Raw genomic sequence first — 57,671 nt, 5'->3', positions numbered from 1 at the left:
CACACCACCACCCACGCCCAACTATACGATTTAAACGCAGAAACCCGACTCATCGACTCCCCCGGCCTGCAAGAATTCGGCCTGCACCATCTCCAAGCCGCCGACCTGTTGCAATACTTCCCCGATCTGCGCCATCTTATCGGCCAGTGCCGTTTCCACAACTGCACCCATCGCGCCGAACCCGGCTGTGCCGTCAAAGTCGCTGCCGAATCAGGCGAAGCCAGACCCGAGCGCATCGAATTTCTGCAACGCGTTACCGATGAATTGTTGAGATAAAGTTTTAACGAAAACTAAGTGTTTGGATAAATAAAAAGGCCGTCTGAAAATTTCAGACGGCCTTTTGTTGAAGTATAACCAAATTTACCTTTCAACCGGTATCGCTACCTTAGCGGGAAAGAGACGGTGCTTTTCGTGGCGGATTGATCATGAGAAGCACGGCTTCTTCAATTTTCTTGTCCTCCCGATCATGGAGCTCTACCGGAAACTTCAGACGCAACACTGCAACAATAGCGCCAACCGATAAGCCTGCATCATGAAGCAACTCAATTTCTTTAAGTACCGGTGCGGAAAGGTTTAACATGGTTTCTCCTTAAGATTTGATACTTAGCCCACTTTATCCCCGGGCTGTGCGCCTGCGTCAACGTCGAGGAGCTTCAGTTTGCCCTCTGCCGTGGCGGCGGAGAGGATCATGCCTTCGGATACGCCGAATTTTGCCATTTTGCGCGGGGCGAAGTTGGCGACGGCGATGACCATGCGGCCGTTCAATTCGGCAGGATTTGGGTAAGACGCGGCGATGCCGGAGAAGATGATGCGTTTTTCAAAACCGAAATCGAGGTCGAATTTCAGGAGTTTGGTGCTGCCTTCGACGGCTTCGCAGTTCAATACTTTGGCGACGCGCATATCGATTTTCATGAAGTCGTCAAAGCTGGCCTGTTCGGCGACTTTTTCGTATTTGCTCTCTTCGGCGGCAGGCGCGGGGGTCGTCTGAATGCTTTGTTTGTTGGCTTCGATTAAATCGTCCACTTGTTTTTGCTCCACTCGTTGCATTAAATGTTCGTATTTGTTGATGGCGTGTTCGCCCAAGGTTTCGCGCGTGTTTGCCCAAGTAATCGCGTCCAGATTGAGGAAACGCGCGGCGTTGGCGGCGGTTTGCGGCAACACGGGGGCGAGGTAGGCGGTCAGCATGGTGAAGGCGTTGATGAGTTCGCTGCATACTTCGTGCAGCAAATCATCTAATATATGATACGTATCCAGTACCTTAATATTGATCCATAAGTCAGCAATAGTAGTCGCCAAATCTTCAGATTGAATTTCCTCTAAGCTCAGGGGGTATGGGCTGTGGTTAGGGGCATTATTATAATCCTCGAGAATTTTTCTTCCTTCCTTTTGTGAATACCTTAGAATTGATTCTTTAACTTTTTCATAGTTTTCCAATGAGAAAGTTTCTTTTTCTTTTTGGAAAATATCTTTTTTATTTTTAGGAAGTGAATTAATAAATTTATTTAAATCAGCTAAATCATTTTTAATAATGACTGGTTTGGTAAAAAGTTCATCATTCAAGTCAGAATTCAAGTCAGGTAAGTTTGCTAATTTAGCATTGTCTTTCTTAGTAAATCTCCATTTGTATTTCGGAGATTCCAGAAATTTGTTCAGCTCCCACGGCTTGTTGGCATCGACGTATTCGTTCACGGCATCTGCCAATGCCATGATGTCGCGTAGGGCGCGGGCGTATTCGCGGTTTTCGTATTGCTCGGCGATGGTGTCGCTTTCGGCAGCGAGTTTTGCCAGCAATGCGCTGCCTGAAACGTCTTTCAGACGACCTTCAAAGCGTTTGGCGATGAAACCTGACGCGCGGGCGGCGATGTTGACGTATTTGCCGACGAGGTCGCTGTTGACGCGGCTGATAAAGTCTTGCAGGTTCAAATCGATGTCTTCGATTTTGCTGTTGAGTTTGGCGGCGATGTAGTAGCGCATCCACTCGGGGTTCAGGCCTTGTTCCAGATAGGATTTGGCGGTGATGAAGGTGCCGCGCGATTTGGACATTTTTTGTCCGTCCACGGTCAAAAAGCCGTGTGCGTACACGCCGGTCGGGTCGCGGTGGCCGGAGAAATGCAACATGGCGGGCCAGAACAGGGCGTGGAAATAGAGGATGTCTTTGCCGATGAAGTGGTACATCTCGGTTTGGCTGTTGGCTTTGAAGTATTCGTCAAAATCGATGCCGATGCGGTCGCACAGGTTTTTAAACGACGCCATGTAGCCGACGGGCGCGTCCAGCCAGACGTAGAAGTATTTGCCCGGCGCGTCGGGGATTTCAAAACCGAAATACGGCGCGTCGCGGGAAATATCCCAGTCGGACAGGGTGGTTTCTTCTCCTTCGCCCAGCCATTCTTTCATTTTGTTGAGGGCTTCGGGTTGCAGATGGGGCTTGCCGTCGTGCGGGTTGTTGCCGGAAGTCCAGGCTTTGAGAAAGTCGGCGCATTCGCCCAGTTTGAAGAAGAAGTGTTCGGATTCGCGCAATTCGGGTTTGGCACCGGATACGGCGGAATACGGGTTGATCAGTTCGGTCGGGGAATAGGTCGTGCCGCAAACTTCGCAGTTGTCGCCGTATTGGTCTTGGGCGTGGCATTTGGGGCATTCGCCTTTGACAAAGCGGTCGGGCAGGAACATTTGTTTTTCGGGGTCGAAAAGCTGCTCGATGACGCGGCTCTCAATCTTGCCGTTGGCTTTCAGCGCGCGGTAAATGTCTTGGGAAAACTGTTTGTTTTCAGGGGAGTGGGTGCTGTAATAATTGTCGTAGCCGATGTTGAAACCGGTAAAGTCGGCGAGGTGCTCTTCGCGCACTTTGGCAATCATGTCTTCAGGCGCGATGCCTTGTTTTTGCGCGGCAAGCATCACGGGCGTGCCGTGGGTGTCGTCGGCGCAGCAGTAGTGGCACTCGTGGCCGCGCAGTTTTTGGAAGCGCACCCAAACGTCGGTTTGGATGTGTTCGACCATGTGGCCGAGGTGAATACTGCCGTTGGCATACGGCAGCGCGGAAGTGACAAGGATTTTGCGTGTCATGGTTTGTGCTTTTAAAAACAATGGATAAAGATATCGGGAATTATACCGCAAAACAATACGCAAAGGCCGTCTGAAACCCGATTGCTGGTGTTTCAGACGGCCTTTTGAGACTTGGCAGAAAGATTGTTACCCAATGCTCATTCCACGCGATTGAGATTGCGCTAATTGTTTCTGTTGCTCTTCATATTCAGCCGTTTGCTGAATTTGATTAAAGCTCTTTTCCACGGGAATAGATGCAGATAGTCCTATATCCATAGAGGCAAGATTTAATGTAGGATTTCGGTTCCCGATTAGATACTGGTCGTTTTTTACACTAAATAAAGTAAGATCAGTGATATTTTTTGACTGAGCCAAGGCGGTAAGTGCCATCGCGGAATTTTGCAGCTTTTTCTCATCAATAGGCAGATTGTTTGTCTTATGATACGTCGTTAGGTGCACCATTGCAGTATTGAAGAACTTTTGATTTTCAGGGGAAAAGTTTTGTAGTTTGCTAGCATTTATTTGCAGATCTAAAAAGGCGTATTGAGGACGATCCTGTTGTTCATATGGATTTGAATACTGCGGTTGGTTTTCTGCAATAAATTTGTCCGCCCAGTTAATATATTTTTCAAATGATTGTGGTGATTGACGAATTTTTTCTTTTACTAGATTATTAAATCTGCTCAGCATAGCCATATTTTCTTCAGCCAGTTGATGAGCTGGAGAATGTGGAGATAAAACAGATAATCCCTTTTCAGGGGTAAAATTGTTTATAGCATGAGATGAGTAAAGATTCCACTTGTTAGCCAAAAAGTTGTCATCCGAAGTATCTTGTGTGGCAAAACCACCTTTACGCAGATTATCTACTTCGTTTTTTGTAGTATACAAAATACTTCTGCCTAAATGATTGCTTGCAGATGAGACATAGTCTCCACCCATACGGTGATTAATGATTAATCTGTCCGCTAATGGGTTGATTGGAAGGGCTTCTTTCAAGCCTGCTGCGCCAAAGGCATTAAAAGTTTCAGTGCGTTGACCATAGCGATTGCCACATAACTGGGCAAGTGCTCCTCCTAAGGAGTGACCGGTTTGGTAGATTTTTGCCCCGTTATGTTTTGCCATTGCATTCGCCACTTCAGTTAATGCTCTAGCATCGTTGTACTGAGGATTGGTATGGCTTTTAACCATACGCATATCGGCTTCTCGGTCTTGGCGTGTTTCAAACTCTGTACCTCTGTGGACGACTACTAACTCGTTGGTATCTAAGCGACGGTAAATGGCACCAAAATAACCATTTTTGGGATTGTCGCTGATTCTTTCAACAGCATATTTAATACCGTTTAAAGTTATTTCTTTATTTTTTTCGTTATCAAAAACCAGTTTTTTTTCGCCGTTTTCATCTTTCTTCCCATAAATGTGATCAGACAGCAGGGCAAAATCCTGACTATTCAATGCTCTCATTTTTCAACCTTTCTTAATGTTAATTCAACTGTAAAAAGAGAATCCGGTTTATAATCCGCCACATTTTTATGCCAACTTTCAATACCTCTATCAGAATATCCGCTATCAATTGAACCATTACCTTGAAATTCGGTTGCTATGGGATAAAGGTTTTTTTCATAATGATTGGTTACTTTTAATTCAGGATTTTCCTCAGTCAGTTTTTTTAAATCTTCCGAATCAATACGGACAATCAAAGCTGTTTCTCGCTTATCTTTTCCTGTTGGTTCCATTACTATGGCAGCACTTAAAAACTGCCATTTACATACGCCTTCCCCATAGTAATCTTCATCTAAAGGAGTATCCGAATAAAAGTCTGTAGCATATGTATTATTATCAATTTTAGTCATCTCCAGTTTTTTTCGGTATTGAGGCCACGTTGTCGCACCTACCCAACGATTGGTTACATATTTGCAGTTTTCCGATTGGTAAAGTTCATCTCCCGTCACAATTTGGAAAGCTAGAGGCGCATCTTTAATTTTAACCACAGCTTGATAATGTTCTTTACGGTTTGGGTTAATTTTAACATCCTTTGGAGGAGCATCTCCTTTCGGCAGTTTATAGGTGGGGAAATCCGATTCTTTAAAGCCATATTCTTCGTACACGTTTTTCTCCTTGTTGCAGGCGGTTAATGATAAAGCGGCACAGAGACCGAATAGCAAGATAAAAGGTTTCATAAGGCTTCCTTCTACAATGAGATTTTGAATCTTGATTCAAAGTATACAGGAGTAATTCAAAGTATACAGGAGTATTTGTTGTTACTTTATTCTTTTTGTATTTTCTTTCAAATTTTGATAAATACGCTGTTTTAGAAATTCTGCGATGGTTGTCAATAAAAACGCTGTAAACCATAAATACAATCCTAATCCGTAAGTTGGTTTTGCATGTCCTCCTGCTTCATTCACAATTACTTCGTTTAAGGTAAATGTAAGTAGCGCCACAACCCATAATAATCCATGCAAAGTAAAGATAAATTTTTTTGCTTGCGGTCGGATAAGAGATATGAATATTAAAATGAACCAAATATAATTTGCATAAACAGCAAAATATCCAATGTGTCCTAAACCAGGTCCAAATATTGTTCCAATAATTAGAACAAAAAATCCCTCATATTGTCCTTCTTTTCCAAAAGTAAATACATTTTGAAATAAGGAACAAATCCAAATGAAAATGGCAATAAAGAAACATAGTTTATGGCCATAACGGGTTATCCGTTTCTTTGTTGTGTGTGATGAATCATTCATAATGTATATTGATTATATGGAGGATTAGTAGTGAATAATTATCGGCTTTTCTACTGCTTTAATGATGCTGTTTATATAAACCAGATTAATTTTGAAAAGATTGGAAGGTGGGTTTTCTGAGTGTTTACTAATCGAAAAATCCTATTTCTTATCTTAGTTACCTGCTTTTTATTTCACAAGTAGATAGGCCGTCTGAAAACAAGCATAGCGTGTTTGCTAGATTTTGTTTTCAGACGGCCTTTTATTTATCGGCTGCGTATGGAATCAACCGCGTACGCGTTCGATTTTTGCGCCTACGCCGCCGAGTTTTTTCTCGATGTATTCATAGCCGCGGTCGAGGTGGTAGATACGTTCGACGATGGTTTCGCCATCTGCGACCAAGCCTGCCATAACGAGGCTGGCGGAGGCACGTAGGTCGGTTGCCATCACGACGGCGCCGGAGAGTTTTTCCACGCCTTTGATGTAGGCGGTGTTGCCTTCAGTAGTGATGTTCGCGCCCATGCGGTTGAGTTCGGGAACGTGCATGAAGCGGTTTTCAAAGATGGTTTCGACGACGCGGCTGTCGCCTTCGGCAACGGCGTTCATCGCCATAAACTGCGCCTGCATGTCGGTCGGGAAGCCAGGGTGTTCGGTGGTGCGGATGTTTACCGCTTTCGGCCGTTGCTGCATGTCGATGGAAATCCAGTCGTCGCCCGCTTCGATGATGGCGCCGGCTTCGACGAGTTTGTCCAAAACGACTTCCATGGTTTTAGGCGCGGCTTTGCGCAGGACGACTTTGCCGCCGGTCATGGCGACGGCGCAAAGGAAGGTACCGGCTTCGATGCGGTCGGGAACGACGCTGTGTTCGCAGCCGTGCAGCTCTTTCACGCCTTCGACGGTCATGGTTGATGTACCGATGCCGCTGATTTTCGCGCCCATTTTGACGAGGCATTCCGCCAAATCGACGACTTCGGGTTCGATGGCGCAGTTTTCGAGGATGGTTGTGCCTTCGGCGAGGGTCGCCGCCATCAGCAGGTTTTCCGTACCGCCGACGGTAATCATATCCATCACCACGCGCGTGCCTTTCAGACGACCTTTGGCTTTGACGTAGCCGTGTTCGATGGTGATTTCCGCACCCATGGTCTCGAGGCCTTTGAGGTGTTGGTCAACCGGGCGCGAACCGATGGCGCAACCGCCGGGCAGGCTGACTTGGGCTTCGCCGAAGCGGGCGAGGGTCGGGCCCAAAACCAAGATGGATGCGCGCATGGTTTTTACCAGCTCGTAAGGTGCGCAGGTGTTGTTGACGGTGCCGCCGTTGATTTCAAATTCGGAGATGTTGTCGGTCAAAACGCGTGCGCCCATGCCTTGCAGCAGTTTTTGGGTGGTTTTGACGTCGGCGAGCATGGGTACGTTTTTCAAGCGTAAAGTGCCGGAAGTCAGCAGACCGGCACACATCAGCGGCAGGGCGGCATTTTTTGCGCCGGATACGATGATTTCGCCGTTGAGGGGGCCGTTGGCAGAGATTTTGAGTTTGTCCACAGGATGTCTTTCGTTATTTGTCTGCACGGTTTATGCCGCACAAATGAAATGAGATGGATAATAGACCATCAATTATAAGGGATTATGCCCTTGCTGTTAGATTTGGCAGTATTAAATTTTCACAAGGTTTGTTTAAGTTGCGAAAGGATAAGATTTCAGGCCGTCTGAATGGTTCAGACGGCCTGTTTGCCAAGGCTTATTTTTTGGCTTTGAAGCCTAAGAGGTGTTGCGTGGTGGCCAGCCATGCGCCGAATATGCCCAGCGCGATGACGAAGCCGAATACCAGCGACACTTCGCTAAATGTGAAGAAACGCCAGCCGATGTTCAGACCGTAGGGTTTGAAAATCGCGTCCACCAGCGGCCGTACTTCGGCCAGCAGCCAAGCCGACAAGCCCAAGCTGACGGCGGCTGAGAAAATACTCTGCCACATTGCCTGATAAAGGAAAGGACGGCGGATGAAGGAAGCGGGCGCACCCAACAGCTTGGTGATTTCCAACTCTTCCTTGCGGCTGAGGATTTGCAGGCGGATGGTGTTGTGTGCGACCAAGACAAAGGCCATGCCCAAAGTCAGCGAGAGGAACCACAAAATCTTGCGGATAAATTCGTTAATACGATAAAGGGTCTGTACCCATTCGGTATCCATGGTTGCTGATTCGACGCGCGGCAGTTTGGTAATGTCTTTATAGATGGCCTGCATCTGATCCGGAGAAGTGGCAGGGTCGGGTGTAACGATAAAGACGTCGGGCAATGGGTTGCCATCGAGCATGGAAACGAGGTTTTGGTCGAGATTGGTTTGCAATTCTTCCAAACCTTCCTGCTTGCTGATAAAGCGGACTTTATCGATACGGCTGTCGCGCTGGAGCAGGTTTTTCACCGTATCGGCATCAGAACTTGCTGCATCAGTGTCCATATAAACCGTAATCTGTGGCGATTCGTTGAGTTTGCCCAATACGCTTTGCCCGCTTTGGATACCCAAATACATAAACAGCGGCAAGGTCATGGCAACGGCAAGCATGAGCAGGGTCAGCAGCGTGCCGATGGGTTGGCGCAGAAGCTCTTTGAGCGCGGCGCGCGCCGATTCGACGTGTAACGAGATGTAATGAATCATACTCATGCGAGGCGTCCTTTCTGCAGGCGCAAGACGCGGTGGCCGTAATCCGCCATCAGCGTTTCATCGTGCGCCGCAACGATCACGGTCGTGCCTGCTTCATGGAAGGTTTTGAACAATTCCATAATATCCAGCGCATAGGCGCGGTCGAGGCTGGCGGACGGCTCGTCGGCGATCAGCAGGCTGGGTTGGTGAACCACTGCGCGCGCGATGCACAAACGTTGTTGTTCGCCGCCGGACAAAGTGATGGGCATATCGTTTTCGCGGCCTTTCAAGCCGACTTTCTCAATCGCAATACGCGCGCGCTCTTCAGCTTTGCGCGGCTGGTAGCCGCTGATCCGCAAAGGCAGGATAACGTTTTGCAAGACATTGCGGTCGTAGAGGATTTTGTGGTCTTGGAAGACAATGCCGATATGTTGGCGCATAAAGCCGATCTGATTGTCGCTCAAGGTGCCGAGGTCTTGATTGTTGAACCAAACCTTGCCTTTGGTAGGCTTGGTAATGCCTGAAATCAGCTTCAAAATGGTGGATTTGCCCGAACCCGAATGGCCGGCGATAAAAATCATCTCACCTTTGTTAATCTGGAAACTGACATTTTTCAGGGCTTCGAAACCGCCGGGATAGGTTTTGGAAACTTGTTCGAAACGGATCATGGGTTTTCCTGAAAATAGGGAGTCAGACGGCCGGCGTCATCGATAGGGCAACATGCCGTCTGAAAAAATGGGGATATTCACAGATTATAAATATTTCGGCTGCTTTTTGATAGTGAAACCTCGGTTCTGCCTGTGGAGACACTGCCGGTTTGCAACACAAAGCAATATGGTTTGAAAAAGGGCCGTCTGAACGATTGGGTTTCAGACGGCCTCGGTATCAGCGTAGGTTAAGCACCTTATCCGCTGTTTTATTTACATTTGGTTTTGGCCAAATTCACGGCGGCGGTCAGGCTTTTTTCGTTGACTTCGCCGGTGATGGTTTGTTTGTAGCCGCATTTCGGCGCTTCGACGACAGTGAAGGGCAATACGCCGACGTTGTTGCCGTGGGCTTTCATGAAGTTGCGGCTGTTGGCGCCGGTGTAACGCCAAATCGGATAGCTGACCGGCGTTTGTTTCAGGAACTTGCCGATGTTGTCGGTCGTATCCAGCGCGATGCCGACCATATCGACGCTGCCTTTTTTCTGAGCTTTGTACCATGCCGACATGGCGGGCATTTCTTTACGGCAGGGGCCGCACCAGGTTGCCCAAAGGTTGACCACGCGCACGGGGGCTTTGAGCGATTCCAGGCTTTGCGGTTTGTTGTCCTGCCAACCTGCTGTTTCATCGGCGGCAAAGGCCGGCGCAGAGGTAAAAACGGTGGCGGACAAGAGAAGGGCGGTTAAGGCTTTCATGGTTGTATCCTTGAGGTTGCCAATCGAAATTGTGTTTATTGTAAAACGGTTTGGTGGGTATGCCTACCGATTCATATCAAGATATCAGGTAAAAAGTTTGAGTAAAAATCAGTTGCAGACGATAATAACCGCCATCATTGAATGATTTTGCAATAATACGGAGACTTTCATGCCGTCTGAATTCACACTTTATCACAACCCGCGTTGCAGCAAATCGCGTGCCGCGCTGGCTTTGCTCGAAGAAAAAGGCGTTGCCGCCGATGTAGTCAAATATCTGGATACCGCGCCTGATTTGGCGACTTTGCAGGATATGTTTGCCAAACTCGGCATCGAATCGGTGCGCGGCATGATGCGCACGAAAGACGATTTGTACAAAGAATTGGGTTTGGACAATCCCGATTTGGACAATGCCGCCCTGCTTCAGGCAATCGTCGAACACCCTGCCCTGCTCGAGCGTCCCGTTTTGGTAACGCCTACGCGCGCAGCCATCGGCCGTCCGTTGGAAAACATTGCCGCCCTACTCGGCTGACGGGGTTGGATAAGGCTGTCTGAAGATGATTTCCCTGCTTAAAAGCCGCAATGGCCTGCGATATTACCTGTTTCGCGGCCTTGCTTTGAGCGTTTTGCTGGTGTGCGGTATTTTTTTGACCGGCACATGGCAGATTTACCGGACAGGTTTGCAAACCTTGCCGAAGGGCGCTCATGCCGATGCGGCGGTGGTGTTGGGTGCGGCGGCGTGGGACAAACGCCCGTCGCCGGTATTCCGTGAGCGCATCAACCACGCTATCACGCTCTACCAAAGCCATCGGGTCGGCAAAATCATTTTCACCGGCGGTACACCCAAAAAAGGATTTATGACCGAAGCCGAAGTGGGGCGCCGATACGCGCTCAAGCAGGGCATACCGGCGCACAATATCCTATTTGAAAACACGTCGCGCAACACTTACGAAAACCTGCGCAATATCGTCCCCATCATGCACGCCAACGGAGTCGGCAGCATTATCGTTGTCAGCGACCCGTATCATTTGGCGCGTGCCGAAGAAATGGCCGCCGATTTGGGCTTGTCAGATGCGCAGTTCTCCGCCACTCCGACCACGCGCTTTGACGAGCGCAGCAAGAAAGCTAAGTTTCTGATGCAGGAGAGCTATTCATTGTTTCTCTACCGTATCGGCAAATGGAGCGATGCCGTTTGGAATTGGATAGGTGGTTGAGCCTTCGGTAATCCATGTAAAAGGCCGTCTGAATCCTTTTAGGTTTCAGACGGCCTAAATGTATGCTTACTTATTGATATTGATTTGCAGCTATACTGCCAAAAATGACTACAGCCAGTACCAGATAAATTGCCATTACGATGGCAAACAGAATCAAGGCAGCCTTGAAATAATTGGCTTTATTCGGATTGGTGTTTGAGCTGAATGCCCACACAAGCATCATAACTATATTGACTAGCGGAATCATCAAAATCAAGTTTGTTAGCAACCATTCTTTGACGCTTACAACAGGAGCCTGCTGATGGCCGATTTGGTTTTGTCCGTTCATACGTACCCAGTAATTTTGTTGAAAGAACAGTAATTATACTCATTAAATTTTTATCGGCATAGCATGTTCAGGCCGTCTGAATCTTCAGACGGCCTGAGCCTATGATTTTTGCAGCCGCTATTTCAATTGGATGTAAAACGTACCGTCCGGCACGACGGGCAGGTATTTGCGGTAGAAGTCCAGATAGGTCTTGTTTGGGTCTATGTCGGCAAACTGCTGCGGATACAGGGTTTTGGCGATAAATTGCGCGCTGGCCAAATCGGCGAGCGAGCGGGAGGCGGTGTGGTAGATGCCGTAAACGCGTTTGTTTTTGACGGCAGGAATGTCTGCCCAGCCTTTGCGTTTGACAAATCCGGCCAGGCGGCGTTGCGCATCGGCCTGGCTGATGCCTATGCCCATCGCCATAATGTCAGGCTTGTCTTTATGGCCGTTTTCCGTCCCCGAAATGACGATGACGTCGGGTTTGGCCGTCAGGAATTTTTCAGGGTTTATCGGTCCCCAGTTTTTAACGTAAGGCGCGGCGATATTGTTGCCGCCTGCTGTGTCGGCAATCGCGCCCCACATATCTTTACCGAAGGTGTAGCTGTATTCGGACGGGCCTTTGTCGCCGAACTCGATATAGATTTTCGGTTTGGACTGCTTGGCGCGCGCGACGCGTTTTTGGATATCGGCAATGCCTCGGGCGTATTCGGCGGCAATTTTTTGGGCGCGCGCCTGCGTACCGTTGAGTTCGCCGAAAATTTCCGCACTGCGCGTGTGCCGCGCGACGGTTTCGGCGTTGAAATCGACCACGACGACGGGTATGCCTGCCGCTTTAATGCGCGGCAGGTGGGTGGCGACGGCCTTATACTGCCAGTCGGCCAGAATCAATACGTCCGGCTTGAGCGCGAGCGTTTTCTCCAGTGAAAACGTGCCGGTGTTGATGTTGCCGATGTCCGCAATGTTTTGCAGCGTAGGCAGCTTCTGTTTGAACATCGCCCAGCTGCCGGGATTGAATTTCTCCCAAAACTCACGCGAAATGCCGATGACGTTTTTAAATTTGTCCGCGCCCGTTACCGCGATATAGTCGGGATAGTAAAACGCCAAAACCGCGCGTTTGACAGGGACATCGACTTTGACTTCGCGTCCCAATACGTCTTTAATAGTTTTGATTTCGGCTTGGGCAAAAAGGGGCAGGAGGGCGAGGGCGGCAAATAAAGCGCGTTTGTTCATGAGTGGATCCTTTAAAAGAAATAATTATCATTATATTTGATTTGTTTTCAGGAGAAAAGTTCCCAGGCGGTCCTTCTGCGCTGACATTATTTTCAGACGGCCGTACATTGTTTAAACCTTGCCGAAAAAGTAAAATACCTGTTTTCAAAGACTTTGGAGCCATCATGACCGTCAAAACCCGTTTCGCCCCTAGCCCCACCGGCTACCTGCACATCGGCGGCGTACGTACCGCCCTGTTCTCATGGGCGTTTGCCCGCCATCATAAAGGCGAATTCTTATTGCGTATCGAAGACACCGACTTGGCGCGCTCTACTGCCGAATCCGTCAACATCATCCTCGACGGCATGAAATGGGTCGGCCTGAACTACGACAACGCCGACAACGTCGTTTACCAAACTCGCCGTTTCGACCGCTACAAAGAGGTCATTGCCGAACTTTTAGAAAAAGGCCATGCCTACTACTGCTATTGCAGCAAAGAAGAGTTGGAAGGCATGCGCGAGAAAGCCGAAAAAGAAGGCACGGCGACTTACGACCGCCGCTGGCGCCCCGAAGCAGGCAAAACCCTGCCCGAAATCCCTGCCGACGTGCAACCTGTCGTCCGCTTCAAAACGCCTTTGGACGGCGTTACCCAGTGGACGGACTTGGTCAAAGGCGAAATCTCCATTCCCAACGAAGCGCTCGACGACCTGATTATCGCCCGCGCCGACGGCACGCCGACCTACAACTTCTGCGTCGTCGTGGACGACTACGACATGGGTATTACCCACGTTATCCGCGGTGATGACCATGTGAACAACACCCCGAAACAAATCAACATCTTAAAAGCCATCGGTGCAAATCTGCCCGAATACGGCCACCTGCCTATGATTCTTAACGAACAAGGCAAAAAAATCTCCAAACGCAGCGGCGATACCGTTGCCATTACCGACTTTGGCGCAATGGGTATCCTGCCTGAAGCCATGCTCAACTATCTGGCACGCTTGGGTTGGGCGCACGGCGACGACGAATTCTTCACAATGGAACAATTCATCGAATGGTTTGATTTGAAAGACGTCTCCCCATCTCCAAGCCGCATGGACTTGAAGAAACTCTACTGGATCAACGGCGAACACATCAAAATCACGTCCAACGAAAAACTCGCCGAACTCATCAAACCCCGCCTTGCCCTGCGCGATATTTACGACACGGCAAAACCTGCTTTGGAAGACGTGTTGGCACTGGTCAAAGACCGCGCCCAAGACCTGAACACCCTCGCCGACGAGTGCCTCTACTTCTACGTCAAACAAACGCCTGCCGAAGCGGACATGCAGAAACACTGGGACGACGAAGCCGCCACCCGTATGCTGCGCTTTGCCGAACGCCTCGAAGGTTTGGAAGACTGGACCGCCGAAGTCATCCATGACCTTTTCAAACCCTTCTGCGACGAAGAAGGCATCAAAATGGGCAAACTCGGCATGCCCCTGCGCCTCGCCGTCTGCGGCACGGCGAAAACGCCCAGCGTCGATGCCGTGTTGGCATTAATCGGCAAGGAAGAAGTGTTGAAACGGATTCGTTCGTAAGGCATGAATGATAAAAGGCCGTCTGAAATGTTTCAGACGGCCTTTTTATTTTGAACAGGATTTATTTATTCTTCTTCGTTCGGTTTGTTTTTATCTTTTTTGCGCCATAGGCCTTTAAACAATGCGCCTACTGCAAGAGCACCGAAAATAATCAGTTTGCCGAATTTAGCCAGTAATGCGCCGGCCAAGGCCAATAATCCCAGTTTTTTTGCAGCGATACCGCCAACCAAGGCAGCCAGTCCGTATTCGGCCACTTTGTCGGTTGCCGCATTGAAATCGCTATAACGCTTGCCCTCGTTGAATTCGATATTGCCCAACAATTCTTGCACAATAGGTTTGTATTGATCTATGCTTTTCAAGTCGGCGATCATAGTCAATTCAATATAGCCTTCGCGTCCAAGCTGGAAAGTATTGTAGTTGATGGTAGGATTGGGGTCGGGTTCGTTTTTATTCAAAACGTCAATCGACCAAATCAGACGATGGGTCTTTGCATCATATTGCGGTTTTTCCACCCAGCCGCGAGTTTCTATTTCCGGTAGGTTGCGGGAGGCTCGCTCTTTGTTTTGTTCCTCGGTGCCTTCTTTCAGCTGCTCGAGCATGGCTTCAACATCCCATTCTTTGGCATCATCGTCTTTGATGTAGCCGGAATCAGTAAAGGTCAGGTCTACTATCCAATTGGTGTCACTGTCCTCGTTTTCCGACTCGGGGAGAATCAGGCCGTAGCGGTTGGGATCTGTGGCGTTGCCTGCTTCCCTCATCATGGCGTTGGCGCGATTTTTTTTCACAAAGACCATTTTTGCAGGCAGTTTCAGTTTAGCCTGATTACCCAAATCAACGGTTGCCGGGCCTTGGACGATTTGGTCATCAACGTAGTTTGCGATAGAGTCTGAGGCTTGTTGCGCTTCTTGCCCGGATGCCTCGACGGCAGAAGCGGTATCAGCTTTGGCTGCAGATGCCGGCAGGGTTTGGATGGATAGTAGGGCTGCCAAAACGGCATAGGCGAGACGGTTGCTTTTCATCATAAGGGTTCTCATAAAAGAAGAATTAAAAAAGATGCAGACAGCCGTAACACCATATGCTCCGGCATGACTAAAGGGTAAATTTTACAATAGATAAATCATATTTACATATTTAAATATGACTGTAATTTAAAAATACAGGAAAGTTTTTTGACGAGAGGCTGAGCGATCGTTGTGAAATTCAAAAAGGCCGTCTGAAAACTGGGGATGCCAAGTTTTCAGACGGCCTTTTATAATAAAACCAGAAAATAATGGAATAAGGCGGAGAATATGAGAAAATAATAGCCACCTGCCTGCCACAACAGTTGATTAAATTAACTTTTATCGGCAGCCTGAATGTCCGGATTGGATAAAATAAACCATCAAGAATAAAGACCAACAAGCATATTATGTAAACTTGGCGGTTGAAAAATCGGCTCTGCGCTTTACTTTACAAATCAAACAACTTTAAAGGAAAACCCATGAAAAAAACCTTACTTGCCCTGATGATGTTATCCGCCGCCGCGGCGTATGCCGGTGAGGCGGAAGACCGTTTGTTGTCCATCCAATCGGTTTACCGTGCCGCTTTGCATGAGCAAAACAGCAACGACAGCAAAATCATTTCCCTGCAAAGTGATTTGGAAAGCGCGCAGCGCCGTTTGCAGGCTGCGCAATCCGATATTGACCGTTTGAAAGGCGAAATTCAGACGGCCTTGGCTCAGAAAGAGCAGCAAAATGCCAAGCTGCAACAAGCCGGCCAGATGTTGGACGCGGCTTGGAATGCCGTTTACGGCGCAGGCGGCAGCAAGGCGAAGCAATAATTTAGACATTGTATTATTTGCGTTTTACGCTTCTTTTATCATATTTATAAGGAAACCTCATGTCCCTACCTCCCTGCCCGAAATGCCACTCCGAATACACTTACGAAGACGGCGCTCAATACGTTTGCCCTGAGTGCGCCCATGAGTGGAACGAGGCCGATGCTGCGGCTACCGGCGATGATGCCTTGGAAGTCAAAGATGCCAACGGCGCGGTCTTGCAAGATGGTGATACGGTTGTCTTGATTAAAGATCTGAAAGTCAAAGGCAGCTCTATGGTCATCAAGCAAGGCACCAAAGTCAAAGGCATCCGCTTGCAAGAGGGCGACCACAATATCGGTTGTAAAATCGATGGCAGCGCGATGAATTTGAAGTCTGAGTTCGTCAAAAAAGCCTAAAGATTTTATTTTTGAAAAGGCCGTCTGAAATCCGAAGATTAGGATTCAGACGGCCTTTATACATTTCATTCAAAATAAAACAAATCTTTATTTAAAATTAAATAAATTTGATAGATTTGAATTTGAGGTCGTCTGAAAAAGCAGCGGCAAAATGTTCCGCACATACGCGGGTGTAAAACCGTTAAAATAACGCTTTCCCCTATTCTACGGAATCATTATGCCTCAGCCGACCGCCAAACAGATTTTGCACGAAGTATTCGGTTATCCCGAATTTCGTGGCAAGCAGGAGGCTATCGTCAATGCTTTGGCCGGAGGCGAGAGTTTGATGGTGCTGATGCCGACGGGCGGGGGCAAGTCTTTGTGTTACCAGATTCCGGCGCTGATGCGCGAAGGCGTGGCGGTTGTCGTATCGCCACTGATTGCGCTGATGAACGACCAAGTGGCCAGCCTGCATGTGGCCGGGATTGAAGCGGCGGCAGTCAACAGCAGCATATCGGCAGATGAGGCGCGCGAGATTGCCGACAAGCTTGCCCAAGGCCGTCTGAAACTGCTTTATGTCGCGCCGGAACGCTTGGTTACCGACCGCTTTTTACGTTTTCTCGACCAACAAACCGTCAGCCTGTTTGCCATTGATGAGGCGCATTGCGTCAGCCAATGGGGACACGATTTCCGCCCTGAATATCAACAGCTTGGCATGCTTGCCGAACGCTATCCGAACATCCCGCGCATCGCCCTGACCGCTACCGCCGATGCGGCCACGCGCGCCGACATCAAGCATTATCTGCACTTGGACAATGCGCCCGAATTTATCTCCAGCTTTGACCGCCCGAATATTTATTATCAGGTTATCGAAAAAAATAATGGCAAAAAACAATTACTGGATTTCATCCGCAAGCAGATGCATGGGCAAAGCGGCATTGTGTATTGCCTAAGCCGTAAAAAAGTCGAGGATGTGGCGCAGTTTTTGTGTGAAAACGGCTTGGAGGCGATTCCGTATCATGCCGGTTTGAGCATGGACGTGCGCGAGGAAAACCAACGCCGCTTTACGCATGAAGACAATATTATTGTGGTGGCGACCGTGGCGTTCGGCATGGGCATAGACAAACCCGACGTGCGCTTTGTCGCCCATCTCGATATGCCCCAGAGTATCGAACATTTCTATCAAGAATCGGGGCGCGCCGGCCGAGATGGGCTGCCTGCCGTGAGCTGGCTGTGTTACGGCTTGAACGATTGGGTGTTGTTGCGCGAACGGATTGCCGAGGGCAACAGCGACGAGATGCAAAAGCAAATCGAAATGCAAAAACTCGATGCCATGCTTTCCGTCTGCGAAACCGCCACCTGCCGCCGCGTACTGCTGCTCAAACATTTTGGCGAAGAATCCGAACCCTGCGGCCATTGCGACAACTGCCTGCATCCGCCCGTGCGGTTTGACGGTACGGTGTTGGTGCAAAAATTACTCAGCTGCGTGTACCGCTCCGGACAACGTTTTGCCGCCGGTTACATCACCAACCTTTTGCGCGGTAAAAGCGATGATTGGATACAGCGCAACGGCCATGACAAGTTATCCACATTCGGCATCGGCAGCGAACAGACCGACAAGGAGTGGCGCAGCGTCATCCGCCAGTGCATCAGCCTGGGCTATCTCACCGTCAACGTCGAGCAACATCAAGCCTTGCAGCTGACCGAAGCGGCAAAAAAAGTCCTCAAGGGCGAAACCGAAGTCATGCTGCGCCCCTTGCGTCGCGAAAAAACGGCCACTCAAAAGCCGAAAGACGATTGGTTGCGTACCGAGCGCGAAGAGCGTTTGTGGCAGGCATTGCGCCAATGGCGGCAACAACGCGCCCGGGCAGAGGAAGTGCCGGCCTATGTGGTTTGCGGCGACAAAACCTTGCGCGATATTGTCGAAAAAATGCCCCGAAGTTTGGAAGATTTACATCAAATCTACGGCTTGGGTGAGGCGAAAATCAATAAATTCGGTTTGGAGATACTCGATGTTTGCGAAATAGCCGAAGCCGGTACGGTTTCCACAGACAGCACACAAGTTATCCACAGTTTGGGCGAGCGCGAACAGGCCTTAAAACACGCTTTGGAAACTTGGCGCGAGCAGCAGGCAAGTGCCGATCAAGTAACGCTGGGTACGGTATTCTCCAACGAAAGTATGGACGATTTGTTGACCAATACGCCTGCCGAACCCATCGACCTTTTGGGCGTGTATAAACTAGGCGAAAAACGTATTGAACAATACGGCGAGGGCATTTTAAACATCTGCCACCCGTTTTCAGACGGCCTGAGCGAAGAGGACAAACGCAAACGCCGATTGATGCGCCGCCTGCTTCAGTGGAACATCGATACTGCCCGCCATGAAGGCCTCGAAGCCTATCAGATATGCAGCAAAGTTACCCTGCGCGCCATTGCCGCCCGACGGCCGCAAGATTTGGCAGAGCTGGCGGAAATCCACGGCATGAATGAGGAGAAAACCGACAAATACGGAGCGGAAATTGTCGAATTGTGCAAACAAGCGGATTAATTGACCGCGTTTATTGTCAAAGGCCGTCTGAAGCCCAATCAAGCATGGTGTTTCAGACGGCCTTTTTGAATTTTTAATCTTTATAAAACAATGAATAAGAAAATAACTTTATTTGTTTTGTCAGTTTTCCAAAGCTGTCTCGTCTAAACAGGCATGAAATATGGGATGGTGCCGATTGATTTTTCGTCCCAGCCCATTTGACACACATCGATAAGGAAAATAAATGAACACCTCAGCCACCCCCTCTTGGCAGGCCGCTTTCGGCTTGTTGACGCTCAGGCTTTTTGCCGCGTATGAATTTCTTGAGTCCGGCCTGGAAAAATGGAACGGGGAAAACTGGTTTGCAGATATCAACAGTCAATTTCCCTTTCCGTTCAATTTGTTGCCGGATACGGTCAACTGGAATTTGGCCATGTGGGCAGAACTGGTTTTGCCTGCGTTACTCATTGTCGGCTTGGCAACGCGGCTGTCCGCGCTGGGATTGATGGTCGTAACAGCTGTCGCATGGTCTGCGGTACATGCCGGCTTGGGGTACAATGTGTGCGACAACGGTTATAAAATGGCACTGATTTATTTGGTGGTTTTATTTCCTGTCCTATTGCAGGGCGCAGGCCGTCTGTCTTTGGATGCCCTGCTGAAGAAACGCTGTTGCCGCATCAAGCATTTTCTTTAATGATTCACGGTCGCGGGCCGACTTTAAATGCCCGATATTATCCCTTGATTTATTTAAACCCATATTTTAAAAAGGAAGTTAAAATGAAAAAAAATGTAGCTGCTGCTTTGGCCGGTGCACTGTCCCTGTCTCTGGCTGCCGGCGTTGTTGCCGCTGATAAACCGTTAAGCAGCAAAGCAGGTGTTCAAAAATCTGCTCAAGGCTCTTGCGGTGCGGTTAAAGCCGGTGAAGGTGCATGCGGTGCAAGCGCTGTTTCTAAAGCAAGCGAAGGCAAATGTGGCGAAGGCAAATGCGGTTCAACCGTGGAAAAAACTCACGCTAAAAAAGGCAAAGCATCTAAAGCCAAAGCTGCTAAAGTAGTAGAAGGCAAATGCGGCGAAGGTAAATGCGGTTCTAAATAATCCTGCAACATACCTTTAACAAAGTCGCATTTTATGAACAAAAATGCGACTTTGTCGTTCATACGGCACCATAACAGGACATCACCATGATTCAACACGCAGGCTTGGGCTACCGCCGCGACTTGGCGGAAGACTTCCTCTCGCTTTCAGACGACAGCCCGATACGCTTTATCGAAGCCGCCCCCGAAAACTGGCTGAAAATGGGCGGCAGGGCGCGCAAACAGTTTGACCGCGTGGCAGAGCGGCTGCCGCTGGCGTTGCACGGATTATCTATGTCGCTGGGCGGACAAGCCCCGCTGGATACTGCCTTGATAGACGGAATCAAAGAAATGATGCGCCGTTATGACTGCACGTTTTTCTCCGACCATTTGAGCTACTGCCACGACGGCGGTCATCTTTACGATTTGTTGCCGCTGCCTTTCACTGAAGAAATGGTGCAACATACCGCGCGCCGTATCCGCGAAGTGCAAGACCGGTTGGGCTGCCGTATTGCCGTGGAAAACACCTCCTACTATCTGCATTCTCCGCTTGCCGAGATGAACGAGGTTGAGTTCCTCAACGCCGTTGCCCGTGAAGCCGACTGCGGTATTCATTTGGATGTGAACAATATTTATGTCAACGCCGTCAACCACGGCCTGTTGTCGCCTGAAGCCTTTTTAGAAAATGTGGATGCAGAGCGCGTGTGCTATATCCACATTGCCGGACACGACGTCGAAACCCCCGAATTGTTGATTGATACCCACGGCGCGGCAGTTTTACCGACCGTTTGGGACTTACTCGAACTCGCCTACACCAAGCTGCCGACCATCCCGCCCACCCTGTTGGAACGCGATTTCAATTTCCCGCCTTTTGCCGAACTCGAAGCCGAAGTCGCCAAAATCGCCGACTATCAAACGCGTGCCGGAAAGGAATACCGCCGTGCAGCCTGAAACTTCCGCCCAATACCAACACCGCTTTGCCCAAGCCATACGCGAAGGCAAAGCCGCAGACGGATTGCCGCAAGAGCGGTTGAATGTCTATATCCGCCTGATACGCAACAATATTCACAGCTTTATCGACCGCTGTTATACCGAAACGCTGCAATACTTTGACAGCGAAGAATGGGGCCGTCTGAAAGAAGGTTTCGTCCGCGACGCGCGCGCCCAAACGCCCTATTTTCAAGAAATCCCCGGCGAGTTCCTCCAATATTGCCAAAGCCTGCCGCTTTCAGACGACCTCTTGGCATTGATGGACTTTGAACACACTCAGCTGCTCGCCGAAACCGCGCAAACCGACAGCCAAACAACCCACGCCGATTCAGACGATTTAGCTTACACCCTTTCTCCCGTCGCCTTTGTGCGCCGTTATCAGTATGATGTGACCGATGAATTGCAGGAGGTGGAAACTGCCGTTTTGGTGTGGCGCAACAGTGAAGACGACGTGATGTATCAAACGCTTGACGGATTCGGTGCATTATTGCTGGAAACACTGGCAGAAACGCCCACTTCCCTAAACGGCCTGCAAACCATGCTGGCAGAGTTCATGCCGTCTGAAAACGCTTGGCAGGAAGCATTAAGGCAGAAATGGACGGATTGGCGGGAACAGGGCATTTTGGTTGTGGCATAAACCAAGGCCGTCTGAAACGGGTACAGTTGGTTTTGGCGAAACAAAAAAACTACTGAAATCGTTTATAGATTCAATCGCATGCTCTTTCCGTATCAGCGTAAAATCAAAAGTATATTTATTATTCATTTCATACTGATACATTATGGCCCTACCCGAACTGACCGATGCAGAGCTTGCCGAATCCCGCAAACTGCTGCTGCGCTTTGCCCGTATCCAGTTGCCCGACCGCCCCGATTTGGCGGAAGACCTCGTACAGGAAACCATGCTTTCCGCCTACCGTGCGGCCGAGGGTTTCAAAGGCGGCGCCCAAGTGAGCAGCTGGCTGTTTGCAATCTTAAAAAACAAAATTACCGACTGTTTGCGCCAAATCGGGCGGCAACGCCAAGTTTTCGTTACGCGCGACGAAGAAGCTTTGGATGAAGCCTTTGAAGGACATTTTGCCGTCGACGGGCATTGGACGGACGAAGGACAGCCTCAGGGTTGGAACTCGCCCGAAGCCAGTTTGAACAATAAAGAGTTCTATCAAGTTTTACAGACCTGCCTCTACCATCTGCCGGAAAATACCGCCCGCGTGTTTACCATGAAAGAGATTCTCGGCTTTTCAAGCGATGAAATCCGCGAACAATGCGGCATCAGCCATGCCAACTACCACACCATCATGCACCGCGCGCGTGAAACCTTGCGCCAGTGCCTGCAAATCAAATGGTTCTCCCATGCCTGACAGGAAAATGCCATGAAAAAATGCCGAAAAATAACCGATCTGATTTCCAAACAGCAAGACCAAGTGCACCTCGGTCTTTTTAACCGCATTGCCCTCGCTGTGCACCTGTCTCTCTGCCCCTGTTGCCGCGAATATAAGAAACAGCTCGAATTAATCAGCAATGCCATGCATAAGATGTTTCGATGATTAAAAAAAGGCCGTCTGAAACCTACCCCTGTCAGTTTCAGACGGCCTTTTTGTATCTGTTTGATTTATCGCTAACCTTGAATAAGCCATGGTTTGCCGTTCACTTTTTTAGCTGCATTTATTTTTAAACTTGCGCCGTTGACCTTTGTTTTTTGAGGTATGGCTGAAGATTCTAATACGGTAGAACAAGATAAAGGCCGTCTGAAAGATAAATTTCAGACGGCCTTTTTCACGGCTCTTATTGTTGCTCTTCCGGCTCCGGTTTGTCTTTGCCGAACCAGTTGTCAAAGCGGATGGTGTATTTCAACTCGCCGCCGGAGGAGCGCGTGCCGATGCGGGCAACGGCTTGGATGGCGCGGGTCAGTTGGTACACGAGTTTGACGGATTGTTCGGCGCTAGAGATGCCGTATTCGTAACCTGCGTAGAGGTTGTTGGTGAGCTGTTTGCCGACGGTCAGGACTTGTTCGGCAGGGTTGAGCTCGCCGGTTTGGGCGTTGCGGCTGCGTTTACTGGTGAAGCCCAAATCATCGACAAGGCCGATGCGGTCGTTGACTTGGCCGGCAAGTAATGCGCTGGCGGCCGCAGAGAGCGTGGCATTGTCGCCATCGCTGCCGCTGCTGGCACGGTTGAGGATGAGCCAGGAGAGTTTGTCTTTTTCACTCATGGCTTCTTTGGCAACCAAGGTCACGCGCGGATTGTTAAGGCTGCCGAGAACTTCGACACCTGCACCGACCGGGGAGAGACGGCGTTCGGCACGGATGTTGAGGTTCGGATCGGTCAGCGGGCCGACGAAGGAAACCGCGCCTTTGGTGATGTCGAGGTCTTGGCCGTAGGCTTTGTAGCGGCCTTTGACAACGCGCACGGTACCGACGCCTTGGACGGTTTCGCCCGGGCGGGAAGTGAGGGTCAGTTTGCCGCCGATGGTAACGTCTGCGCCGTAGCCGACAAAACGGACATTGTCGTTGATATTCAGGACAAGGTTCATATTAATCGGCGTGGTGGCCGTTGCTTCTTTTGGAGTCTCGCCCAGTACGACCACGTCGTCATCGAGGGTCGGCATGGAGGATTTTTGCGAACCAAACCTGCCGAAGTCGGTGTCGAGCGTGCCGTTGAGCGAGACGCCTTTTACCGGATTGTAGAGGACTTTGGCCGCGCCGGAGAGCTGTAGTCGGCGGTTTGGACGCGAGAGGGTGCGGTATTTGTCGAAGACGATGTCCACGTCGACATCGGGGTTGGCGTTGGCAAGGTTGACCGCGCCTTTGAGCTCAATCGTGCCGCCACGGTGGAATTTGAGGCTGTCGATCACCCATTTTTGACCCTGCAGGCGTGAACGCAATACGCCGTTGTCGAGAATCAGGCCTTGGGTTTGATGGCGGTAATAGAGGTTGTCGCCGTTAATCAGGCCGCTCAGTTGCGGATCGTTCAGACGGCCTGCCAAGTTGACGGCGGCGTTCAGACGGCCTTTGAGGGTTTGGCCGACGGGCAGGAAGTTGCGGAAGACTTCGAGGTTGGCGACGTTCAGATTGAGCTTGCCGCTCAGAGGGGCTGTATCGAAGCTGGTGCCCTGACCGATGTTGACGGTACTGTCGGCACGGCCGTAATTGGTTTGGAGGTCGAGGTTGCTGTTGACGGTGGGCGAACCGAGTCGGCCGCCGATGGTGGCGGTCGCGTTCAGACGGCCTGCAATGCCTTGGGCTGTTGCCGGCATAAAGGATTTGAGCGAGCCTAAATCGGGAACGCTGATATTGACCTTGCCGTTGACGGGGGCGTTGTTGATGTTGTTGCCGAACTGTTGCGCGATGCCAAGGGTGCCGTCAACTTTGCCGAAACGGGTGTTGCCTTCCAGCGTGCTGTCGATGCGGCCGTTTTGGAAACGGGTGCGCAGGGCGAGCGCGGAAAGTCCCAAAGGCTGTTTGTTTTTCGGGTCTTTGCCCGGCAGGATGATGTCGCCGCTTTGACGGTTGATGTTGAGGAAGCCGCGCGCGTTTTGACTGTACGCCAAATCCCAGTCGCCGCCCAAGACGAGGTTGTGTTCGATGGGTGGAGTGTAGAAGTTGTGCAACTCGGTAATGTGCAGATTTTGTGCGCTGCCTTTACTGGTAATGCCGGCTTTCTTGTCCCAAACGAAATTTTGCAGGTTGAGGCTGCCGCCCATGGCCACCCAGCGCGCGCTGCTGAGGGAAACGCGTTCGCTGCCGGCTTCGAGGTTGAGGCGGTTTTGCAGTTTGAGGTTGAACGCGCCGCTGATGTCGAGCGTGTCAACCGTGCCTTTCCATTGGGTTTGGTCTTTGTTGAGACCGCCGGTGGCATCGAGGTCGAGCTTGTAGCGTTTACTGTCCACCGCCATGCTGCTGTTGCCGCGGATGTGGTGGCGCGAGCCTGTGCCGCTGATGAGCAGGTTGACGTTGTCGATCATGGCCGTGCCGCCGGAGACGGCGATGTGTTCGCCTTTAATATCGGCACTCAACGGACGGTTAGTGTCGGGCGAACCCTTAAGCTTGAAGTCGAGGGTGCGGATGTTGACGGCATCGGCGACTTTGAAGTTGCGTGCTTCGCCGTTCAAATCGGCTTCAAGGGTTTTGAGGCCGTCTGAAAAACTGCCGGAGATGTAGCCGCGCGCGTTGAGCAGGCCGCCCAAGCCGAAGCCGAAACGCGACAAATCGGGGGCGGTAATGTTGAGGTTGAGGCGGTCGCCTTTTTTGCCGAAGCTGCCGTTGGTTTTGACGATGTTGCTGCCGAGGGTCAGGTCGCTCAGGGCGCGCGCGAGGTGTTTGTTTTCATAGGCGACGTCGGCTTTGCCGCTAAGCGGAACGCCGTTGAGCGTACTCGGTGCAAACTGCATTTTGCCGGCGAATTTTTCTTGTGCCAGTATGCCGGTCAAGTTGATGTTGCCGTTGACGCTGCCTTGCGGAAGCTGCGGATCGATGCGTGCAGGGTTGAAGGCTTTACTGACGATGTCCAGTTGCAGTTTGCGGTCTTTGAAGAGTTCGAGCGAACCGTTGGCGTTGAGTTCGCCGCCGTTTTGCGGAACCAGGCGGACTTTGTCGAGCTTGAGCGTGCGCTGGCCGAGCTGTTTGTCGGTTTGGAAAAACAGCATGCCGTCTGTACGTGCAAATCCGCTGTCGAGATTCCAGTTGACGACAGGGGAGGAGGTTTCGCCTTTGATGTCGATACTGCCGTTCAGACGGCCTGCGATGTTTGGACGGGCAAAGTCGTCCGCGCCGGTATTGTTGATGCCCAGTGCGAGTTTGAGCTGGTCTTGGGCGGTATCGATAGAGCCGGATACATCGATGCTGCCGTCTTTGAGCAGGTCGACGCCGATGTCTTCAATCATGACCGTGCCTTTGTCGTCGACGATGAATTCGCCGAGGATGCGTTTGACGGGGATATGATTTTCATCGGCAAAACCGGCTTGGTCGTTTTCCAAGTCAATCGAGCCTTCCAACGCGACACCGTTGGTAAACGACGGAATGGTGGTGGCGTCGAAATTCAGGCGCGCTTTGGGCAGGCTGGGCAGGAAGGCCTGCGGATTGATGTTGGAACCTTTAATCAGGATTTCGCCGACGGTTTCATTGAGGCTGTTGGCGAATGGATGAATAGTGGATTTGGCCGACAAATGAACGTTGTCGCTATCGAGCAGTAGGTCGGTGGATACGTCTTGCAGGCTGCCCCACAGGCGTACCGTACCATGTAGGGTTTCGCCCTCAAGCTGGCCTTTGGTGTAGATGGCAGTATTGAGGACGTAGGGTTTGTTCAAACCGAGTACCACCGCGCCTGTCGAGCTGCTCCATGGCGTATCGGCGGTTTTGATGTGGAGGCGGTGTTCTTTTTTGTCGTAATGATAGGCCGCGTGCAGATGGTCGAGATAGACGGTCTGCTTGTCAAAACGCTTGCCCACGCTGATTTTTCCGGTTTCCAAACGGTCGAGATAGGCGGTAACGGGCAGGTCTATGCTGTCGGGCAGGCCTTTTGATGGCTCTTCTTCTTTGGGCGGCGTGCGTTTGGTCACGATGGCGATGTCGCCGGTCACGACTTTGGTGATGTGTAAGGATGGACGGGTCAACTCGGACGGTTTCCAATCAAAGCGGAAGCTGCTGATTTTGATGTCCGCACCTTCTGTTTCAATCAACCATTTGTCGCCTTCAAAACCTTCAATCAGCGTGCCCTTCAGCGTGTCCGAAGAGATTTTGACGCCGAACCATGACGGGATTTTGTACAAACCGAAACGCAAACCCGATTCCGTGCCGACCAGCCAGCCGATCGCGCCGGCGGAAACGGTCAATACGCCCAAGGCGGACAGGACAAAGCCGCGCAACAGGCGTTTTTTGCGCTTTGGCGGGGCGGGCTGTTGTTCAGACGGCGTGGAAGTGTTAGCAGTATCGGTCATGATATTTTTCTGTTTGTCTGTTGTTCAGACGGCCTGAAATGGTTGAGGCCGTCTGAAAGAATGGATGGTGAGTATGTTTTTTAAAACCTTGTGCCCAAGCTGATGTGCCAGCGGATTTTCTTGTCGTGATGGCCGTAGGCAATATCGAAGGAGAACGGTGCAACCGGGCTGAACCAGCGTACGCCCAAGCCGGTACCGTGTTTTAAGGTCATGTGTTTGAAGTTGCTTGCCGCATCGCCGACATCGTGGAAGATGGCGCCGGAGAAGCTTTTGGTAACCGGGAATTGATATTCAAGGCTGCCGACCACCAAGGCGCGTTGCGGCAGGACGGAGCCGTTGGGACCGGCCAAGCCGATGCTGTCGAGTTCGTAACCGCGTACGGAAGTTGCGCCGCCGGTACGGAACATCAGGCTGGACGGCACTTCTTCGCCTTCGCGGGCATAAACGTAGCCTGCTTGTCCGCGTACGATGAATGTACCGAGTTTTTTGTTTTCAGGCGTGAAGAAATAGCCTGCGCGTGCCATGGCGCGTGCCATTTGGGTGGAGGAGAGGAATTTGCCCAAGGTTGTACCGATTTTGCCGTCGAGGTAGTAGCCGTTTTGAGGGTGCAGCTCGGTTTCGATGCTTTGCCGTTTCCATGAGGCGGTCAGCATGGTGGCATGGCTTCGGCCCAAATCGTAGCTGGTGTCGGGGACTTTTCGTTCTTCGGTAATGAATTCGAGGCCGAAGCGGGCATCGATATTATTGCGGTCGCGGACATACCAAATGCCGCTGGTCAGGGCGCGTTTTTCAAGGTTTTGCGTGGTCGAGCGGTTGTAGGAAACGTTGCTGGTCCAGTAGTTGCCGCGGTTGTTGCGCGGTTGGCTGATACCGGCGGCCAGCGTGGTTTCGTATTTGTCCATGTCCCAAACGATGGAACCGATGTAACCCTTGTTAAAGAGGTTGTAATAGTCGTAGGCGATGCGGCCGCCGATTCCGTATTCGGAGTCATAGCGGATACCGGTTTCCAGTTTGTGGCGTTTGACTTCGGTCACGTTGATTTTGACGGGAACGCGGTCGCCTTGCAGTTGATCAAAATCGGCCTGTACGGACGCGCCGGAGTAGTGGCCGTTTTGCTCGAGCGCCTGTTGCAGGTCGAGGATTTTATCCAAGTCGTAAGGCGAACCGGGGTGGAAACGCGCCATGCCGGAAACCACGCTCTCAGGGTAGCGGCGCGTGCCGGTGATTTGGAAATCGCCAAAGTAAATGGGGCGGTTGCTCTCCACGATGACGTTCAAGTCGGCTTTTTGGGTATTGGGATTGATGGTGGCTTGGGTGGTGGTGAGTTTCGCCAAAGGGTATTTTTTACGTGTTACCGCGCTGAGGACGGAGGTTTTACTTGCACTCCAGCCGTCTTGGTCGAAGTTTTCGCCAACAGGCTGCTGCCAGTTTTCCATCGCATTTTGGTAGTACTCGGCCAAGTTGTCGTCATTCAATACGTCGCCGAGGATGGCCACGCTGACGTTGTCGACTTTGGTACGCGGGCCGGGGGTGACGTTGACGGTATAGCTCTCGCCGTGGTCTTGAATATTGACGTTGCTGTTGAAGTAGCCTTTGGTCCGGAGCATGGTTTTGACGTTGTCGGGTGCCTCTTCGGCGAGGAAGCCGACCTGTTCTTTATCCAGCTCTTCTTCCTGCTGCTGGGTAATCAGCGGCAGGTATTCTTCAAGCATTTCTTTGACTTCGCTGTCTTGAGTGTCGATTTTGACGGGGAATTTGGGCTTGAGTTTGCCTGTTTGGTCGTCTTTGGGCTGCTTGGGCATTTCGGATTCGGGAACAGCTTCGTAGTCTTCCGCTTTGGGAACGGAAGTATCTACTGCCAACGCGTGTCCGTAGGCGAGCGCCAATGATGCAAATAAAACAGGGTAGGTCAGTTTGGTCATGATGTGTGTTCGACAGCGACAATTCTTCAGTTTGGGGATTTTAACATTATTTCTGCAAGCTTTCAGGCTGGTTATAAACGGAAATTTAGCGCGATAACGTTACAAAATGCGACTTAAGGGCGGACTTTGGTTTGTTTCTATCTGATTGTAATATTTATGTTTTTGTATTTTTACTGATGAAGTTGCCTTTGTATTCGGCCTTATGGCGCAGATTTCAGGCCGTCTGAAAGCAAGATACAGAGGGATAAGGCAACGGTATGGGCATACTTTAAAGTAGGGTTTGAGCGGGTTTGGCTGTATTTTTGGAATAAAGTGCCAACTTTGTCATAAATGCTAAACTTTAATGCTGTTTTTGTGAGGTGTGCATGAAAACCTCGCCGACAAATGATTTTTTATTTTAGAATGTAAGACTTTTTTAACATATCTTTAAATTGTGAAGGAACGGATATGGCAAGTGGCAATCCGATTTTGAACGCGCTCAATCGCGTCAGCCTGGTGGCGCAAATCGCCATCGGCTTGGTTTTAGGTATTCTTGTGGGTGCAGTTTCGCCGCAAGTCGGTATCAGCGCAGGACTGCTGGGCAGCCTGTTTGTCGGTGCGCTTAAGGCTATCGCGCCGATTTTGGTATTTGTGTTGGTGACTGCCGCCATTGCGCAACACCAAAAAGGCAATCAGGCCTACATCAAACCGATTTTGATTTTGTATATTTTCGGTACGTTTGCCGCTGCTGTGGTGGCTGTTGTCGCCAGTATGGCATTCCCGACTACGCTGATTTTGCGTGCGGCCGGCGATGTATCTGTTGCACCGCCTTCCGGCATTGTCGAAGTGCTGAAAACGCTGCTGATGAATTTGGTGGCCAACCCGATTAACGCGCTGGCCAATGCCAACTATATCGGCATTTTGGCTTGGGCTTTGGTATTGGGTGCGGCTTTGCGCCATCACGGCTCGGATACGACCCGCCAAGTAGCGGCTGATTTGGCCGATACCGTTTCGACTGTTGTGAAATGGATTATCCGTTTTGCGCCGCTGGGTATTTTCGGCTTGGTGTCCTCTACCATTGCGGAAACCGGTTTTGAAGCGCTTGCCGGTTATATGCAGCTGTTGGCTGTATTACTCGGCTGTATGCTGTTTATCGCTTTGGTGGTCAACCCGATTATTGTGTGGACGCAAATCCGCCGCAACCCTTTCCCGCTGGTGTTTACCTGTCTGCGTGAAAGTGGCGTGTATGCCTTCTTTACCCGTTCTTCCGCCGCCAATATCCCTGTGAACATGGCATTGGCGAAAAAACTGGGTTTGCACGAAGACACTTACTCCATCTCCATTCCATTGGGTGCAACCATCAATATGGCCGGTGCGGCAATCACCATTACCGTTTTGGCAATGGCTGCGGCGCACACGCAAGGCATTACGGTTGACTTCGCCACTGCCCTGCTGCTGAGCTTGGTGGCTACCGTCAGCGCGTGCGGTGCATCCGGTGTGGCCGGTGGCTCGTTACTGCTGATTCCTTTGGCGTGCAGCCTGTTCGGTATCGATAACGATGTGGCCATGCAGGTGGTTGCCGTCGGCTTCATCATCGGCGTGATTCAAGACTCTGCAGAAACTGCGTTAAACTCTTCCACCGACGTTTTGTTTACTGCTGCTGCGGATTTGGGCCGTCAACGTAAAGAGTGATTTTTAAGGGCAACCTAAATCCAGCAAAGGCCGTCTGAAAAGTTTCAGACGGCCTTTGTTTTATGTAAAGCAAAGGGATTTTTAGATGGTCAAGCCGATAGATTGGTTTGATCGGACTGACGGTATCCGCTGTCATCAGTTGGATTTTTCCCGTAAAATACAGTCTTGAATGTATTTGAACACTTCTTTTCAGACGGCCTGACCGTCTTATCACATTTGCAAAAACAATGATTAAAAAAATATTCTCATGGTTCGAGTCCCGCATCGACCCCTATCCCGAAGCCGCCCCGAAAACGCCTGAAAAAGGGCTGTGGCGGTTTGTCTGGAGCAATATCGAAGGCTTGCGCAAATGGATTGCCGTATTGGCGGTGTTTACCGCCGGTATCGGCATCATGGAAGCCCTGCTGTTTCAATTTATGGGCAAAGTCGTGGACTGGCTCGGCAAATACACGCCCGCGACCCTGTTTGCTGAAAAAGGCTGGGCGTTGACGGCGATGGCGGGGATGATGGTGTTTTTCGCCCTCTGGACCTTCCTCGCGTCCAACGTGCGCCTGCAAACCCTGCAAGGCGTGTTCCCCATGCGCCTGCGCTGGAATTTCCACCGCCTGATGCTGGGGCAGAGCCTCGGTTTCTATCAGGACGAATTTGCCGGCCGCGTGTCCGCCAAAGTCATGCAGACCGCGCTGGCGATGCGCGACGTGGTGATGACGGTTGCCGACATGGTTGTGTATGTGCTGGTGTATTTCATCACGTCCGGCGTGATTCTGATTTCGTTCGACGGCTGGCTGCTGTTGCCCTTTATCGGCTGGATTATCGGCTTCGCCTTGGTGATGCGCTTCCTGATTCCCAAGCTTGGGAAAACCGCCGCGCGTCAGGCGGATGCGCGTTCGCTGATGACCGGCCGCATTACCGACGCCTATTCCAACATTACCACCGTCAAACTCTTCTCCCACGGCGCGCGCGAAGCGGCCTACGCCAAGCAGTCGATGGAAGAATTTATGGTTACGGTACACGCCCAAATGCGTTTGGCGACGCTGCTGCACACCTGCAGCTTCATCGTCAACAGCTCGCTAACCGCCGGCACGACCGCGCTGGGCATCTGGCTTTGGTATCACGGACAAGTCGGCGTCGGCGCGGTTGCCACAGCCACAGCCATGGCGTTGCGCGTCAACGGTTTGTCGCAATACATCATGTGGGAATCCGCCCGATTGTTTGAAAACATCGGCACTGTCGGCGACGGCATGGCAACCCTGTCCAAGCCGCACACCATCCTCGACAAGCCGAACGCCCTGCCGCTGAAAGTCACCCGAGGCGAAATCAAGTTTGAACACGTCGATTTCTCCTACGAAGCCGGCAAACCGCTCCTCAACGGCTTTAATCTGAACATCAAACCTGGCGAAAAAGTCGGCTTGATCGGCCGCAGCGGCGCGGGCAAATCCACCATCGTCAACCTGCTCCTGCGCTTTTACGAACCGCAAAGCGGCACGATTTCGATCGACGGCCAAAACGTGGACAGCGTTACCCAAGAAAGCCTGCGCGCTCAAATCGGTTTGGTGACGCAAGATACCTCCCTGTTGCACCGCTCCGTCCGCGACAACATTATCTACGGCCGTCCCGATGCGACCGAAGCCGAAATGATTTCCGCTGCGGAACGCGCCGAGGCCGCCGGTTTTATTCCTAACTTAAGCGACGCCAAAGGCCGGCGCGGCTATGATGCACACGTTGGCGAACGCGGCGTGAAACTTTCCGGCGGCCAGCGCCAACGCATCGCCATCGCCCGCGTTATGCTTAAAGATGCGCCGATTCTATTGCTTGACGAAGCCACCAGCGCGCTCGACTCCGAAGTCGAAGCCGCCATCCAAGAAAGCCTCGACAAAATGATGGAAGGCAAAACCGTGATTGCCATCGCCCACCGCCTCTCCACCATCGCCGCGATGGACCGCCTCATCGTCTTGGACAAAGGCCGCATCATCGAAGAAGGCAGCCACACCGAGTTGCTCGCGAAACAAGGTCTGTACGCCAAACTTTGGGCGCACCAAAGCGGCGGTTTCTTGAGTGAGCATGTCGAGTGGGAAAACAATTAAACGCTTTGAAAGAAGATAAAAGGCCGTCTGAAAAAACAATAATTTATATCGTGTTTAATTTGATGTCATGAATTAAAATGGTTGGGTAATTCAACGATAATCTACGCTAACTTTAGAAAGACAATATGAAACGATCTCTCAAATATTTGAGTATGGCTGTATTTGCACTTGCAGCAAATGCATGGGCAGGAAGTGCGGAAGAAGAGTTGCTGAATGCATTTGTAAAATGTGATGCATCTATGTTTGATATCTTGAAAAACAAGCAGGAGCAATTGAGTAAATATGCTCCGATTGAGAAAGTAGGCAAGACTGCACGTTTTCAGTTAGGTAGTGCCGATGAAGATGGGAAAAGACAGGTTATCTTCAATAAACCGATAATAGTAAACGGCATACATTTTAGTAGTTTTTCGGCAGAATATTCGGAACTGCCGGTTAATGAGACGGGTAAAAATCCTGTTTTTTATTTCTGGGGGTTCGAGCTTAAAAAAGCTCGGGCTGCTGATGTGGTAGCAAAGTTCCCTCAATGGGGATTGAAACCGATGGGAGAGGATTTTGTGACTTCTCCGCAAATTATTATTAATAGTCATAAGTCTTTGCGTTGGCAGCCAAATATGCAAGCAACGTCTGGTTCGATGCCTGCAAAAAATACAGTAGAAAAATCGCTGATATTGGAAGAGAGTGACGGTAAAACTTCTCTTATCTGTACTATTCAGGGTTATCCGAATGATAAACTGATTCGTCGTGAACGACTTGATCTAATCGGGGGAAAGTAAAATGAAAAAGTTAGCTGTTTTTTTGATGACAATTTGTTTACCAATCTCAGTATTTGCCGATAAGCCAAGATTTTTGCCGATGCTGGAGGGTGCTCAGAGTCGTGTTTATGCAGATATGGAAAGTATCAAAAATCATCCTCACAATCCAAATTTGTTAGTATATGATGTGATAACTAATTTTGATGATACGAATAAAAATTTGGCAGGTACTTCCATGATAGAGAAGCACTATCTGGATTGTCTGAACAGGATTGATATTATGAATCCGGAGCCGGTAAAGCTATACAGTCGTCATTTTGGAAAAGGGAAATTATTGCATGAGATCCCAAGGGAATCTGAACGGTTTGAAATGAAAGAGATTTCGACGATGAGTATACTATCTGCTACTGTGTGTAGTGTCGGCGGCCATGATTTTGGTGGTAATCCGAATGCTTTAGAAGATATGGGAAAAGCGTTGGATAAAATGGAACAAAAGAAAGGTCGGAAAAGATAAATCTCAAGGCCGTCTGAAAACATTTTCAGACGGCCTTTATTAATGAAGCAAGGGCAGGTGGGATAACCGCCCTTTTTTAGTTGAAACCTTAGTTTTTTACAGCCCCAGCGACCAAGCATTTTGGTGTTCGGACAAGTCTTCCAAGCGGTTTTCGTAATGGGCGAAGATTTCTTCGATGATTTCGTCTTCATCGTCAATGACGCGGATCAGGTTCAAATCCTCTTCCAAAATCAGGTTTCTGTCCAGCAATTGTTCGCGTATCCAGTCCAACAAACCTGCCCAAAATGCTTTGCCCACTAAGATAATCGGGCGGTCGGGCGTTTTGCCGGTTTGTACCAAGGTCAGGCTTTCAAACAATTCGTCCAATGTGCCGAAACCGCCGGGCATGACGACATACGCCACGGCGTGTTTGACGAACATGACTTTGCGCGGGAAAAAGTGTTGGAATTTAATCGACAAATCCTGATACGGATTGGCTTTTTGCTCGTGCGGCAACACGATATTCAGCCCCACTGCCGGACTTGCGCCTGCAAACGCGCCTTTGTTAGCCGCTTCCATAATGCCCGGCCCGCCGCCGGAAATGACGGAAAATCCGGCATCCGACAGTTTGCGTGCCAAGCGTAATGTGAACTCGTAGTCAGGATGGTTTTCGGGCGTGCGCGCGCTGCCGTAAATGCTGACAGCTGGCTGAATGGCGCGCAATTCTTCGCCGGCCTCGACAAATTCGGAAATAATCTTCAATACATGATACGACTCGCGCGCCTGAATATCGCGGCGGGTTTCGTCGGGCAGCATGGGTTTGGGCAGTTTTTTGAGCAGGCTCACGGCTTTTCCTTCGTGTTTTTATGTGCAGTATTGTAACCCGAAAGGGGCGGGCCGTCTGAAAGTTGGGTTTCGGCGGCAAGTGTTTCTGCCACATCTTCAAAAGCCCGTTACAATATCTGCTTTTATTCAACTGCTCCGCCATGCTCGATATTATCCACCGCGACAGTCGCACCATCGCCGTCAACAAACCTGCCGGAATGCTGGTACACCGAAGCTGGTTAGACAAACACGAAACCCGTTTTGCCGTGCAGACCCTGCGCGATCAAATCGGGCAGCACGTTTATCCCGTCCACCGCCTCGACCGCCCGACTTCCGGCGTCTTGTTGTTTGCCCTCGATACGGAAGCTGCACGGTTATTGACGCAGCAGTTTGAAAACAAAACTATCGAAAAAACTTATTGGGCGATTGTTCGCGGTTATCTGCCTTCAGACGGCCTGATTGATTACGCCCTCAAATATATGCCTGACAAAATCGCCGAAGCGCAGACCGAAGCCACATTGCAGGAAGCGCAAACCGCCTACCGTTGTCTGGCACAAACCGAGTTGCCGTTCCAATCGGCCCTGCGTTATCCGACCTCGCGTTATTCGTGGGCCGAACTCACGCCGCACACCGGCCGCAAACACCAACTCCGCCGCCATATGAAACACATTTTTCACCCCATCGTCGGCGACACCAACTACGGCGATTTGCGCCAAAACCATGCCGTTGCCGAACATATCGGCACGCAATGCCTGATGTTACACGCGCGAAGCCTCAGTTTTCAAAGCATAGAAGACGGCAGCCGGATGACTGTAAACGCGCCGATAGACAACGACTGGCGGCTTTGGATGGAAAAATTTAAAACCGAGGCCGTCTGAAAATCCAAACCGCACATTTTCAGACGGCCCGGTCATGGAAAAAAACAGGCAAATCCCTTACAATACGCCCCTAAAATTTTGAAAGAACACAAGAATCATGGAAGCCGAAGTAATCAACCAGCTTAACAACACCCTAAACGACTTGGAGAAGCGCAGCGAAGACATCCGCGTCTATATGGACTACCAAGGCAAAAAAGACCGCCTTGAAGAAGTCGTCGGCCTCTCCGAAGACCCGGAACTCTGGAACGACCCCAAACGCGCCCAAGAAATCGGCAAAGAGCGCAAAATACTCGAAGGCATCGTGCTGACGCTCGACAACATCGCGTCGGGCATTGAAGACAACCGCATGCTGATTGAAATGGCCGTCGAAGAAAACGATGAAGAAGGTTTTGCCGCCGTGCAGGAAGACGTGGCCGGTTTGGAAAAACAAATGGCCGACCTCGAATTCAAACGAATGTTCAACCAGCCTGCCGACCCGAACAACTGCTTTATCGACATTACCGCAGGCGCAGGAGGTACGGAAGCGGAAGACTGGGCGGGCATGCTGTTCCGCATGTACAGCCGCTACGCCGAGCGTAAAGGCTTCAAAATCGAAATCCTCGAAGAAGACGACGGTGAAATCGCGGGTATCAACCGCGCCACCATCCGAGTGGAAGGCGAATACGCCTACGGCTTGCTGCGCACGGAAACCGGCGTTCACCGCTTGGTGCGCTACTCGCCGTTTGACTCGAACAACAAACGCCATACGTCGTTCTCATCCGTGTTCGTGTACCCCGAAATCGACGATTCCATCGAAATCGAAATCAACCCCGCCGATTTGCGTATCGACACCTACCGCGCATCGGGCGCGGGCGGTCAGCACATCAATAAAACCGACTCCGCCGTGCGTATTACCCACGAGCCGACAGGGATTGTGGTGCAGTGTCAAAACGACCGTTCGCAACACGCCAACAAAGCCGCTGCGATGGAAATGTTGAAATCCAAACTGTATGAATTGGAAATGCGCAAACGCAACGAAGAGAAACAGGCGTTGGAAGAAGGCAAATCCGATGTAGGTTGGGGCAGCCAAATCCGTTCATACGTTTTGGATTCCTCACGCATCAAAGACTTGCGTACAGGCTACGAAGTCGGCAACACCAAAGCCGTATTGGACGGCGACTTGGACGGCTTCATCGAAGCCAGCCTGAAACAAGGTGTGTAAACCGTAAGAGATAAACAGGCCGTCTGAAAGATTTCAGACGGCCTGTTTGTTAGTAACTATACCTACGACTACTGAAAAAATTAAATTGAAAAAAAATCTAAATCTATAAAATATAGAAACGGAAATAAAAGTCCGTGTATCTGAAAACTTAAGTATAGAATGGAGCAATAATGGCAAATAATCAGACAGGCAACAGTAACCCAAACTGGCCAAGCAAAACAGGTAATCCGTCAGGCGGCGGACGTGGTAACAATCCCCCGTCAGGTAGCGGAAAATCTGGTGGGGGCAAAAAATAAACAATTTCTTTAAGCCCTACTTTTTTAAGTAGGGCTTTATTTTATCTGTTATTTGTATCACATAGTTTTCAGGCAGCCTGAAACTACTCTAAAGTCTTATCAGCCTAAATGGAATACCGAACGCAGTAAATATATCCGTTTTCGGCCACATGAAAAATACAATATAGAAAATCTAAAAATTAATGGGTTTTTGAATATGTAGGGCATGACGGAGATGGCCGCGATATCCTTGTTATGTAGCTATTGAGTTCTTTTTAGATACGAATCTTAATCTTTCTGTAAAAATATGCTTTTTAATGTTTTGCAAATGCAAAGATTAGCGGTAATATATGGCTTCCATAAAAATGATTGGTAGGTATAACAGGCCGTCTGAAGCCTAAGTCTGTCTAATATATAGGAGAACTCATAATGTCCGGTCAAAAGCCGTCTTCTGCCGAGAAAACCTTCTTCGGCCATCCTTTGCAATTATCCACCCTATTCCATATTGAGCTGTGGGAACGTTTTTCCTTCTACGGTATGCAGGGCATCCTGTTGATTTATCTGTATTACGCCGCGAATCAAGGCGGCTTGGGTATGGATAAGGCTTTGGCCGGCGGCATTGTCGGCGCGTACGGCGGCAGCGTTTACCTGTCCACTATTCTCGGCGCATGGTTGGCCGACCGCATTTGGGGCTCGGAACGTACCCTGTTTATCGCCGGTATCGTCGTGATGACCGGTCATATTTTATTGGCGATTGTGCCGGGCTTGATGGGATTGCTGTTGGGCTTGGTGTGTATCGCGCTGGGCAGCGGCGGCGTGAAATCGTCTGCCAGTTCGATGGTCGGTTCTTTGTATGAACGGGACGATCTGCGCGAATTGCGCGATGCCGGTTTCTCCATTTTCTATATTTCCATCAATATCGGTGGTTTCTTAGGCCCTTTGTTGACCGGTATTTTGCAAGACCGCATGGGTTTTCATTATGGCTTTGGCGCGGCGGCCGTCGGTATGGCATTTGGCCTGCTGTGGTATTCACGTGGCCGCAAAGACCTGCCGCATACGCCGGCTCCCAATCCGTTGCGCCCTGAAAAGGTACAGACTGCAATAGCTGTCGGCGTGTTGCTGATTTTGGTGTTGGGCAGCGTGATTGCTTCCGGCGCGCTCAATCTTGAAAACTTTTCACGCTGGCTTTTGGGCGTGGTCATTATCACCGTTATCGCTTATTTTGCACGCCTGCTGGGCAGCAGCCAGGTTGAGGCAGCCAATAAACGTTACATCATGGCCTATATTCCGTTGTTTTTGACCATTTGTATGTTCTGGGCGGTTTGGTTTCAGGTGTACACCGTTGCAACGGTTTATTTTGACGAAACGGTCGACCGTACTTTCTTCGGCTTTACCGTGCCTGTTTCATGGAAAGACTCGATACAGGCCATGTGGGTGGTTCTCTTCTCCGGCGTGATGGCGGCGGTGTGGACGAAAATGGGCAAACGCCAACCTAAAACGCCGTTGAAGTTTGCGCTGGCCATGTTGGTAACCGGCGTCTCTTATTTGTGTTTCATCCCGTATATTTCATCCGGAATCCCGATGCCGATTATCGTGTTTATGCTGGTGTTGCTGGCGATTACGATAGGCGAGTTGATGCTGTCGCCGATTTCGCTGTCGTTTTCCACCAAAATCGCACCAAGCATGTTTAAAACACAAATGGTTGCGTTGAACTTCTTGGCACTGTCTATCGGCTTTACCTTGGGCGGAGTGTTGTTTAAAGACTACTACAATGCTCAGTCGCCATTGGATTTCTACTGGATGCTGGCCACTATCGGTGCGGTAACCTGCGGTATCCTGTTGGTACTTGCCCCGGTATTGAACCGCATGCTCAAAGGTGTCGATTAATTTTTCTATTTAAAATAATGTGATGTACACAGGCCGTCTGAAAAGAATCAGTTTTCAGACGGCCTGATGTTTTTATTGAGATTTGGAAAAAGGGGGGGCTCCAGATTTTTGAAGTAAATCGGACATGAGGAAAACCCGAATTAAATGATACATGATTAAATTGAAATTAAAATTGTGAAATATTAAATAAGAATAAGAATTGTTCTCATAACTTTATTGAATTTATTAGTGTTTTTTTACTGATTTGCTGATATTTACCTTTTAATGGATTTTGAAATTCGATAAAATAGCAGGATATTAAGATTTGTCTGTCAACCAGTTAGGCATAAACCCATGTTGGCCAGTTACTTTCCCGTCCTCGTATTCATCCTCGTCGGCCTTGCGGCCGGCGTGCTGTTTATCCTGCTCGGCACGATTTTAGGTCCGAAACACCACTACGCCGAAAAAGACGCGGCTTACGAATGTGGTTTCGAAGCCTTTGAAAACGCCAGGATGAAGTTTGACGTGCGTTATTATCTCGTCGCCATCCTGTTCATCCTCTTCGATTTAGAGGTTGCGTTTATGCTGCCGTGGGCGGTGGTGTTCAAAGATTTGGGCGCATACGGCTTCTGGTCTATGCTGGTGTTTATCGTCGTTCTGACGGTAGGCTTTGTTTACGAATGGAAAAAAGGTGCGCTGGAATGGGAATAGAAGGCGTTTTGAAAAAAGGTTTCATCACCACCAGCGCGGATACGGTGCTGAACTATATGCGTACCGGTTCGCTGTGGCCGGTTACTTTCGGTTTGGCCTGCTGCGCCGTGGAAATGATGCACGCGGGTATGGCGCGTTACGACCTTGACCGTTTCGGCATTATTTTCCGTCCGTCGCCCCGTCAGGCAGACCTGATGATTGTGGCGGGTACGCTCACCAATAAAATGGCGCCCGCCCTGCGCCGCGTGTACGACCAGCTCGCCGAGCCGCGTTGGGTCTTGTCTATGGGTTCGTGTGCCAACGGCGGCGGCTATTATCATTATTCTTATTCCGTTGTGCGCGGTGCCGACCGCGTCGTGCCGGTAGACGTTTATGTGCCGGGTTGTCCACCGACTGCGGAAGCCCTGATTTACGGCCTGATTCAGCTCCAACAAAAAATCAAGCGCACTTCCACCATCGCGCGTGACGAGTAAGGAGAGGACGATATGGCAAGCATTCAAAACTTATACGAGACCGTCAGCCGCGTTTTGGGCAATCAGGCAAGCAAAGTCATTTCCGCTTTGGGCGAGATTACCGTTGAGTGTCTGCCCGAACACTATGTTTCAGTGATGACCACGTTGCGCGACCATGAAGAACTGCATTTCGAGCTTTTGGTCGATTTGTGCGGCGTCGATTACAGCACTTACAAAAACGAAGCATGGCAGGGCAAACGCTTCGCCGTTGTCAGTCAGCTTCTTTCCGTTAAAAACAATCAGCGCATCCGCGTGCGCGTCTGGGTTTCAGACGACGATTTCCCTGTGGTCGAATCCGTAGTTCCCGTTTATAACAGCGCGGATTGGTACGAGCGTGAAGCCTTTGATTTGTACGGCATCATGTTCAACAACCATCCCGACCTGCGCCGCATTCTGACCGATTACGGCTTCGTCGGACACCCGTTCCGCAAAGACTTCCCGATTTCCGGCTATGTGGAAATGCGTTACGACGAAGAACAAAAACGCGTGATTTACCAACCTGTTACCATCGAGCCGCGCGAAATCACGCCGCGTATCGTCCGTGAGGAGAACTACGGTGGCCAATAAATTAAGAAACTACACCATCAACTTCGGCCCGCAACACCCTGCGGCGCACGGCGTATTGCGTATGATTTTGGAGTTGGAGGGCGAAACCATCGTCCGTGCCGACCCGCATATCGGCCTCTTGCACCGAGGCACCGAAAAACTGGCGGAAACCAAAACCTACCTGCAAGCCCTGCCTTATATGGATAGGCTGGACTACGTTTCCATGATGGTCAACGAGCAGGCGTATTGTTTGGCAGTAGAAAAACTTGCCGGCATTGATGTGCCTATCCGCGCCCAATACATCCGCGTCATGTTCGCCGAAGTAACGCGCATCCTCAACCACTTGATGGGCATCGGTTCGCACGCATTCGACATCGGCGCGATGACCGCCATCCTTTACGCCTTCCGTGACCGCGAAGAGCTGATGGACTTGTATGAAGCCGTGTCCGGCGCGCGTATGCACGCAGCCTATTTCCGTCCCGGCGGCGTTTACCGCGACCTGCCCGACTTCATGCCTAAATACGAGAGCAGCAAATTCCGCAATGCCAAAGTATTGAAGCAGCTCAACGAATCTCGCGAAGGCACCATGCTCGACTTTATCGACGCCTTCTGCGAACGTTTCCCGAAAAACATCGACACACTCGAAACCCTCCTAACCGACAACCGTATTTGGAAACAGCGTACCGTCGGTATCGGCGTTGTCTCTCCTGAGCGCGCCATGCAAAAAGGCTTTACCGGCGTTATGTTGCGCGGGTCAGGCGTGGAATGGGACGTGCGTAAGACACAGCCTTATGAAGTGTACGACAAAATAGATTTCGACATCCCCGTCGGCGTCAACGGCGACTGTTACGACCGTTACCTCTGCCGTATGGAAGAAATGCGCCAATCCGTACGCATCATCAAACAATGTTCCGAGTGGTTGCGTGTCAATCCGGGTCCGGTCATTACCACCAACCACAAATTTGCTCCGCCCAAACGTACCGAAATGAAAACAGGTATGGAAGACCTGATTCACCATTTCAAACTCTTTACCGAGGGTATGCACGTTCCCGAGGGCGAGACCTACACCGCTGTCGAACATCCGAAAGGCGAGTTCGGCGTTTACATCATTTCAGACGGCGCAAACAAACCCTACCGCCTGAAAATCCGCGCACCTGGCTTCGCCCATCTGCAAGGCATGGACGAAATGGCAAAAGGCCACATGCTGGCCGACGTCGTTGCCATCATCGGTACGCAGGACATCGTATTCGGGGAGGTTGACCGATAATGTTATCCGCAGAATCTTTAAAACAAATTGATATTGAGTTGGCAAAATATCCTGCCGACCAACGCCGCTCCGCCATTATGGGCGCATTGCGTATTGCCCAAACCGAAAAAGGCTGGCTTGCTCCCGAGACCATCGCCTTTGTCGCAGACTATATCGGCATCTCGCCTGCACAAGCTTACGAAGTCGCTACTTTCTACAATATGTACGACCTTGAGCCTGTCGGCAAATACAAACTGACCGTTTGTACCAACCTGCCCTGCGCCCTGCGCGGCGGTATGGCTACCGGCGAATACCTCAAACAAAAACTCGGTATCGGCTACGGTGAAACCACGCCCGACGGCAAATTCACCCTTGTCGAAGGCGAATGCATGGGCGCATGTGGCGACGCTCCGGTCATGCTGGTCAACAACCACAGCATGTGCAGCTTTATGACTGAAGAGGCGATTGAGAAAAAATTAGCAGAATTAGAATAGATCGTCTGAACACATTAGGTTTGTAATCAAACTTACTAGTTATTCCAAAATTTTAAATTATGATTTAAAAGTAACAATAAAAAGGGAAGCGGTTAATGAAAGGGATAATTGTTAAGTGGGATGATGAAAAAGGTTATGGTTTTATACGGATAGATGGTAGTAAACAAGAAATTTTCTGCCATATTTCTGACTTTTCCCAAAGAAGCCCTCGTCCTGAACTTAATGAGGCGGTTGGCTTTGAAGTATCTTCTAACGGAAAAGGAAAAAATATTGCTAAACAGATTCGTTACTTAAATCGTGAGGCAAGAGATTTTAAGCGGAATCATAACCATCATTCGAGGGCAAAGAAAAAATCATTTTTTGCCTTAGATACGTTGTCTTCCATATTGACGAAATTGGTAGGGTTGGCACTTTTCGGGTTAATTGGTTATCAGATATATCAATTCGCTGCAGCAAAATTAGTCCCTAAACAAACTAATGCACCAGTAGAGCTTAATGATCCAGCTACGATACAAGCTAAAAAAAGCAATAGTAATAAATATCGTTGTGATGGCAGGCAATATTGTTCTCAGATGGTGTCATGCGAAGAGGCCAAATGGTTTTTACAGAATTGTTCTGATACCAAAATGGATGGTGATGGTGATGGGATTCCATGTGAAGATAAATGCGGTGGATGGTGATAATTTCAGCAAAGTAGACTAGGTCTATAACCATGAAAACGAAATACAAGGTCGTCTGAAATATTAACTTTAGTGAATCAACATATTTTAGACGGCATAGAGTCGATATACAAAGATATATTAGGCCGTCTGAAAACAACGGCTGCAACCGATACGAAAACAAACAGGCACACCAAAAATGGCTATTTACCAATCAGGCGTGATTTTTGACCAAGTGGATACCGCCAATCCCGACTGCTGGACATTGGACGAATACGTCAAACGCGGCGGTTACAGCGCGCTGCGTAGAATCCTGTCCGAAAACATCTCGCAAACCGATGTGATTGACGAAGTCAAAACCTCCGGTCTGCGCGGGCGCGGCGGTGCGGGCTTCCCGACCGGCTTGAAATGGAGCTTTATGCCCCGTTCCTTCCCCGGTGAAAAATACGTCGTTTGCAACACCGACGAAGGCGAACCGGGTACGTTTAAAGACCGCGACATCATTATGTTCAACCCCCATGCCCTGATCGAAGGCATGATTATCGCCGGTTACGCGATGGGTGCGAAAGCGGGATATAACTACATTCACGGCGAAATTTTCGAAGGTTATCAACGCTTTGAGGTTGCTTTGGAACAAGCGCGCGCCGCAGGTTTTTTGGGTAAAAATATTTTAGGTTCGGACTTCGAATTCGAACTCTTCGCCCACCACGGCTACGGTGCATACATCTGCGGCGAAGAAACCGCATTGCTCGAATCGCTGGAAGGCAAAAAAGGCCAGCCGCGCTTCAAACCGCCGTTCCCCGCCTCGTTCGGCCTGTACGGCAAACCGACCACCATCAACAATACCGAAACGTTCTCCTCCGTTCCATTCATTATCCGTGACGGCGGACAGGCGTTTGCCGATAAAGGTATTCCGAATGCAGGCGGTACCAAATTATTCTGTATTTCCGGTCATGTCGAGCGTCCGGGCAACTATGAAGTGCCATTGGGTACACCGTTTGCCGAAGTCTTGAAAATGGCGGGTGGTATGCGCGGCGGTAAAAAACTCAAAGCCGTTATTCCCGGCGGTTCGTCTGCGCCAGTTTTGCCTGCCGATATCATGATGCAGACCAATATGGACTATGACTCGATTTCCAAAGCGGGCTCGATGCTGGGTTCCGGCGCAATTATCGTCATGGACGAAGACGTGTGCATGGTGAAAGCCCTTGAGCGCCTGAGCTACTTCTACTACGACGAGTCTTGCGGCCAATGTACACCTTGCCGAGAAGGTACAGGCTGGCTTTACCGCATCGTCCACCGTATCGTAGAAGGCAAAGGCCGCATGGAAGACTTGGATTTGCTGGATTCTGTCGGCAACCAAATGGCAGGCCGCACCATCTGCGCCCTTGCCGACGCCGCCGTCTTCCCTGTCCGCAGCTTTACCAAGCATTTCCGTGATGAGTTTGTGCATTACATCGAACACGGCGGACCGATGAAACCGAATAAGTGGTGCTAAGTTTTCAGACGGCCTCTAAAAGAATTATTTATTAAATACCCGTAACTAGGAACGAACCATGTTACAAATCGAAATCGACGGCAAACAGGTATCTGTGGAGCAGGGTGCGACGGTGATTGAAGCCGCGCACAAGCTCGGTACTTATATCCCGCATTTCTGTTACCACAAAAAACTTTCCATCGCCGCCAACTGCCGTATGTGTTTGGTGGACGTGGAAAAAGCCCCCAAACCTCTGCCCGCCTGTGCCACGCCGGTTACAGACGGCATGATTGTGCGTACGCATTCGGCAAAAGCCCGAGAGGCGCAAGAAGGTGTGATGGAGTTCCTGCTCATCAACCATCCGCTTGATTGTCCGACCTGCGACCAAGGCGGCGAATGCCAGTTGCAGGATTTGGCGATGGGCTACGGCAAAACCACCAGCCGTTATACCGAAGAAAAACGTTCCGTCGTCGGCAAAGACATGGGGCCTTTGGTTTCCGCCGAGGAAATGAGCCGCTGCATCCATTGCACCCGCTGCGTGCGTTTTACCGAAGAAATCGCCGGCTTGCAGGAAATTGCGATGGCGAATCGCGGCGAACACTCCGAAATCATGCCCTTTATCGGCAAAGCGGTAGAAACCGAGCTGTCGGGCAACGTCATCGATTTGTGTCCCGTCGGCGCGCTGACCAGCAAACCGTTCCGTTTCAACGCGCGTACTTGGGAATTGAACCGCCGCAAATCCGTTTCCGCCCATGACGCTTTGGGCAGCAACCTGATTGTACAAACCAAAGACCATACCGTCCGCCGTGTGCTGCCGCTGGAAAACGAAGCGATTAACGAATGCTGGCTGTCCGACCGCGACCGTTTCGCCTACGAAGGCCTGTATCACGAAAGCCGTCTGAAAAACCCGAAAATCAAACAGGGCGGCGAATGGATGGACGTGGATTGGAAAACTGCGTTGGAATATGTCCGCAGCGCAATTGAATGTATCGCCAAAGACGGCAACCAAAACCAAGTCGGCATTTGGGCGAACCCGATGAATACGGTTGAAGAACTGTATCTGGCCAAAAAACTCGCCGACGGTTTGGGCGTTAAAAATTTCGCCACCCGTCTGCGCCAACAGGACAAACGTCTTTCAGACGACCTCAATGGTGCGCAATGGCTGGGACAAAGTATCGAATCGCTGGCGGACAACGAAGCCGTACTGGTGGTCGGTGCGAACCTGCGCAAAGAACAGCCGCTTCTGACCGCCCGCCTACGTCGCGCTGCTAAAGAGCGCATGGCCTTGAGCGTGTTGGCAAGCAGCAAGGAAGAGTTGTTTATGCCGCTTCTGGCTCAGGAAGCGGTGCATCCCGACGAGTGGGCAGGTCGTCTGAAAAACCTGTCTGCCGATGCGGAAAACGCGATTACCGTGAGCCTGAAAAACGCTGAAAAAGCAGCGGTGATTTTGGGCGCGGAAGTGCAAAACCATCCCGATTACGCTGCGATTTACGCCGCCGCACAAGAGCTGGCGGACGCAACCGGCGCGGTGCTGGGTATTTTGCCGCAGGCTGCCAACAGCGTCGGTGCGGACGTATTGGGCGTGAACTCAGGCGAGAGCGTTGCCGAAATGGCAAACGCGCCGAAACAGGCAGTCTTGCTGCTCAACGTCGAACCGGAAATCGATACGGCGGACGGCACAAAAGCCGTAGCCGCGTTGAAACAGGCGAAAAGCGTGATGGCGTTTACGCCGTTTGTCAGCGAAACACTGCTGGACGTGTGCGACGTATTGTTGCCGATTGCGCCGTTTACCGAAACATCGGGCAGCTTCATCAATATGGAAGGCCGTCTGCAATCCTTCCACGGTGTCGTTCAGGGCTTCGGCGACTCGCGTCCGCTGTGGAAAGTGTTGCGCGTATTGGGCAACCTGTTTGACCTGCAAGGCTTTGAATACCACGATACCGCCGCGATTCTGAAAGACGCGTTGGACGCGGAAAGCCTGCCGTCCAAACTGAGCAACCGTGCCGCATCGACTCAAAAAGATTTTCAGACGACCTCAAGCCGCCTCGTGCGCGTGGGCGGAGTCGGTATTTATCACACCGATGCCATCGTGCGCCGTTCCGCGCCGTTGCAAGCGACCAGCCATGCCGCCGTGCCTGCCGCGCGCGTGAATCCGAACACTTTGGCGCGTTTAGGCCTGCAAGACGGACAAACCGCTGTCGCCAAACAAAACGGCGCAAGCGTATCGGTTGCAGTCAAAGCCGATGCCGGTTTGCCTGAAAACGTGGTGTATCTGCCGCTGCATACCGAAAATGCCGCGCTGGGTGCGTTGATGGACACTATTGAACTGGCGGGAGCTTGATTATGCAGGAATGGTTCCAAAACCTCTTTGCCGCAACGCTCGGTCTGGGCGATTTGGGCATCACCGTGGGCTTGGTGGTATCCGTCATCGTCAAAATCGTGATTATCCTGATTCCGCTGATTCTGACCGTCGCCTACCTGACGTATTTCGAACGTAAAGTCATCGGCTTTATGCAGCTTCGCGTCGGTCCGAACGTAACTGGCCCGTGGGGTCTGATTCAGCCGTTTGCCGACGTGTTCAAACTCTTGTTTAAAGAAGTTACCCGTCCGAAGCTGTCAAACAAAGCCCTGTTCTACATCGGCCCGATTATGTCGCTCGCCCCGTCTTTCGCGGCGTGGGCGGTGATTCCGTTCAACGAAGAATGGGTGCTGACCAATATCAATATCGGTCTTTTGTATATCCTGATGATTACCTCGCTGTCGGTTTACGGCGTGATTATCGCGGGCTGGGCTTCCAACTCCAAATATTCGTTCCTAGGCGCAATGCGTGCTTCCGCACAAAGCATTTCCTACGAGATTGCCATGAGTGCCGCGCTGGTGTGCGTCGTGATGGTGTCGGGAAGCATGAACTTCTCTGACATTGTCGCCGCGCAGGCAAAAGGCGTCGCGGGCGGTTCCGTGTTCTCGTGGAACTGGCTGCCGCTGTTCCCAATCTTTATCGTCTATCTGATTTCCGCCGTTGCCGAAACCAACCGCGCACCGTTTGACGTGGCGGAGGGCGAATCTGAAATCGTTGCCGGACACCACGTCGAATATTCCGGCTTTGCGTTCGCGCTGTTCTTCCTTGCCGAATACATTTTCATGATCCTGATTGCCGCGCTGACCTCGCTGATGTTCCTCGGCGGCTGGCTGTCCCCCTTCCCGCAAAGCTGGGGCATTATCGGCACGCCTTCCGCATTCTGGATGTTCGTGAAAATGGCGGCGGTGCTGTACTGGTATCTGTGGATTCGTGCAACCTTCCCGCGCTACCGCTACGACCAAATCATGCGCTTGGGCTGGAAAGTGCTGATTCCCATCGGCTTCGCCTATATTGTGATTTTGGGTCTGTGGATGATTTCGCCGCTGAATTTGTGGAAATAAGTTTCAGACGACGTATCAAGGTCGTCTGAAAACGCAGTTTTGAATATTTAACGGAATCCCTGTTTTGAGGGAACAGAATATGGCTAATTTAGTAAAAACTTTCTTGCTCGGCGAACTCGTCAAAGGTATGGGTGTAACGCTCAAAAACTTTTTCGCCCGCAAAGACACGATTTATTTCCCCGAAGAGAAAACGCCGCAATCGGTACGTTTCCGCGGCCTGCACGCGCAGCGGCGGTATCCGAACGGTGAGGAACGCTGCATCGCGTGTAAATTGTGCGAGGCGGTGTGTCCGGCAATGGCGATCAACATCGAATCTGAAGAACGCGAAGACGGCACGCGCCGCACCAAGCGTTACGACATCGACCTGACCAAGTGCATCTTCTGCGGCTTCTGCGAAGAAGCCTGTCCGACCGATGCGATTGTGGAAACCCATATTTTTGAATATCACGGCGAGAAAAAAGGCGACTTGCACATGACCAAGCCGATCCTCTTGGCAATCGGCGACAAATACGAAGCCGAAATCGCCAAGCGCAAAGCCGCCGACGCGCCGTACCGTTAAGGAGCAGACGAATGACTTTTTCCGCGATTCTGTTCTATATCCTTGCCGCCATCGTCTTATACGGCGCGCTGCGTACCGTTACCGCGAAAAACCCTGTCCACGCCGCTTTGCATCTGGTGCTGACCTTCTGCGTGAGCGCGATGATTTGGATGCTGATGCAGGCGGAGTTTTTGGGCGTTACGCTGGTGGTCGTGTATGTCGGCGCCGTGATGGTGCTGTTCCTGTTCGTCGTGATGATGTTGAATATCGACATTGAGGAAATGCGCGCTGGTTTCTGGCGGCACGCGCCTGTTGCCGGTGTGGTCGGTACGCTGTTGGCGGTTGCCCTGATTCTGATTCTGGTCAACCCGAAAACCGACCTTGCCGCATTTGGTTTGATGAAAGACATTCCTGCGGATTACAACAACATCCGCGATTTGGGCAGCCGTATTTATACCGATTATCTGCTGCCGTTCGAACTGGCGGCGGTATTGCTGCTGTTGGGTATGGTAGCGGCGATTGCGCTGGTTCACCGCAAAACCACCAATCCGAAACGTATGGATCCTGCCGACCAAGTTAAAGTGCGCGCCGACCAAGGCCGTATGCGCTTGGTGAAAATGGAAGCCGTGAAACCGCAAACCGAATCTGCGGAAGAAAACGAAGTTTCAGACGACCTCAAGCCGGAAGGGGAGGGCAAAGCATGATTACCTTGACGCATTATCTGGTATTGGGCGCGCTCCTGTTCGGTATCAGCGCGATGGGCATCTTTATGAACCGCAAAAACGTGCTGGTCTTGCTGATGTCGATCGAGCTGATGCTCTTGGCGGTAAACTTCAACTTTATCGCCTTCTCGCAGCATCTGGGCGATACCGCCGGACAGATTTTCGTATTCTTCGTACTGACCGTCGCCGCTGCCGAATCCGCCATCGGTTTGGCGATTATGGTGCTGGTGTACCGTAACCGACAAACGATTAATGTTGCCGATTTGGACGAGTTGAAAGGGTAATCATGAACGATATGACTTTATATTTGACAATTGCCCTTGTTCCGTTGGCAGGCTCGCTGATTGCGGGTTTGTTCGGCAATAAAATCGGACGTGCCGGCGCGCATACGGTTACGATACTCGGCGTGGCGGTGTCCGCCGTGCTGTCGGCTTATGTGCTGTGGGGCTTTATCGACGGCAGCCGCGCTAAGTTTGACGAAAATGTCTATACTTGGCTGACGATGGGCGGTTTGGATTTTTCCGTCGGCTTTTTGGTCGATACGATGACGGCGATGATGATGGTCGTGGTAACGGGCGTGTCGTTGATGGTGCATATCTACACCATCGGCTATATGCACGATGAAAAAGTCGGCTACCAACGCTTCTTCAGCTATATTTCTTTGTTTACATTCAGCATGTTGATGCTGATTATGAGCAACAACTTCGTCCAGCTCTTCTTCGGTTGGGAAGCGGTGGGCTTGGTGTCGTATCTCTTGATCGGTTTCTATTTCAAACGTCCGAGCGCGATTTTTGCCAACCTGAAAGCCTTTTTGATCAACCGCGTCGGCGACTTCGGCTTTTTGCTCGGTATCGGCTTGGTGCTTGCCTATTTCGGCGGCAGCCTGCGTTATCAGGACGTATTCGCCTATCTGCCCAACGTACAAAATGCCACCATCCAGCTTTTCCCCGGTGTGGAATGGTCTTTGATTACCGTAACTTGCCTGCTCCTGTTTGTGGGCGCGATGGGTAAATCGGCACAATTCCCGCTGCACGTTTGGCTGCCTGATTCGATGGAAGGTCCGACCCCGATTTCTGCATTGATTCACGCCGCAACCATGGTTACCGCCGGTCTGTTCATGGTATCGCGTATGTCGCCGATTTATGAGATGAGTAGCACTGCGCTGTCTGTCATCATGGTAATCGGTGCGATTACCGCCCTGTTTATGGGCTTCTTGGGCGTGATTCAAAACGACATCAAACGTGTGGTTGCGTATTCCACCCTGTCGCAACTGGGTTATATGACCGTGGCTTTGGGCGCGTCTGCTTATTCCGTGGCGATGTTCCATGTGATGACCCACGCTTTCTTTAAAGCCTTGCTGTTCCTGGCGGCGGGTAGCGCGATTATCGGTATGCACCACGACCAAGACATGCGCCATATGGGTAATCTGAAAAAATACATGCCGATTACTTGGCTGACCATGCTGATCGGTAACTTGTCGCTGATCGGTACGCCGTTCTTCTCTGGCTTCTATTCCAAAGATTCGATTATCGAAGCGGCGAAATACAGTACCCTTCCGGGCAGCGGATTTGCCTATTTTGCCGTTCTCGCCAGCGTGTTCGTTACCGCGTTTTACGCGTTCCGCCAATACTTTATGGTGTTCCACGGCGAAGAAAAATGGCGCAGCCTGCCCGAACACCATTCAGACGGCCATGGCGAAGAACATCACGGCTTGGGCAAAAACGACAATCCGCACGAAAGCCCGCTGGTCGTTACCCTGCCGCTGATTCTGCTTGCGATTCCGTCCGTCATCATCGGCTACATCGCCATCGAACCCATGCTCTACGGCGATTTCTTCAAAGACGTGATTTTCGTCAACGCCGACGCGCATCCGACCATGCACATCATGAAAGAAGAGTTCCACGGCGCATTGGCGATGGTGTCGCACAGCCTGCATTCGCCCGTCCTCTATCTCGCTATCGCAGGCGTATTGAGTGCATGGCTGTTGTACGTCAAACTGCCGCACCTACCAGCGAAAATTGCACAGGCGTTCCGTCCGATTTACGTTTTGTTTGAAAACAAATACTATCTCGACGACCTGTATTTCAACGTTTTTGCCAAGGGCACGCGCGCATTGGGTACCTTCTTCTGGAAAGTCGGCGATACTGCCATTATCGACAACGGTATTGTCAACGGCTCCGCCAAACTGGTCGGCGCGATTGCCGCGCAAGTGCGTAAAGCCCAAACTGGCTTTATCTACACCTACGCCGCCGCTATGGTGTTCGGTGTATTGGTACTGCTCGGCATGACCTTCTGGGGATTGTTCCGATAAGAATAAGGTTTCAGACGGCCTGTCTATAGTTTGTGTATAGGGCCGTCTGAAAAGAAGGTTTCAGGCTGCAATGGAATTGTAGGTTGGAGTAAGAAGAGATGACCCAGTTGTTTTTACATTCAGATACATCAAATGATAAGAAACTGATTTCAATATATGAGAAAGCTGTTTCAGAGGCAGTAGAGCTGTATATTTTCTCTGCGTATCTCACTCATTGGGATGTAAAAAATAAGCTTAATAGCAAATTACAAGAGTTCAAATTTATTTTTGGGCAGGATTTCGGATTGTCTAAAAAAGAGGCTATTCAGAAAGTATTGAAATGGCTTCCGTCCCATTTGAAATTTACATTGATGGTAGCTCAAGGCATTCAGGGTTTTCATCCTAAAACTGTATTTTGGAAGAATGATAAGAATGAATATTATGCTTTAATTGGTTCTTCAAATTTGACTCATGCTGCGTTTAATAGCAATTATGAAGCAAATATTTTGACTAAAATTTCTGAGCAGGATTTTATAAAAGCCAAATCTTGGGCTAATGAAATTGTGATGAAATCTATCCCGGTATCGGAAGATTGGCTTGAGGAGTATCAGGAAGCTGAAATTAACTATAAGAAATCAACTGTTAGACAATCAGTAATGGATAAGTTATTTATGGAGATGCCAAATTATAATCAAGAATTGATTGCGGCACGGAGAAAGCAGATGAGAAACCATCAAACTGTGTGTAATCAATTAAAAAATCTTATTAAGCAATGTGCAGCAGGAAAAATAGACAATAATGATTTTTATGGGGAATTTAATAAATTATGGTCTTGGAAAAGCGAAAATAAAGGAGAAGGGGTAGGCAATCGTTTTCAAGATAAAACGTGGAAAAGGACGGGTAAGTCTTCAGATTTTAGAAAATTATGCATTGCCATCCAATCAGTTTTTGATGCTCCACTTACTGAGAGAGATAATGTGGTTGCCAAGCAAATTGATTGGCTAAAAGAATGTGGGGTTTCTACTCGTGGTTCAGTTTTTTCTGAAATGCTTTGTCAAGAATATCCAGATAGATATCCTGTTTTAAATGCTCCCATTAAGAAATTTTTAGAAGAAAATAAATTTAAGTCTGCAAAAGGAGCAAGCGAAGGCTCCAAATATATTGATTTAAGTATGAAGTTAAGAGCTTTATTAGCTATGCAGTCAGAAATAAAAGATTTGGCTGAATTAGATGTTTTAGTACAGGCAGAATATCGCAATCGTACAGATATTGATTGGGAGTAAGTAAAGAAGGGAGAGAGTATTCATCCCTTCTTTCAGACGACTTCCTAAAACGCTGTCTGTAAAAACCAACCCACACAACTATATTTTTTATTTTAACCACAGGTTAACCACTATGTTTTCCAACTACCTACTCAGCTTGGCAATATGGATACCCATCGCCGCAGGTGTGCTGGTTTTGGCGACCGGTAAAGACAGCCGTGCGCCGCTGGCGCGTGTGCTTGCCTTCATGGGTGCGCTTGCCGGTTTCTTGGTAACGCTGCCCCTGTTTACCGGTTTCGACCGTTTGAGCGGCGGCTATCAGTTTACCGAGTTCCACGAGTGGATTCCGCTTCTGAAAATCAACTACGCATTGGGCGTGGACGGTATTTCAGTGCTCTTTATCATCTTGAATGCGTTTATTACACTGTTGGTGGTATTGGCCGGTTGGGAAGTCATTCAGAAACGTCCGGCGCAGTATATGGCGGCATTCCTGATGATGTCGGGTTTGATTAATGGTGCGTTTGCCGCGCAGGATGCGATTCTGTTTTATGTGTTCTTCGAGGGTATGCTGATTCCGCTGTACCTGATTATCGGTGTATGGGGCGGCCCGCGCCGCGTCTATGCGTCGGTCAAGCTATTCCTCTATACGCTGATGGGTTCGCTCTTGATGTTGGTTGCCATGGTTTACCTGTACTATCAAACAGGCAGCTTCTCTATTGTCGATTTCCAAAACATCAAACAGATTCCGTTGGGTGTACAACAGCTTTTGTTTGTAGCGTTCTTCCTGTCATTCGCTGTAAAAGTACCGATGTTCCCTGTGCACACTTGGTTGCCGGATGCTCACGTTGAAGCGCCGACCGGTGGTTCGATGGTGTTGGCGGCGATTACGCTGAAACTGGGTGCGTATGGTTTCTTGCGCTTTATCCTGCCGATTATGCCGGATGCGGCACGCTATTTTGCCCCTGTAATCATCGTATTGAGCCTGATTGCCGTGATTTACATCGGTATGGTGGCTTTGGTGCAAACCGATATGAAAAAACTGGTGGCATACTCTTCCATCAGCCATATGGGTTTTGTCACTTTGGGTATGTTCCTGTTTGTGAACGGCCAACTGAATGACTGGGCATTGAAAGGTGCAATCATTCAAATGATTTCCCACGGTTTTGTGTCTGCCGCGATGTTTATGTGTATCGGCGTGATGTACGACCGCCTGCATACCCGCAATATTGCCGATTATGGCGGCGTGGTCAATGTGATGCCTAAGTTTGCGGCGTTTATGATGTTGTTCGGTATGGCCAATGCCGGTCTGCCTGCGACTTCAGGCTTCGTGGGCGAGTTTATGGTGATTATGGGTGCGGTTAAAGTGAATTTCTGGGTAGGCGCGTTGGCTGCCATGACCTTGATTTACGGTGCATCTTATACCCTGTGGATGTACAAACGCGTTATTTTTGGTGCGATCCACAATCCGCACGTTGCCGAAATGCAAGACATCAATTGCCGCGAATTTGCGATTTTGGCAATTTTGGCGGTTGCTGTTTTGGGCATGGGTCTGTATCCGCAAGCGTTTATCGAAGTGGTGCATCAAGCGGCAAACGATTTGATTGCCCATGTGGCACAAAGCAAGATTTGAGGTGTGTAAATGAACTGGTCTGATTTGAATTTAATGCCCACCATGCCCGAAATCGTGCTGCTTGCGCTATTGGGTGTCGTATTGCTGGCAGACTTGTGGATTTGCGATAAAAACCGCTATTTGACCCATCTGATGAGTTTGGGAACGGTCATTATTGTGGCCGTTACCCAATTGGCGGTATGGGAGCAGGGCAGTGTCGATGCCTTTCATGGTATGTATATTGCAGACGGCATGTCCCGTTTGGCAAAACTGGTGCTGTATGCGCTGACGTTTGGTCTGTTTATTTACAGTAAACCGTACAACCAAGACCGCCAAATCTTCAAAGGCGAGTTTTATACCCTGTCGCTGTTTGCCCTGTTGGGTATGAGCGTCATGGTCAGCTCTGCACATTTCTTGACTGCGTATATCGGTTTGGAATTGTTGTCTTTGTCGCTGTACGCCATGATTGCCCTGCGCCGTGATTCCGGTCGTTCTGCCGAGGCTGCGCTGAAATACTTCGTATTGGGCGCGTTAGCCTCCGGTTTGCTGCTCTATGGTATTTCCATGGTTTACGGCGCCACCGGTTCCCTTGATTTTGCTTCTGTCTTGGCTTCTGCTTTCAATGAGCAGGCCAATGAGTGGTTGTTGAAGTTGGGTATGGTGTTTATTGTGGTCGCCATTGCATTTAAATTGGGTGCGGTTCCATTCCATATGTGGGTACCCGATGTGTACGATGGCGCGCCGACCTCTGTTACCGCCTTTGTGGGTACGGCTCCGAAAATTGCCGCCGTTGTCTTTGCGTTCCGTATCCTTGTTACCGGTATGGGTACCATACATTCAGACTGGGCGCCGATGTTGGCCATCCTTGCCGTTGCATCTTTGGTGGTCGGTAACCTTGCCGCCATCATGCAAACCAATATCAAACGTATGCTTGCCTATTCCACCGTATCGCACATGGGCTTTATCCTGTTGGCGTTTATGGCAGGCGCAGTCGGCTTTACCGCAGGTTTGTATTACGCCATTACCTATGCTTTGATGGCGGCAGTCAGCTTCGGTGTTTTGATGGTATTGTCCACCAAAGACATTGAATGTGAAAACATCAAAGACCTCGCAGGCCTCAACCACCGCCATGCATGGTTTGCCTTCCTGATGTTGCTGTCCATGTTCTCCATGGCAGGTATTCCGCCGCTGATGGGCTTCTACGCCAAGTTCGGCGTGATTATGGCGCTCTTGAAACAAGGCTATGTCTGGTTGTCAGTGTTTGCCGTTATCATGTCCCTGATTGGCGCCTTCTACTACCTGCGCGTGGTCAAAGTCATCTACTTCGATGCGCCTGACCATGATCAGCCGGTCGGCAGCAACTATGCCGCCAAATTTGTCCTGACGGTCAATGCCTTCCTGCTGCTCCTCTGGGGTATCATGCCGCAAACCGTTATCGACTGGTGTGCCAAAGCATTGGAAAATACCCTGTAAGCTTCAAACAAAACCAACGGTGGCTGTTCCAAAGTCGCCGTTTTTGTTAGGATTCGCATTCGGATGAAATATACCCAAGTTCAGACGGTCTCAAGCCTTTGAACAATCATCAAGCGGGCATCATCAAGATATTGAATATTCCACGGATAATGATGGGCAAGCATGCCCATTTAACATGTTAAAATCACACACAGGCCGTCTGAAAACAGAAAGACCACCATGACCGCATCCATGTACATTCTTTTGCTGTTGGCACTTATCTTTGCCAACGCACCATTTATTACCACCAAATTTTTCGGCATCATCGCCCTGAAACGCAAACACATCGGTCATCACTTGATCGAATTGCTAGCAGGCTTCCTTCTTACCGCGATCCTTGCCTATATCCTTGAATCACGCGCCGGAGCCCTACATGCCCAAGACTGGGAGTTTTACGCGACCGTTGTCTGCCTCTACCTGATTTTTGCCTTTCCATGCTTTGTATGGCGTTACTTTTGGAATGAGCGGAATAGAGAGTAGGAATTGGATTTGAATAAGGAAAAGGCCGTCTGAAAGATTTTCAGACGGCCTTTTTATGTGTCAAATACGGATTGCTTTAGGGATGAGCTTTGGAACATTGACCTAGAGTTGCCATATTCAGCTTCATCATGGCAGCTTTGGCAACATCTTCAGAAACTTCAGTTGCTGCCCGCATTGGTATTGGCTGCTTCTGGTAACAAGAAACCTTTGTTTTGCAAGTCGCCTAAGCAATTAACGACAATATCTTTGGTTACAGAGATAAATGCCTGATCCAGATTGCTATGGGGAGTCAGCTCTTTTGGTGTAGAGGTTAAACCAAAAGTAGTCACAATAGCGTGATTAAATTCGGAACGGTTTAATTCTTTTTTGCCATCTGAGTAGCTACAGTAGAATTGATAGTAATCCTGAACTGTACTGTCTGCTAATCCAAAAGTCAGACCTGTTTTTATACCGTTACCTACTGCACCACCAATATTGGCGATATTGTTGGCATGGATTTTTAGGCTGTTTTGGGCTTGCGGATCTACTGTTACAATCTTTGTTCCGTTTAGTGCAATTTTGGCAGCTTTTGTTAGAGCCGGATTTGCTTTGGGGAAAGACTTACCATTACGCTCGAACTCTCCTTCTAAACGTATAGGATAAGGTTGATTTGGTATTTTCAAATCACTTTGTTTATATTTTTGATATTCGGTTGAAGTATAAGGATGTGGTACAACACAGGCAGAAAGCGCTAATGCTGAGCATAGGATGAGTAATTTGTTCATAGATATTCTCCAGTTAATTTGCATTTATCTGTTCGTTTTCAGGTGAATGAAATAACGTATTCGAATAAAACCAATTATAACGTAATACAGTTTTTATACAAATTTTGCAAACTAATGTGAAAATTTGCATAGGAAGGTAGGTTGCTATATTTGGATTTACCTTGCGAACCTCATTACTTCAGAGAGAAGATTTCAGATAGTGATTGTAGATATTGAGGGAGAGTTAACTTTAATTACCAAGAGTACAACTGTTAGCTTTTGAGTTATTAAGATTAGATGTGATTGAAAATGATAGGGAGATTTCAGCTTGGGGTCAGCTGGCAAATAAATCAAGCCAAAAGGCCGAGTTGATGTAGTTGCTTGAAACAAGAAAGGCCGTCTGAAATATGTGAACTGGCCCCCAAATCTTGGACACTCATAAAAGCCTTTTCAGGCGCTCTGTGTAAGCTGGGTTCTGTATGCGACAGGACTCAGCTTTTTCAATTTCAAACTGCAACGCTCTCGGTTGTAGTAATCCATATAATCATCTATCTGCTTCATCAATTCGTCCACCGTCAATTCTCCTGCGTTATAGAAACACTCCGTCTTCAACACCGCAAAGAAGCTTTCCATCGGCGCATTGTCCCAGCAGTTCGCCTTTCGCGACAT

Annotated in this window: 53 protein-coding genes (1 of these 53 running past the window's edge); 36 read left to right on the top strand and 17 right to left on the bottom strand. The window is 50.0% G+C overall.

Annotated elements, in window-relative coordinates; translation table 11 throughout:
• On the top strand, nt 1–276 hold the 3' end of the coding sequence (gene rsgA / locus ACTHTA_RS08120; protein WP_308887760.1) for a ribosome small subunit-dependent GTPase A. Its footprint begins 591 nt before the window's first position; 276 of the gene's 867 nt are visible here — the last part of the coding sequence; the start codon falls outside the window, past its left edge; it ends in the stop codon at nt 274–276.
• 109 nt (nt 277–385) lie between these two features.
• Here the strand turns inward: rsgA and ACTHTA_RS08115 are convergent, their stop codons facing one another.
• The 9 genes from ACTHTA_RS08115 to ACTHTA_RS08075 all read right to left on the bottom strand — a co-directional run bounded on the left by ACTHTA_RS08115 (nt 386) and on the right by ACTHTA_RS08075 (nt 9,793).
• Nucleotides 386–580, bottom strand: a complete 195-nt coding sequence (locus ACTHTA_RS08115) for a hypothetical protein (protein WP_049328774.1) — start codon at nt 578–580, stop codon at nt 386–388.
• A gap of 23 nt (nt 581–603) precedes the next feature.
• Nucleotides 604–3,060 carry a methionine--tRNA ligase gene (gene metG, locus ACTHTA_RS08110; RefSeq protein WP_440364393.1) on the bottom strand — a complete coding sequence of 819 codons (2,457 nt, stop codon included), beginning with the start codon at nt 3,058–3,060 and terminating at the stop codon, nt 604–606.
• Between the two features lie 126 nt (nt 3,061–3,186).
• Complete coding sequence (locus ACTHTA_RS08105) at nt 3,187–4,500, bottom strand: lipase family protein (protein ID WP_308887762.1); 1,314 nt, start codon at nt 4,498–4,500, stop codon at nt 3,187–3,189.
• Nucleotides 4,497–5,216 (bottom strand): hypothetical protein, encoded by a 720-nt coding sequence (locus ACTHTA_RS08100; protein ID WP_308887764.1) that lies wholly within the window; start codon nt 5,214–5,216, stop codon nt 4,497–4,499. The genes ACTHTA_RS08105 and ACTHTA_RS08100 overlap by 4 nt, the downstream gene beginning before the upstream one ends.
• 81 nt (nt 5,217–5,297) lie before the next feature.
• On the bottom strand, nt 5,298–5,783 hold the full coding sequence (locus ACTHTA_RS08095) for a hypothetical protein (RefSeq protein ID WP_049328770.1): 486 nt from the start codon (nt 5,781–5,783) through the stop codon (nt 5,298–5,300).
• Nucleotides 5,784–6,047: 264 nt separating this feature from the next.
• The gene (gene murA / locus ACTHTA_RS08090) at nt 6,048–7,301 is read right to left on the bottom strand and encodes a UDP-N-acetylglucosamine 1-carboxyvinyltransferase (RefSeq protein ID WP_308887799.1); all 1,254 of its coding nucleotides are present in this window, start codon (nt 7,299–7,301) and stop codon (nt 6,048–6,050) included.
• A 196-nt stretch (nt 7,302–7,497) separates the two neighbouring features.
• Nucleotides 7,498–8,415 carry a permease-like cell division protein FtsX gene (ftsX, locus tag ACTHTA_RS08085; protein ID WP_003686699.1) on the bottom strand — a complete coding sequence of 306 codons (918 nt, stop codon included), beginning with the start codon at nt 8,413–8,415 and terminating at the stop codon, nt 7,498–7,500.
• Nucleotides 8,412–9,062: a cell division ATP-binding protein FtsE gene (gene ftsE / locus ACTHTA_RS08080; RefSeq protein WP_003681151.1), complete on the bottom strand. Its 651-nt coding sequence runs from the start codon at nt 9,060–9,062 to the stop codon at nt 8,412–8,414. Before ftsE ends, ftsX begins: the two co-directional genes overlap by 4 nt.
• A 248-nt stretch (nt 9,063–9,310) precedes the next feature.
• A complete protein-coding gene (locus ACTHTA_RS08075; protein ID WP_308887765.1) occupies nt 9,311–9,793 on the bottom strand; it encodes a TlpA disulfide reductase family protein in 483 nt (160 codons plus the stop codon).
• Between the two features lie 169 nt (nt 9,794–9,962).
• Between ACTHTA_RS08075 and arsC the strand changes: the two genes are divergently transcribed.
• Both arsC and ACTHTA_RS08065 read left to right on the top strand, forming a co-directional pair.
• Entirely contained in the window at nt 9,963–10,322 is a 360-nt protein-coding gene (arsC, locus tag ACTHTA_RS08070; RefSeq protein ID WP_254347191.1) for an arsenate reductase (glutaredoxin), read from the top strand.
• A gap of 25 nt (nt 10,323–10,347) precedes the next feature.
• Nucleotides 10,348–11,004 carry a YdcF family protein gene (locus ACTHTA_RS08065; RefSeq protein ID WP_308887768.1) on the top strand — a complete coding sequence of 219 codons (657 nt, stop codon included), beginning with the start codon at nt 10,348–10,350 and terminating at the stop codon, nt 11,002–11,004.
• A gap of 70 nt (nt 11,005–11,074) precedes the next feature.
• Here the strand turns inward: ACTHTA_RS08065 and ACTHTA_RS08060 are convergent, their stop codons facing one another.
• Nucleotides 11,075–11,332, bottom strand: coding sequence for a hypothetical protein (locus ACTHTA_RS08060; protein ID WP_308887769.1), 258 nt, complete (start codon nt 11,330–11,332; stop codon nt 11,075–11,077).
• Between the two features lie 117 nt (nt 11,333–11,449).
• The gene (locus ACTHTA_RS08055; RefSeq protein ID WP_313971096.1) at nt 11,450–12,544 is read right to left on the bottom strand and encodes an ABC transporter substrate-binding protein; all 1,095 of its coding nucleotides are present in this window, start codon (nt 12,542–12,544) and stop codon (nt 11,450–11,452) included.
• 164 nt (nt 12,545–12,708) lie between these two features.
• Here ACTHTA_RS08055 and gltX point away from each other — a divergent pair, with 164 nt between their 5' ends.
• Nucleotides 12,709–14,103: a glutamate--tRNA ligase gene (gltX, locus tag ACTHTA_RS08050; protein ID WP_308887771.1), complete on the top strand. Its 1,395-nt coding sequence runs from the start codon at nt 12,709–12,711 to the stop codon at nt 14,101–14,103.
• A gap of 65 nt (nt 14,104–14,168) precedes the next feature.
• Here the strand turns inward: gltX and ACTHTA_RS08045 are convergent, their stop codons facing one another.
• Nucleotides 14,169–15,125 carry a DUF2167 domain-containing protein gene (locus tag ACTHTA_RS08045; RefSeq protein WP_308887772.1) on the bottom strand — a complete coding sequence of 319 codons (957 nt, stop codon included), beginning with the start codon at nt 15,123–15,125 and terminating at the stop codon, nt 14,169–14,171.
• Nucleotides 15,126–15,583: 458 nt separating this feature from the next.
• Here ACTHTA_RS08045 and ACTHTA_RS08040 point away from each other — a divergent pair, with 458 nt between their 5' ends.
• The 8 genes from ACTHTA_RS08040 to ACTHTA_RS08005 all read left to right on the top strand — a co-directional run bounded on the left by ACTHTA_RS08040 (nt 15,584) and on the right by ACTHTA_RS08005 (nt 22,244).
• Nucleotides 15,584–15,922, top strand: a complete 339-nt coding sequence (locus ACTHTA_RS08040) for a hypothetical protein (RefSeq protein WP_308887773.1) — start codon at nt 15,584–15,586, stop codon at nt 15,920–15,922.
• Nucleotides 15,923–15,981: 59 nt separating this feature from the next.
• Nucleotides 15,982–16,317, top strand: a complete 336-nt coding sequence (locus ACTHTA_RS08035; protein WP_049349236.1) for a zinc ribbon domain-containing protein YjdM — start codon at nt 15,982–15,984, stop codon at nt 16,315–16,317.
• Nucleotides 16,318–16,534: 217 nt separating this feature from the next.
• On the top strand, nt 16,535–18,844 hold the full coding sequence (gene recQ / locus ACTHTA_RS08030; RefSeq protein ID WP_308887774.1) for a DNA helicase RecQ: 2,310 nt from the start codon (nt 16,535–16,537) through the stop codon (nt 18,842–18,844).
• 223 nt (nt 18,845–19,067) lie between these two features.
• Entirely contained in the window at nt 19,068–19,517 is a 450-nt protein-coding gene (locus tag ACTHTA_RS08025) for an HvfX family Cu-binding RiPP maturation protein (RefSeq protein WP_308887775.1), read from the top strand.
• 83 nt (nt 19,518–19,600) lie between these two features.
• Nucleotides 19,601–19,918, top strand: coding sequence for an HvfA family oxazolone/thioamide-modified RiPP metallophore (locus ACTHTA_RS08020; RefSeq protein WP_250591055.1), 318 nt, complete (start codon nt 19,601–19,603; stop codon nt 19,916–19,918).
• Between the two features lie 86 nt (nt 19,919–20,004).
• A complete protein-coding gene (locus ACTHTA_RS08015; RefSeq protein ID WP_254321311.1) occupies nt 20,005–20,847 on the top strand; it encodes an HvfB family MNIO-type RiPP peptide maturase in 843 nt (280 codons plus the stop codon).
• Nucleotides 20,837–21,523 carry an HvfC family RiPP maturation protein gene (locus ACTHTA_RS08010; protein WP_308887776.1) on the top strand — a complete coding sequence of 229 codons (687 nt, stop codon included), beginning with the start codon at nt 20,837–20,839 and terminating at the stop codon, nt 21,521–21,523. The genes ACTHTA_RS08015 and ACTHTA_RS08010 overlap by 11 nt, the downstream gene beginning before the upstream one ends.
• A gap of 142 nt (nt 21,524–21,665) precedes the next feature.
• Nucleotides 21,666–22,244: a sigma-70 family RNA polymerase sigma factor gene (locus ACTHTA_RS08005; RefSeq protein WP_308887777.1), complete on the top strand. Its 579-nt coding sequence runs from the start codon at nt 21,666–21,668 to the stop codon at nt 22,242–22,244.
• Nucleotides 22,245–22,668: 424 nt separating this feature from the next.
• On the opposite strand, the gene ACTHTA_RS08000 is transcribed toward ACTHTA_RS08005, so the two are convergent.
• Nucleotides 22,669–26,817, bottom strand: a complete 4,149-nt coding sequence (locus ACTHTA_RS08000) for a translocation/assembly module TamB domain-containing protein (RefSeq protein ID WP_308887779.1) — start codon at nt 26,815–26,817, stop codon at nt 22,669–22,671.
• 80 nt (nt 26,818–26,897) lie between these two features.
• A complete protein-coding gene (locus tag ACTHTA_RS07995; protein ID WP_250599354.1) occupies nt 26,898–28,739 on the bottom strand; it encodes an autotransporter assembly complex protein TamA in 1,842 nt (613 codons plus the stop codon).
• Nucleotides 28,740–29,186: 447 nt separating this feature from the next.
• On the opposite strand from ACTHTA_RS07995, the gene sstT reads away from it, so the two are divergent.
• The 4 genes from sstT to ACTHTA_RS07975 all read left to right on the top strand — a co-directional run bounded on the left by sstT (nt 29,187) and on the right by ACTHTA_RS07975 (nt 33,760).
• Complete coding sequence (gene sstT / locus ACTHTA_RS07990) at nt 29,187–30,410, top strand: serine/threonine transporter SstT (protein WP_254347200.1); 1,224 nt, start codon at nt 29,187–29,189, stop codon at nt 30,408–30,410.
• Between the two features lie 227 nt (nt 30,411–30,637).
• Nucleotides 30,638–32,494 (top strand): ABC transporter ATP-binding protein, encoded by a 1,857-nt coding sequence (locus ACTHTA_RS07985; protein WP_308887782.1) that lies wholly within the window; start codon nt 30,638–30,640, stop codon nt 32,492–32,494.
• Between the two features lie 125 nt (nt 32,495–32,619).
• On the top strand, nt 32,620–33,267 hold the full coding sequence (locus ACTHTA_RS07980; protein ID WP_283121439.1) for a hypothetical protein: 648 nt from the start codon (nt 32,620–32,622) through the stop codon (nt 33,265–33,267).
• Nucleotide 33,268: 1 nt separating this feature from the next.
• On the top strand, nt 33,269–33,760 hold the full coding sequence (locus tag ACTHTA_RS07975) for a surface-adhesin E family protein (protein ID WP_070606441.1): 492 nt from the start codon (nt 33,269–33,271) through the stop codon (nt 33,758–33,760).
• Between the two features lie 96 nt (nt 33,761–33,856).
• On the opposite strand, the gene ACTHTA_RS07970 is transcribed toward ACTHTA_RS07975, so the two are convergent.
• Complete coding sequence (locus ACTHTA_RS07970; RefSeq protein WP_308887786.1) at nt 33,857–34,585, bottom strand: TIGR00730 family Rossman fold protein; 729 nt, start codon at nt 34,583–34,585, stop codon at nt 33,857–33,859.
• A gap of 140 nt (nt 34,586–34,725) precedes the next feature.
• Between ACTHTA_RS07970 and truC the strand changes: the two genes are divergently transcribed.
• From truC to ACTHTA_RS07870, 20 genes are all read left to right on the top strand, one after another.
• Nucleotides 34,726–35,442 (top strand): tRNA pseudouridine(65) synthase TruC, encoded by a 717-nt coding sequence (gene truC / locus ACTHTA_RS07965; protein WP_308887787.1) that lies wholly within the window; start codon nt 34,726–34,728, stop codon nt 35,440–35,442.
• 97 nt (nt 35,443–35,539) lie between these two features.
• Entirely contained in the window at nt 35,540–36,643 is a 1,104-nt protein-coding gene (gene prfB / locus ACTHTA_RS07960) for a peptide chain release factor 2 (RefSeq protein ID WP_308887788.1), read from the top strand.
• A 704-nt stretch (nt 36,644–37,347) separates the two neighbouring features.
• The gene (locus tag ACTHTA_RS07955) at nt 37,348–38,805 is read left to right on the top strand and encodes an oligopeptide:H+ symporter (RefSeq protein ID WP_308887789.1); all 1,458 of its coding nucleotides are present in this window, start codon (nt 37,348–37,350) and stop codon (nt 38,803–38,805) included.
• Nucleotides 38,806–39,138: 333 nt separating this feature from the next.
• Complete coding sequence (locus ACTHTA_RS07950) at nt 39,139–39,495, top strand: NADH-quinone oxidoreductase subunit A (protein WP_003741940.1); 357 nt, start codon at nt 39,139–39,141, stop codon at nt 39,493–39,495.
• Nucleotides 39,486–39,968 carry a NuoB/complex I 20 kDa subunit family protein gene (locus ACTHTA_RS07945; protein WP_002215610.1) on the top strand — a complete coding sequence of 161 codons (483 nt, stop codon included), beginning with the start codon at nt 39,486–39,488 and terminating at the stop codon, nt 39,966–39,968. The genes ACTHTA_RS07950 and ACTHTA_RS07945 overlap by 10 nt, the downstream gene beginning before the upstream one ends.
• Before the next feature lie 12 nt (nt 39,969–39,980).
• A complete protein-coding gene (locus ACTHTA_RS07940) occupies nt 39,981–40,574 on the top strand; it encodes an NADH-quinone oxidoreductase subunit C (protein WP_049227640.1) in 594 nt (197 codons plus the stop codon).
• Nucleotides 40,564–41,820, top strand: a complete 1,257-nt coding sequence (nuoD, locus tag ACTHTA_RS07935; protein WP_440364181.1) for an NADH dehydrogenase (quinone) subunit D — start codon at nt 40,564–40,566, stop codon at nt 41,818–41,820. Before ACTHTA_RS07940 ends, nuoD begins: the two co-directional genes overlap by 11 nt.
• The gene (nuoE, locus tag ACTHTA_RS07930; RefSeq protein ID WP_004467713.1) at nt 41,820–42,293 is read left to right on the top strand and encodes an NADH-quinone oxidoreductase subunit NuoE; all 474 of its coding nucleotides are present in this window, start codon (nt 41,820–41,822) and stop codon (nt 42,291–42,293) included. The genes nuoD and nuoE overlap by 1 nt, the downstream gene beginning before the upstream one ends.
• Nucleotides 42,294–42,388: 95 nt before the next feature.
• Nucleotides 42,389–42,973, top strand: coding sequence for a cold shock domain-containing protein (locus ACTHTA_RS07925; protein WP_308887790.1), 585 nt, complete (start codon nt 42,389–42,391; stop codon nt 42,971–42,973).
• A 178-nt stretch (nt 42,974–43,151) separates the two neighbouring features.
• Entirely contained in the window at nt 43,152–44,447 is a 1,296-nt protein-coding gene (gene nuoF / locus ACTHTA_RS07920) for an NADH-quinone oxidoreductase subunit NuoF (RefSeq protein ID WP_308887791.1), read from the top strand.
• Between the two features lie 58 nt (nt 44,448–44,505).
• The gene (nuoG, locus tag ACTHTA_RS07915) at nt 44,506–46,767 is read left to right on the top strand and encodes an NADH-quinone oxidoreductase subunit NuoG (protein WP_440364180.1); all 2,262 of its coding nucleotides are present in this window, start codon (nt 44,506–44,508) and stop codon (nt 46,765–46,767) included.
• Nucleotides 46,768–46,769: 2 nt separating this feature from the next.
• A complete protein-coding gene (gene nuoH, locus ACTHTA_RS07910; RefSeq protein WP_107145682.1) occupies nt 46,770–47,846 on the top strand; it encodes an NADH-quinone oxidoreductase subunit NuoH in 1,077 nt (358 codons plus the stop codon).
• 79 nt (nt 47,847–47,925) lie between these two features.
• A complete protein-coding gene (gene nuoI, locus ACTHTA_RS07905) occupies nt 47,926–48,405 on the top strand; it encodes an NADH-quinone oxidoreductase subunit NuoI (RefSeq protein ID WP_002216341.1) in 480 nt (159 codons plus the stop codon).
• An 11-nt stretch (nt 48,406–48,416) separates the two neighbouring features.
• A complete protein-coding gene (locus ACTHTA_RS07900) occupies nt 48,417–49,088 on the top strand; it encodes an NADH-quinone oxidoreductase subunit J (protein WP_308904751.1) in 672 nt (223 codons plus the stop codon).
• Nucleotides 49,085–49,390 (top strand): NADH-quinone oxidoreductase subunit NuoK, encoded by a 306-nt coding sequence (gene nuoK / locus ACTHTA_RS07895; RefSeq protein WP_002215628.1) that lies wholly within the window; start codon nt 49,085–49,087, stop codon nt 49,388–49,390. The genes ACTHTA_RS07900 and nuoK overlap by 4 nt, the downstream gene beginning before the upstream one ends.
• Before the next feature lie 2 nt (nt 49,391–49,392).
• Entirely contained in the window at nt 49,393–51,417 is a 2,025-nt protein-coding gene (gene nuoL, locus ACTHTA_RS07890; protein WP_440364179.1) for an NADH-quinone oxidoreductase subunit L, read from the top strand.
• A gap of 98 nt (nt 51,418–51,515) precedes the next feature.
• Nucleotides 51,516–52,679 carry a phospholipase D family protein gene (locus ACTHTA_RS07885; protein ID WP_308887795.1) on the top strand — a complete coding sequence of 388 codons (1,164 nt, stop codon included), beginning with the start codon at nt 51,516–51,518 and terminating at the stop codon, nt 52,677–52,679.
• A 112-nt stretch (nt 52,680–52,791) separates the two neighbouring features.
• Nucleotides 52,792–54,288: an NADH-quinone oxidoreductase subunit M gene (locus tag ACTHTA_RS07880; protein ID WP_070748697.1), complete on the top strand. Its 1,497-nt coding sequence runs from the start codon at nt 52,792–52,794 to the stop codon at nt 54,286–54,288.
• Between the two features lie 9 nt (nt 54,289–54,297).
• Complete coding sequence (nuoN, locus tag ACTHTA_RS07875; protein ID WP_308887796.1) at nt 54,298–55,740, top strand: NADH-quinone oxidoreductase subunit NuoN; 1,443 nt, start codon at nt 54,298–54,300, stop codon at nt 55,738–55,740.
• Nucleotides 55,741–55,959: 219 nt separating this feature from the next.
• The gene (locus tag ACTHTA_RS07870; RefSeq protein WP_308887797.1) at nt 55,960–56,259 is read left to right on the top strand and encodes a DUF2818 family protein; all 300 of its coding nucleotides are present in this window, start codon (nt 55,960–55,962) and stop codon (nt 56,257–56,259) included.
• A gap of 158 nt (nt 56,260–56,417) precedes the next feature.
• Here ACTHTA_RS07870 and ACTHTA_RS07865 read toward each other — a convergent pair whose 3' ends face one another.
• Nucleotides 56,418–57,023: a hypothetical protein gene (locus ACTHTA_RS07865; RefSeq protein WP_283126951.1), complete on the bottom strand. Its 606-nt coding sequence runs from the start codon at nt 57,021–57,023 to the stop codon at nt 56,418–56,420.
• Between the two features lie 429 nt (nt 57,024–57,452).
• Nucleotides 57,453–57,671 (bottom strand): IS3 family transposase (locus ACTHTA_RS07860; RefSeq protein ID WP_080980537.1); only part of this gene is annotated, 219 nt, incomplete at its 5' end.

Origin of the sequence: Neisseria sp. P0013.S005, assembly GCF_051958425.1 — a bacterium.
Lineage (GTDB): Bacteria > Pseudomonadota > Gammaproteobacteria > Burkholderiales > Neisseriaceae > Neisseria > Neisseria subflava.
Note: the sequence above shows the minus strand (reverse complement) of the source record. Positions and strands in the feature narration are given on the sequence as shown.

Excerpts from the sequence above, each read along its gene's own strand:
- ACTHTA_RS08115 (WP_049328774.1), bottom strand. The coding sequence starts at position 580 with ATGTTAAACCTTTCCGCACCGGTACTTAAAGAAATTGAGTTGCTTCAT.
- metG (WP_440364393.1), bottom strand. The coding sequence starts at position 3,060 with ATGACACGCAAAATCCTTGTCACTTCCGCGCTGCCGTATGCCAACGGC.
- ACTHTA_RS08105 (WP_308887762.1), bottom strand. The coding sequence starts at position 4,500 with ATGAGAGCATTGAATAGTCAGGATTTTGCCCTGCTGTCTGATCACATT.
- ACTHTA_RS08100 (WP_308887764.1), bottom strand. The coding sequence starts at position 5,216 with ATGAAACCTTTTATCTTGCTATTCGGTCTCTGTGCCGCTTTATCATTA.
- ACTHTA_RS08095 (WP_049328770.1), bottom strand. The coding sequence starts at position 5,783 with ATGAATGATTCATCACACACAACAAAGAAACGGATAACCCGTTATGGC.
- ftsX (WP_003686699.1), bottom strand. The coding sequence starts at position 8,415 with ATGAGTATGATTCATTACATCTCGTTACACGTCGAATCGGCGCGCGCC.
- ftsE (WP_003681151.1), bottom strand. The coding sequence starts at position 9,062 with ATGATCCGTTTCGAACAAGTTTCCAAAACCTATCCCGGCGGTTTCGAA.
- ACTHTA_RS08075 (WP_308887765.1), bottom strand. The coding sequence starts at position 9,793 with ATGAAAGCCTTAACCGCCCTTCTCTTGTCCGCCACCGTTTTTACCTCT.
- arsC (WP_254347191.1), top strand. The coding sequence starts at position 9,963 with ATGCCGTCTGAATTCACACTTTATCACAACCCGCGTTGCAGCAAATCG.
- ACTHTA_RS08065 (WP_308887768.1), top strand. The coding sequence starts at position 10,348 with ATGATTTCCCTGCTTAAAAGCCGCAATGGCCTGCGATATTACCTGTTT.
- ACTHTA_RS08060 (WP_308887769.1), bottom strand. The coding sequence starts at position 11,332 with ATGAACGGACAAAACCAAATCGGCCATCAGCAGGCTCCTGTTGTAAGC.
- ACTHTA_RS08055 (WP_313971096.1), bottom strand. The coding sequence starts at position 12,544 with ATGAACAAACGCGCTTTATTTGCCGCCCTCGCCCTCCTGCCCCTTTTT.
- gltX (WP_308887771.1), top strand. The coding sequence starts at position 12,709 with ATGACCGTCAAAACCCGTTTCGCCCCTAGCCCCACCGGCTACCTGCAC.
- ACTHTA_RS08045 (WP_308887772.1), bottom strand. The coding sequence starts at position 15,125 with ATGATGAAAAGCAACCGTCTCGCCTATGCCGTTTTGGCAGCCCTACTA.
- ACTHTA_RS08040 (WP_308887773.1), top strand. The coding sequence starts at position 15,584 with ATGAAAAAAACCTTACTTGCCCTGATGATGTTATCCGCCGCCGCGGCG.
- ACTHTA_RS08035 (WP_049349236.1), top strand. The coding sequence starts at position 15,982 with ATGTCCCTACCTCCCTGCCCGAAATGCCACTCCGAATACACTTACGAA.
- recQ (WP_308887774.1), top strand. The coding sequence starts at position 16,535 with ATGCCTCAGCCGACCGCCAAACAGATTTTGCACGAAGTATTCGGTTAT.
- ACTHTA_RS08025 (WP_308887775.1), top strand. The coding sequence starts at position 19,068 with ATGAACACCTCAGCCACCCCCTCTTGGCAGGCCGCTTTCGGCTTGTTG.
- ACTHTA_RS08020 (WP_250591055.1), top strand. The coding sequence starts at position 19,601 with ATGAAAAAAAATGTAGCTGCTGCTTTGGCCGGTGCACTGTCCCTGTCT.
- ACTHTA_RS08015 (WP_254321311.1), top strand. The coding sequence starts at position 20,005 with ATGATTCAACACGCAGGCTTGGGCTACCGCCGCGACTTGGCGGAAGAC.
- ACTHTA_RS08005 (WP_308887777.1), top strand. The coding sequence starts at position 21,666 with ATGGCCCTACCCGAACTGACCGATGCAGAGCTTGCCGAATCCCGCAAA.
- ACTHTA_RS08000 (WP_308887779.1), bottom strand. The coding sequence starts at position 26,817 with ATGACCGATACTGCTAACACTTCCACGCCGTCTGAACAACAGCCCGCC.
- ACTHTA_RS07995 (WP_250599354.1), bottom strand. The coding sequence starts at position 28,739 with ATGACCAAACTGACCTACCCTGTTTTATTTGCATCATTGGCGCTCGCC.
- sstT (WP_254347200.1), top strand. The coding sequence starts at position 29,187 with ATGGCAAGTGGCAATCCGATTTTGAACGCGCTCAATCGCGTCAGCCTG.
- ACTHTA_RS07985 (WP_308887782.1), top strand. The coding sequence starts at position 30,638 with ATGATTAAAAAAATATTCTCATGGTTCGAGTCCCGCATCGACCCCTAT.
- ACTHTA_RS07980 (WP_283121439.1), top strand. The coding sequence starts at position 32,620 with ATGAAACGATCTCTCAAATATTTGAGTATGGCTGTATTTGCACTTGCA.
- ACTHTA_RS07975 (WP_070606441.1), top strand. The coding sequence starts at position 33,269 with ATGAAAAAGTTAGCTGTTTTTTTGATGACAATTTGTTTACCAATCTCA.
- truC (WP_308887787.1), top strand. The coding sequence starts at position 34,726 with ATGCTCGATATTATCCACCGCGACAGTCGCACCATCGCCGTCAACAAA.
- prfB (WP_308887788.1), top strand. The coding sequence starts at position 35,540 with ATGGAAGCCGAAGTAATCAACCAGCTTAACAACACCCTAAACGACTTG.
- ACTHTA_RS07955 (WP_308887789.1), top strand. The coding sequence starts at position 37,348 with ATGTCCGGTCAAAAGCCGTCTTCTGCCGAGAAAACCTTCTTCGGCCAT.
- ACTHTA_RS07950 (WP_003741940.1), top strand. The coding sequence starts at position 39,139 with ATGTTGGCCAGTTACTTTCCCGTCCTCGTATTCATCCTCGTCGGCCTT.
- ACTHTA_RS07945 (WP_002215610.1), top strand. The coding sequence starts at position 39,486 with ATGGGAATAGAAGGCGTTTTGAAAAAAGGTTTCATCACCACCAGCGCG.
- ACTHTA_RS07940 (WP_049227640.1), top strand. The coding sequence starts at position 39,981 with ATGGCAAGCATTCAAAACTTATACGAGACCGTCAGCCGCGTTTTGGGC.
- nuoE (WP_004467713.1), top strand. The coding sequence starts at position 41,820 with ATGTTATCCGCAGAATCTTTAAAACAAATTGATATTGAGTTGGCAAAA.
- ACTHTA_RS07925 (WP_308887790.1), top strand. The coding sequence starts at position 42,389 with ATGAAAGGGATAATTGTTAAGTGGGATGATGAAAAAGGTTATGGTTTT.
- nuoF (WP_308887791.1), top strand. The coding sequence starts at position 43,152 with ATGGCTATTTACCAATCAGGCGTGATTTTTGACCAAGTGGATACCGCC.
- nuoG (WP_440364180.1), top strand. The coding sequence starts at position 44,506 with ATGTTACAAATCGAAATCGACGGCAAACAGGTATCTGTGGAGCAGGGT.
- nuoH (WP_107145682.1), top strand. The coding sequence starts at position 46,770 with ATGCAGGAATGGTTCCAAAACCTCTTTGCCGCAACGCTCGGTCTGGGC.
- nuoI (WP_002216341.1), top strand. The coding sequence starts at position 47,926 with ATGGCTAATTTAGTAAAAACTTTCTTGCTCGGCGAACTCGTCAAAGGT.
- ACTHTA_RS07900 (WP_308904751.1), top strand. The coding sequence starts at position 48,417 with ATGACTTTTTCCGCGATTCTGTTCTATATCCTTGCCGCCATCGTCTTA.
- nuoK (WP_002215628.1), top strand. The coding sequence starts at position 49,085 with ATGATTACCTTGACGCATTATCTGGTATTGGGCGCGCTCCTGTTCGGT.
- nuoL (WP_440364179.1), top strand. The coding sequence starts at position 49,393 with ATGAACGATATGACTTTATATTTGACAATTGCCCTTGTTCCGTTGGCA.
- ACTHTA_RS07885 (WP_308887795.1), top strand. The coding sequence starts at position 51,516 with ATGACCCAGTTGTTTTTACATTCAGATACATCAAATGATAAGAAACTG.
- ACTHTA_RS07880 (WP_070748697.1), top strand. The coding sequence starts at position 52,792 with ATGTTTTCCAACTACCTACTCAGCTTGGCAATATGGATACCCATCGCC.
- nuoN (WP_308887796.1), top strand. The coding sequence starts at position 54,298 with ATGAACTGGTCTGATTTGAATTTAATGCCCACCATGCCCGAAATCGTG.
- ACTHTA_RS07870 (WP_308887797.1), top strand. The coding sequence starts at position 55,960 with ATGACCGCATCCATGTACATTCTTTTGCTGTTGGCACTTATCTTTGCC.
- ACTHTA_RS07865 (WP_283126951.1), bottom strand. The coding sequence starts at position 57,023 with ATGAACAAATTACTCATCCTATGCTCAGCATTAGCGCTTTCTGCCTGT.